The sequence below is a fragment of the Pandoraea morbifera genome, from assembly GCF_902459575.1.
Lineage (GTDB): Bacteria > Pseudomonadota > Gammaproteobacteria > Burkholderiales > Burkholderiaceae > Pandoraea > Pandoraea morbifera.
In genome coordinates this window covers 1-55,785 of sequence record NZ_CABPSD010000003.1, presented here as the reverse complement: position 1 = coordinate 55,785, position 55,785 = coordinate 1, and the positions used below count along the sequence as shown (strand labels likewise).

Genomic DNA, 55,785 nt, shown 5'->3' with positions numbered 1-55,785 from the left:
TTTCGGGATTTACGCTCCGATGCCGCTGGTTTTGCAATTCCGAGGCATCCCTCTAGTTATTGTGCGCGTGCACGCGCGGTCGCCTTCGACATTTGCCGATAGACGAATGGAACGGAGTCGCGCAGCGACGGATTGACGGTGGCGTCGTGGTCGAGCCCCTCGTAGATGCGCGTCACGACGTGCGTCCCCGCGTTGGCGACGTCGCGCGCGAAGGCTTGTTGCATGATGATCGGAACGTCAATGTCCTGCGTTCCCATGCCGATGAAAACCGGGTGTCCGATGCGCAGCGTCGGGTAACGCAGCGACGGTGTCTGTGCATGGAGGAGCTTCTGAATGTCCGGTTGCAGGCTGTTACCGGCGTTGAGGCCCGCAGCGGTGGAATGATCGGTCAGCTCGCCGATGCACAGCGTACGGGCTTCACTCAGTACGGGTAGCGCTTGCGGCGAAAAGAACTTCGACGCCTGCAGCGACGGGTCGCGATCGGCCGCCGAGAGGAACAGGTACATCGCGTAGGGAATCTTCGGATCGGGTGCCCCCGGATCGGGCTGGCTCGCGAACAACTGTGCGGCCGAGGTCTTCGCATTGAAGTACGGCGTACCCGTGAGCACGGTGGCGATGACTTTGACGTCCGGTGCATATTGCGGCTGATAGCCCGCGGCGGCGAACGCGGCGTGCGCGCCCTGCGACTGCCCCACCAGTACGACGCGGTTCTGCAGCGGGAAAGCGCTGCGCGCGGCGAGCAGGCTGTCGAGTACGCTATACGCCTGCGCCCGCGAATTCAGGTAGTGATGCAACCCCCGCGAGCCCAGGCCGGCGTAGTCCGGCGCCACGACGGCGAAACCCAGCGATAGCCAGGTTCCCAGATACTGGATGTCACGCTGCGAACGCACGTTGAGCGACGGCGCACAGGCGCTCGCAACGCCCACGGTGCCATGCGCCCAGACGACGACCGGCCAGCCGCCGGGCGGCGGGGTCCCCTTGGGCAGGAAGACCGCGCCGGTATCCTCTCGGGCTTCGATACCACCGACGCCGTCGATGGAGCTGTAACGAATGCGGAATTGCTCGCCGGCTTCGGGAAGTCCATGGTCGGCGTCGAGCGGTTGCTGGTCGACCATCGCCCCATGGGGAATGATGGCCGGGGCGTCCTCCGGTGAGATCGCGTGAGCGGCGCGTCCGATGACCAGACTGGCAAACAGGGCGGCACTGGCGAAGCGCCACAGGCGGTTGAACATGTTGAACTGTCCTCGTATCGGGTTGCGGGTGAAGCTCGCGACGGGCGGCGCTCCCACGCCGTCCGATTGCCTGCTGCCATTGCCCTGGCCGCTACCGACGACGTTACACCGTCTTCTTCCCGATGTCTTGCGCGTGCGCTGTCAGTGCATTGCGCGGCGCCGACGATCTTCCTCGCGCGGCGTTACCCATGCGAGGCCTGATTGCCTCGGGCCTGCGCGGCGGCGGCCTGTTCGGCAGCCTCGCGCCAGGCGCGGCGCGAGCGGCGCATGCGACGCAGTGCGAGCGAGGACATCGTGATCCAGCCGAAGGGGCGAGGGTCGACGAGCATGCTCACGGCACGGGCGTAGTCGAGTACCAGGCCAGGCGTCCATGCCATCGTCATGGCGCGCTTGCGCAACTGCGCGGCGACCCACAACTCGGGCGTGAGCCACAGTCGCACGAACGTCCACCAGCCGGCGTCCCGTCCGTCCCGCAACTGACCCACCCGGCCTTCGATCGCGGCTTCGAGGGCTGCGGCAACGCTGCTGGAACAATTGCGGTGCGTTAGGTTATACGTGGCGTTCTGCCGATATGTCTGCCAAAAAGTGCCCAGTTGCTCCGGACTGTAGTTGCGGATACGCACCTTGACGGTCGACGGACACCACGCCTTCGACTCCGTGGCGTAATCCGGCTGGAACGTGCCGGGCACGTCGTTCTCGCGCGTGGCGCGCAGAAGCTGTCCGAACTGATCGGGCGAGCGGTCGATTTCCTGTGCCGGATAGAGGCTCACGTACACGCCTTCGTGACTCTCGAGCGCGGCGTGTCCGGTCGAGATCACGCCGTTCTTGTCGACGGCCGCAATGTAACGATCGATCACCGGATGACGCCGCGCCGGCGCCTTGGCCGACCCGGAAGGCGTCCATACGTGTACCGTCAGCGCCGGCTCGGCGTCGCTCGGCGGGCCCTCCCAACGCGGTGCGCGCCCGGCGTCTTCCCACAACCCCCGCTTGTCCTCTGGCGCCGCCAGGATGTCCTCCACGCGGAAGTCGCGACGCATGCGCCGCGCGCGCATGGCGAGCACCATCACGTTCCAGCCGGTGAAGGCGAGCCCCAGGCCGATGGCATACGGCAGCGTCCCTTTGTAGTGGGTCGGGTAGGGTTGATAGAAGAAGATCGCCACGGCGATTTCGAGCAGCCCGCCGGCCATTGCCCACGCCCAGCGAGGGTAGCGCACCACGTAGGCGGCCACGCATTGCAGCAACCCGTCGGCGAGGAAGAGTGTGCCGAACAGCATCGACAGCCAGAAGTTGCCGTTGCGCTGGTCGAAGAAGAGCACCAGCAGGGCGGCCAGGGTGAACGCACCGCCCTTAAGCGCACGTACGATGCGTTGCCCCCCTACGCCGATGCCGACAATGGCAAGCGTGGCCAGCCCCTCGAGCAGCAGCAGCCAGGCAAAGACCTTCAGCGGGAAATGGACCACCCCGTCCAGCGCATCGAAGATCAGCGCGAGCCCGAAAGCAAAGAAAATCGCACCGATCCAGATCAGTGCACGGGCGCGGCGGCGCAAATAGTTCACGCCAAGCAGCAGCAGTATCAGACGTACCAACGCTAGGACTCCATCGCATGCGCCAATGTCGTGCGCACCCCGAGGGCGGGAGGATTTTGGGATATGGCCTATTTTTTTCGCTATCTTAGCGCGTGATTCGTGACGAGCCAAAAACAAAGGCGGCGCGCTCCTTTCGGGGCGCGCCGCCTGTTGTGGCAGGCGACACAGCCGCACCGCCCGTTGGGGCGACGCGTGCGCGTGCGACTTAGTCCTTCTTGCTGTCGAGTTGCGGCAGGGCGTCGTCGCTCGAGGCGGTCAGCAGGCCGGCCTTGGCGTACGTCATCAGCTTCTCGCGGGTGTCGACGATGTCGAGCGTGCGCATCGTGAGCTGACCGATACGATCGAGCGGCGTGAAGACCGAGTCGCCCTTTTCCATCGTCAGGCGTTCCGGCTTGTACGTGAGGTTAGGCGACTTGGTGTCGAGCAGCGAGTAGTCGTTGCCGCGGCGCAGTTCAATGGTCACTTCGCCGGTCACGGCGCGCGCCACCCAGCGCTGCGCCGTCTCGCGCAGCATGATCGCCTGCGGGTCGAACCAGCGGCCCTGGTACAGCAGGCGGCCCAGGCGGCGACCGTTCTCGCGATACTGCTCGATGGTGTCTTCGTTGTGGATGCCGGTGACCAGACGCTCATAAGCGATGAACAGCAGCGCGAGGCCCGGGGCTTCATAGATGCCGCGGCTCTTGGCTTCGATGATGCGGTTCTCGATCTGGTCACTCATGCCGAGGCCGTGACGACCGCCGATACGGTTGGCTTCCTCGAACAGTTCGACCGGATTGGCGAACGTCTTGCCGTTGAGCGCGACCGGCTGGCCTTCCTCGAAGCGCACGGTGACTTCTTCGGCCTTGATCGCGCAATCGTCGCGCCAGAACGGCACACCCATGATCGGCTGCACGATCTTGATGCCCGAATTCAGATGCTCGAGGTCCTTCGCCTCATGCGTGGCGCCCAGCATGTTCGAGTCGGTCGAATAGGCCTTCTCGACCGACATCTTGTAATCGAAGCCGTTGGCGATCAGGAATTCCGACATTTCCTTGCGGCCGCCGAGTTCGTCGATGAACGTCTGGTCCAGCCACGGCTTGTAGATCTGCAGGCCCGGATTGGTCAAGAGACCGTACCGGTAGAAGCGCTCGATATCATTGCCCTTGAACGTGCTTCCATCGCCCCAGATATTGACGCCATCTTCCTTCATTGCTGCCACGAGCATCGTGCCCGTGACGGCGCGGCCGATCGGCGTGGTGTTGAAGTACGTGACACCGGCCGTGGAGATGTGGAACGCGCCCGATTGCAGGGCGGCAATGCCTTCGGCCACGAGTTGCGCACGGCAGTCCACGAGGCGGGCGTTTTCGGCGCCGTAAGCCATGGCGCGGCGCGGGATATCGTCGTAGTCGGGTTCGTCCGGCTGACCCAGATTGGCCGTGTAAGCGTAGGGAATCGCGCCCTTCTTGCGCATCCAAAGCAGCGCAGCGCTGGTGTCGAGACCGCCCGAAAAGGCGATGCCGACCCGTTGTCCCGTGGGAATGTGTTGCAGAATCGTGGTCATCGGCGTGAAAAAGCTGGGTTTTTAACCTGTCAAGTATCCCCGTCCGGCCTATGGGTGGTCAAGTCTGACGGCCGATTCCCCCAACTCCGCCCATTCCCGCGCGAGGGAAACGCCGTATCACCACTGCATGCCGGCGGTATTGCACGCGGAAGACAAAAAGTCGGAAAACGCCCGAATCACCAGCGATGCCTGACGATGCTGCGGGTAGACGACGTGAATGGCCGACGCCGTGGGTGCGAAGTCGTCGAGCACCGTCACCAGCTGGCCGCTCAGCAACGCCGGCGCGACGATGAACACCGGCAGCCAGGTCAAGCCGAGCCCGGCGACCGCCGCGTCGCGCGCCAGTTCGCCGTTGTTGACCCGCAGCCGGCCGCTGACCGGGACGTCGATCGGATGCCCGTCGCGCAGGAAGTTCCAGCTCACACGCTGGCTGTGGCCATAGGGCAGCAGGGCGTGCTCACGCAGGTCCTCGGGCGTCTGCGGCGTGCCATGGGCTTCCAGGTAGCGCGGGCTCGCGCAAGTCACCATGCGCATGGGCGCGATGGTGCGCCCGATCAGCGACGAATCGGCCAACGCACCGATGCGCACGGCCACGTCATAGCCTTCAGCGATGATGTCCACCGTCCGGTCATTGAGTTCGAGCTCGATCGTGACGTCCGGATACGTCGTCAGAAACGACGGGATGACGGAATTCAGGAACATCGTGCCGAACGACATCGGCGCCGACACTCGCAGATTCCCGCGCGGGCGCTCGCCCTGGCTGCTCACGGCAAGGTTGGCGGCTTCCACGTCGTCGAGAATGCGACGCGCGCGCTCGTAATAGATGCGTCCGAGATCGGTCACGGCGAGCCGTCGGGTAGTGCGCAACAGCAGCCGCACGCCGAGCGCCTGTTCGAGCGACGAGATCCGACGGCTCACGAACTGCTTCGACAGCCCCAGACGCGTTGCCGCCCCGGTAAAACTCATGGCGTCCACGGCCGTCACGAAAATGCGCATGTCGTCGAGCAGATCCATCGGCAAGATTCCCGTCGTAAGAAAGATTCGGGTGACAACCACGAGTTTTGGCGGGCCATTGTCACCCAGGACCTGACAATCATAGCCGACGCGGCGGCACGACGCCGTGGAGCTGCCGCGTCTGGCGCATGGGGCTCAGCGCAGGGCCAAGCGGAGCCCCAGCAGGATCGCCGCGGTGCCCGCCACGGCAAGTGCCGTGGGGCGGTGACCGAAGATGGCCCAGTCGAGAAGCGCGGTCACCACGGGTACGAGATAGAACAGGCTGGTCACGGTGACGAGATTGCCCGACGCAATCATGCGATAGAGCAGCAGCGTGGCGCCCACCGAGATCACGAGTCCCATGTAGAGCAGTGGCAGCCAGAAGCCCCAGGTGCCGTCGACGTGCCACGGTTGCGTGGGGGCGACGAGCAGTGCCATTGCGAACCCGACCGCGTATTGCAGCGGCAGCACGTCGAGGGGTGTCTGGCGCGAGCCTTTTTGCGCGAGCGTGCCGAGCGTCATGCAGGCAAGCGCCGCGAGTGCCCACGCCGAGCCCACCACCGACAGCCGCGCCGACATGAGGCTTTGTGCGACGACCAGCGTCAGGCCGGCAAGGGCCACGGCGAGGCCGGTCAGCCGTCGCCAGCTGTGCGCACGCTCGAGCGCCACGAGCGTGAGAATCGGTTGTACCCCCAGCACCGTTGCCAGCGCGCCAGGGGTGACGCCGTGCGCCAGTGCCAGCAAATACGCGGCCTGATAACCGCCGATGAGCAGCACGGCCGTCCCGGCGACCTGCCAGCGGCTGCCGGCCGCCGGCCACCATTGGCGCCGCGCGAAGGCAACAAGCGTGAGTGCCGCGAGCGCGACGCCGAGCCGGATGACGAGGAACGCGAATGCCGACGCGTGCGTCAGCCCCCATTTGGCGGCGAGTGCGCCGCCACTCCATAGCAGCACGAACAAGAGCGTGGCGCCGTGACGGCGCCACGCGAGACCTGCGGATTGCATCGATCTTCCCCTGTCAGGATGTCCGGCGCGCTACGCACGACGCCTGACGCACGACGCCATCGTCGTCGGGCGACGACGACACGTCATCGCGAGACGAACCAAACGTTGGCGACACGCGGGGCAGCGGGCCGGAATCGAACTTCGAATGTGAAAAGGTGTTGTGTCGGGCGGCGAGCACCCGACGCGCCGGACGTGGCGTCAGGCCACGACGACGCTTGCGACCACTGCGGCGGGCGGTGCCACGCCGCACGGCGGGGGAGGTGCGATACCTGCCACCGCCACGCCCTGTCCGTGCAGACGAGCGCCTACCCCGCGCAGCGGCGGCGATACAGCGAGTCGGACGGGCGATCGAGCGGTCATGGATCGATGAAGAGAGTTGGCGCCTGTCACTCGACAGGCGTGCACACACTGTACACGCCGCCGACCGGAGCGGCAAGCCATGAATGGTCGGTGACGGCGAGGTCGTGGGAGCTGCCGGCGTTGGCCACGGAAGTCGAGTTGCCCGTCACGCAGATCGCGCCGCGACTCGCCTCGGGGCCATTGCCTGGGCGTCAGGCCCGATCAGGCGGTCGGCCAGGCGCCGGTGCGTTCGAGCGTGGGCGAGGTCTCTCCGTCGCGCCACGCCGCCGGCAGCGCGCGTTGCACCCGACGAACTTCACGCACGTGAAGACGCACAAGTCGCTGCGCCCCTTCGAAGCCGCTCTGCATTTCGTCTTGCCAAAGAATTTCCGCGTCGCCCGCCACGTGAAGGAAATCGCCCGAGGCGAAGTCGACGAACAGCAGTCCGGCGCGCGGGTTGGCATACAGGTTGCCGAGCGTGTTGTAGTAAGCGTTGCCGCGGAAATCCGGCCACGTGAGCGTGTTGGCGTCGTCAACGCGCACGAAGCCCGGCTTGCCGCCCCGATGCGAGACGTCGGTGCCGGCGCTGCGTTCGGTCGCGTCATCACCCGCGTAATGCGTGGCGATGAAGAAGGTGTCGGCGCACGCGATCTGCCACCGGGCGTCGTCGTCGAGCGACGGCTGCGGCAATTCCGCCAACGGCGGCGCCTCATGCCGTTGCGACGTGATCTCGCGCTTGCGAATGTACTGAGGACAGTTGCCGAAGCTCTGTGCAACGCGGATCGCAAAGCCGCGGTCATCCACGTCGAAGACGCGCCCGTTGACGCGATTGCGCCGTCGCGTCGACGGTTCGATCCCGAGCAGTCCGACCGACGCGGCCGGCGTCACCGCGCGGTGCAGCGGGTCGGTCGTGGGCGGGAGCGCGTTCACGCGCAGCACCGTGGGGTCCGGCGACATGGCGAAGCCGGGCGTGCCGCTCAGGAGCGTTGCCCACGGCTGTCCGTGAGCGTCGAGCGCGCCCATCGCCAGAAAGGGCAGTTGCGGGAAGAACTGACGATGTTGCTCCGGCATCGCTGCGCGAATCACGCGCGCACCGACCTCGGCCATGGCGTCGCGCGAGCCGGCCAGAGTCTGCACGGCCAGCTCGCCAGCGTGGAACGGTTGCACTGCCGACGCGGCCGGTGTCGCCGGCATCGGGGAAAGCTCGGGCGCGTTCATGTCTTCCTCCCGGGACTCAGGCGGCGTTCAGGCCGCATGCCGAGGCGGCCATCGGCACGAAGCGCGGAAGGGCGGCCACGCGGGCAAGCCAGGCGCGTACGGAAGGATAGGGGGCGAGGTTCACGTTGCCTTCCGGCGCATGCGCGATGTAGGCGTAACACGCAACGTCTGCGATCGTCGCGGTGTCGCCGGCGAGAAACGAGGTCCCGTGCGGGGCGGCGAGATGCGCTTCCATGCGCGAGAGCAGCAACGCAGCGCGTTCGATCATTGCGCGCGTATCGACATCGCGCTTGAAGACCTCTGCGACCCGGGCCGCGGCGGGGCCGAAGGCGATATCGCCTGCCGCGACCGACAGCCAGCGCTGCACGCGGGCAGCGGCCACGGGGTCACGCGGCAGCCAGACGCCCTCCGGATCATAGCGATTCGCAAGGTAGACGAGGATGGCGTTCGAGTCGGCGAGCAGCATCCCGTCGTCGTCGATCGCGGGCACCTGGCCGAACGGGCTGATGGCGAGAAACGCCGGCTGCTTGTGCTCGGCGGCAGCGAAATCGATCTCCACGGTCTCGAACGGCAGGTCGAGCAGACTCAACATCAACTCCACTCGATGACAGTGTCCGGAGAGTACGTGCCGATACAGGCGAATGGGCCGGGCGGGCCGCACGGTGGGGGGTATCGTCGCTTCAACGGAATGGGGCATGGGAGATCTCCGGTAGTGAGGGGCCGGCGTCGTGTCGCAACGCGAATCGACGACCGATGCCCCGATTCTCCATCCGACCGAATTCTGGATAAATACCGCGAAGTTGATTTGACTACTCCGATAATCGGAGTAATGATGCGCGGCATGGATAAACTTCGTGCCATGCAGACGTTCGTCGCTATCGTCGATCAGGGCAGCCTGAGCGCCGCTGCGCGCGCGCTCGACGCGTCGCTTCCTGCCGTGGTTCGCACATTGGCGGCGCTCGAGGCGTCGCTGGACGTTCGCCTGCTCAACCGCACCACACGGCGTCTGGCGCTTACCGAAGAAGGGCGCAGCTATCTGGAGACGTGCCGTCAGATCCTGAGCGAGTTGCACGAGGCCGAGGCACGCCTTGCGGCGCGGCACGAGGCCCCCAGCGGCACGCTCGTGGTGACCGCCCCCGTGCTTTTCGGGCAACTGCACGTGGCGCCCGCGCTGCAGCGCTTCCTGCGCGCGTACCCGGCCGTCAAATGCCGTCTGCTGCTCAACGATCGCGTGGTCAACCTGTGGGAAGCGGGTATCGACGTTGGCATTCGCATTTCTCCGCTGGACGACTCGACCCTCGTTGCCCAGGGGATCGGTGCGATTCGACGTGTCGTCGTGGCGAGTCCGGCGTGCATTGCGGAGCAGGGCGAGGTCACGCATCCGCGCGATCTTGCGAGCAAGAACTGTATCCGCTCTCACGGCGGCGGCTACGGACAGTGGCGATTCTGGGAGAACGGACGGGAATATGCCGTGGCCGTCGACGGCAATCTGGAAGTCAATCACGGCCTCACTGCGGTCGAGGCGTGCCTGAACGGCGTGGGCTATGGATGCTTCCTGTCGTATCAGGTTGCGGCGCCGCTGGCCGACGGGCGGCTGGTGCGGGTGCTCCAGGCATTCGAAGGTCCGGCGCGGCCGGTCAACATCGTGTATCCGCACGCGCGATTGTTGCCGTCGCGCACGCGGGCGTTCGTCGAATGGATGAAGCGGGAACTGCGAGACGTGCCGATGATGTGAGCGGCTCGCCGTTCGCCCGGCAGGCCGAGATGGGGGCGTCAGAGAAAAGAACGCGGAAAGCGACAGGGCCGCTTCCCGCTTAAAAAGCCCGCCGACGCCAACCGGCGGGCCGCTTCGTTCCTCGTCAAATCAGTCGCGGTCGTAGTCGCGGCGCCAGCCACGATGCCAGCCGCGATCGTGACGCTCTTCCCAGCGGCGCTCGCGCCAGTCGTCCCAACGATCGCGACCGTAGTACACCACCGGGCTGGGCGCTTCATACACGCGAGGCTGCACGTAGACCGGTTGCGGCGGTTCGACGTACACCGGCGCGGCAACGACCGGTGCCGGTACGCCGAGATAGAGACCGACATCCACGCGGGCCGAGGCGGCCGTCGAGGCGACGGCGGCCGCAGCGCCGAGGGCAGCGATGATGAGAATGCGTTTCATGGTGTCCTCCACCAAAGAGCGCGCTGTCGAGACAGCGTGCGTGGGCAATGAAGCCGGTAAGTCGGATGGGTTCGCGAAGGGGAGGCGTTGTCGTGGAAACCCTGCACACACATCGTCGAACCGTTGATGCCAGTGTATCGGCGCGATCGCATGGCAGGTGCTACGAGTTTGTCTGGGATGTGTCGTTTTGTAACGCGGCTGGACGCGTTGCACGGCGATACCGCCGGCGCAACGCGTCGTCGATCGGGACGGTTGGCACGGCGCGCAGGCAGGGCTTGGAAAAAACAAAAGGCGTCACGCGAAAACGCGGGACGCCTTGTGCTTTTGTTCGTTGGTAGGCTCGATTGGACTCGAACCAACGACCCCCACCATGTCAAGGTGGTGCTCTAACCAGCTGAGCTACGAGCCTAGAAAGACCGCGAGTATAGGGTGAATTTCCGAGGCTGGCAAGCGTTTCGCGCGATATTTTCGAAAATTCTTCCGGGCGCGCTCATTCGCCGCGCTTTGCCGCGCCACGCTTCGGCTTGATTCTCACCCAAAGGCCTTTGTTGCCGCCCGTGCCCGCCCGCTGCTCGACATCGAACAGGCCGATGGTCGCGACCAGATCGCTCAGCTTGCCGAAGCCGTAGTTGCGCGAGTCGAATTCCGGAGCCTGCTTGGCGATGTGACTGCCGATGGCGCCGAGGCTTGCCCACCCGTCCTCGTCGGAGACGGCGATCACGGCGTTGCGCAGCAGCCGCACCAGCCGGGTGTCGCGCTTGAGCTCCGACGCGCTGCGGCGCTTGCGAGGCGCGGGGGCTTCGTCGCCGTCCGGTTCGTCATCCTGACGCAGCAGCTCCGTGTAGATGAACTTGTCGCAGGCGGTGACGAACGGCTGAGGGGTCTTGCGCTCGCCGAAGCCGTAGACGATCAGTCCCTGTTCGCGAATGCGCGAGGCGAGCCGCGTGAAGTCGCTGTCGCTGGAGACGAGGCAGAAGCCGTCGAAGCGCCCCGTATAGAGCAGGTCCATCGCGTCGATGATCATGGCGCTGTCGGTGGCGTTCTTGCCGACGGTATAGCGGAACTGTTGAATCGGCTGGATCGAAAACTCGAGCAGACATTTCTTCCAGCCGTCGAGGTTCGGTTTGGTCCAGTCGCCATAGATGCGCTTCACGCTCGCCACGCCGTATTTGGCAACTTCGGTGAGCAGACCTTCGACGATGGCGGGGGCCGCGTTGTCGGCGTCGATGAGCACGACGAGCGTGGGGCCCTGGGCGGCCACGGGCGTTGTCACTGGCATGGCGGGGTTCCTTGAATGCGAAAACCTCTCGCGCGGTGTCGCGCGAGAGGTCTCATTATCACCCGGAACGATGGCCGTCATGTCACCGGCGCGGTGTCGGGCGCGGTCAGCGCCCGCGTGCATCTCCCAGCGGCGCGAACCACAGCACGGCAATGCCCACGAGCAGACTCGCCGCGGCGAACAGCAGGCCTGAGGTGAACGAGTGCGTCCAGTCCCTGAGCGCGCCCACGACAATCGGGCTGAGCCCCGAACCGAGATTACCGACGGCGTTGATGACGGCAAGGCCAAGCGCGCGCGTGTGCGGCGCGAGGTTGCGATCGGGCACGGTCCAGAAGATCGCCATGGCCGTGTAGGCGCCTGTCGAGGCCATCGCCACACCCGCGAGTCGTACCGACGGTTCCGGTGCAAAACACGTCACCACCCAGCCGGCGGCGGAGAACAACATCGGCAGCACGAGGTGCCAGCGCCGCTCCTGGAGCCGGTCCGAGCGGCGTCCCCACCAGATCATGCCGGCGATAGTGCACACGGAGGGAATCGCCGCGAGCAGGCCGATGGTCACGTTGCTGCTGGTCGTGCCGAAGCTCTTCACGATCTGCGGAATCCACAGCGAGGCGAGCGAGAGCGTGTTGACCAGACAGAAATACCCGAGCGCGAACTTCGCCACGCTCGGCGTGAGGATGGCGCGCCACATGCCGGTGTTCTGCTCCGATGCGGCGTGTCCCCGTGTGGCCACGACGGCGGCGCGATCGCGCGCCAGCATGGCGTCGAGCGCACGCTTCTCGGTGGGGCTTAGCCAGCGCGCGTCGGCAGGTTTGTCGTCGAGATACCACCAGGTCACCACGCCGAGCAACACGGTCGGCAGTCCTTCGAGCACGAACAGCCATTGCCAGCCGGCAAGGCCGCCCACGCCGTCGAGGCGCAACAGGTAGCCCGACGCCGCCGCGCCGAGCGCCGACGTCACCGGCATGGCGATCATGAACCACGCGTTCGCGCGCGCACGGGCGGCCGAAGGAAACCAGTCACCCATGTACAGCAGCATGCCCGGCAGAAAGCCCGCTTCGGTGATGCCGACGATGGCGCGAATGAGATAAAGACTCGTGGCGTCATGCGCGAACATGGTCGCGCTCGACGCCAGTCCCCACGCAATCAGGATCGCCCCGATCCAGCGGCGCGCGCCGAACTTCACGAGCATCAGATTGCTCGGCACGCCGCAGAGCACGTACGTCAGATAGAACACGGTCGAGGCCATGCCGAACATCGTGCTGGTGAGCCCGAGGTCCTGACTCATCGTGAGGGCGGCAAAGCCGACATTGATGCGGTCGAGAAACGAAAACAGGAAAAGGACGAAGAGAAATCCGAGCAGGCGACGCGAGATCTTGCGAACCACATGGCGTTCGAGATCCGTGTCATGCACGGCATGTGAGGCGGTTGCGGCGCCATCCTGGGCGCCAGGCAGCGATGCCGAAGGGGCGGATACGGCGATGCCGCCGCCGGAATGGGCGGCAGAGGGGGTACGACTCATGATGGGTGTCTTCTCCAACGCTCCCCGCCTTGGCTGTGAGATGGCGGTGTTATGAAAACGGGCCCGCCGTCGAGGGCGGGCGCCGAAGGGAACGATGCGGGTATGGGCGGGGGCGAGTCGCTCAGTGCTGTGTGCTGCGCGCGGCCTGCTCGATGAGATGCAGCACGCGAGGCGCGTCCTGGATCTCGTTGGCCAGCAGCAGCGCGACCTTGGCGAGCAAGCGCTCGCGCTCGTCGTCGGGCGCGTCGTCGATGGCCAGGGCAAGCGCATCGTAGATCGCTTCGAGGCCCGCGATGTCGGTGTGTGGGGTGGTCATGATGAAGCTTCCTTGAGTAGCGTGGCGGCTCACGAGCGGGCCGTCGCCTTGGCGAGGGCGCTGGCGAGGCGCGCGGCGTCCAGGCGTTGCCAGCGGGCGCAAATGTGGTGATCGGGTCGCACGAGGTACGCCGTGCCGTCGGCCGCGCCATATTTGGCGGCGGCGTGCCCGTTCGCATCGCGCAACGTGAGGTCGGCGCCGGCCACGGCGTGGAGCGAGCCGGAAAGTGCGACGACCGTGATCGGTACGCCGCGTTCGCGCCAGGTGGCGACTTCATGGCGCAGCACGTCGTCGAGCGGCGCGTCGCCGAACGTCAGCAGATGGAACGCGGCGCCAAGGTGGTCATACAGGTAGTCGTTTTCGCCGAGCCGCAGATTCGGCGCCGGGGCGCCCACGCATGGGCCGCCAGGCATCCTGGCGTTGTCGTCGTCGGGACTGTTGAGCGGCGAGTCGCGGTAGTCATGCGCGCGCGACGTACGCCAGTGAAACAGCGGGCGCACGAAATCGTGCGTCAGCGAGAGATCGAGCACGGCGTCGCGCAGCAGACGAAAGCCATGCGATGGCGGCGTCATGAAGCGCGTGCTCTTGCCCGCTTCCGAGATGATCTCGCGCGCGGCGCCCACGCGATCGTGCGTGTACGACGCCAGCAGTTCGGGCGGGGCGGCGCCTCGCGCCACGGCAGCGAGCTTCCACGACAGATCGATGGCGTCCTGAAACCCGGTGTTGGCGCCGCGTACGCCGAAGATCGGCAGCAGGTGCGCCGCATCGCCCGCAAACAGCACGCGGCCATGCACGTAGTCGGGCAGCGTGAGCGCGCGTGCCGAATAGACCGAGCACCAGTCGAGCTCCCATGGCGTGCCGCCCAGTCCCATCATGTCGAGTTGTGCGTTGATTCGCTCGCGGATGGTCTCGGGCTCGAGCGCGTGCTCCGACGATTCGGACGCCGGCAACTGGTAGTCCACGCGCCAGATGCCGTCGGGTTCGCGATGCATGAGCACCGTATTTCCCGGGTTCCAGTCCGGCGCGAAGTAGGCCAGGCGCTCGGTCGGCAGATCGAGGTCGATGCGAATGTCCGCAATGACGAAACGGCCTTCGTAGCTCGCCCCTTCGAAGCGCAGGCCCAGCGCCGTGCGCACGGTCGAGCGGGCGCCGTCGGCGGCCACCAGCCAGCCGGTGCGCTGCGTATATTCGCCCTCGGGCGTATCGATCCGCAGTGCGACGCCGTTCGCGTCCTGCGTGAGTCCGACGAGCTTGTTGCCCCAGCGCATCTCGACGAGCGGCTCGCGCTCGATGGCGTCGACCAGGTAGCTCTCGAGCACGTTCTGTTGGAGATTGATGAGCGGTGCGAAACGGTCGTCCTCGTCGACCGGCGATTCCATGCGGAACACGCGCTGGCCGCGATAGTACGAATTGCCGCTCGTCCAAGGCAGTCCCTTGGCCACGACGGCATCGGCCACGCCCACCGCTTGCAGAATCTCCTGCGAGCGGCGCGTGAAGACGATGGCGCGGCTGCCTTCCGAGACTTGCTGCTCGGCCTGCAACACCACGCAGCGCACGCCGTGACGTGCAAGCGCGAGTGCCGTGACCATGCCGATCGGGCCGCCGCCGACGATCGTGACGGGGACGGTGCCGTTCCCGCCGGCGTCGGCCGCTCTGGCGTTGCCCGTCGCGAGGGATGCCGGAGCATAGTGGGGATAGACGCGATACGTGTGATAAAGCGACGCGCGCGGGGTGGTCTCTGGTCGATGCATGGTGCGGCACCTGAAAAGCCGCTCGGCGCGCGGGGCGTGGCGTCTCGTGTCAGCGGGGAGACAGCAGCCGCACCTTGCGCAAATGACGTGAGGCGTCATCGAGCATTTAGTTGCTAACACAACCATTCTAGTGTGATAAGGTTGCGTTCGCAACCAAATATCGACCCCTTTCGACTAGGGGAAAACACTGAAATGCGGCTAGCCCATAAAACGCTCGATCAGTTCCTGACCTACAAGATGCACCGTCTGATGAAGCAGCACGACAAGCGCATCGCGCAGTCGTACGCCGAGACCGCGCAGCTCAGCCTGGCCGAGTCACGCGTGCTCGCGGCGGTGGGCACGGCGGGCGCGTTGTCGAACTCGGAGCTGGCGCGCCGCGCGAATCTGGACAAGAGCCAGGCGAGTCGCGGTGCGGACGGATTGGTTTCGCGCGGACTGGTGCGGCGCTCGCCTGACGAGCACGATGGTCGCGCGGTCAAGGTCACGCTCACGCCGGACGGCGAGCGCGTCTGGCGCGTGGTGATCGATGCGGCGCGCGCGCACTACGAGCGCTTGTTCGAGGCGCTTACGGACGAGGAGATGCGCGTCTACGAAACGCTGCTCGACAAATTGCTTGTGCGCTCCGACGAACTCGACGATCAGACTTGAGCCGCCAAAGTGAAGATGAAAAAAGGGCGCCCCGGCGCCCTTTTTCAATGCCGGCGACGTGCACCGGCCGCGCACGCCGCGCATACGATTCATCCGAAGATCAGGCAAACGACAACGTCTTCGTCAGGTCGCCCGGCGGCATGGCCCCGCGAGCGGCGAACGCCGCATTGCGATGCGCGATGCCTTCGAGCGTGGGCAGATCGTACAGGCGCGTGATGAAGCGCAGGATAGACGTGGTGTCGTAGAACGTGTGATCGACGTTGCCGCGCCGCGCGAACGGCGAGACCACGATGGCGGGGATGCGCGAGCCCGGGCCCCAGCGGTCGCCCTTCGGCGGCGCCACGTGATCCCACCAGCCGCCGTTCTCGTCATACGTAATCACGACCAGCATGTTCTGCCATTGCGGCGACTTCATCAGGTGCGCGAGCACGTTGCCCACGTGCTGATCGCCCGACGCGACATCTGAGTAGCCGGCATGCTGGTTCAGGTTGCCCTGCGGCTTGTAAAACGTCACGGCCGGGAGCTTGCCCGCGACCACATCGGCGAGGAATCTGTTCGAGATCGGGCTGTCGCCTTCGCCGCCGTCGCGCAGGTGTTCCGCTCGGGCGGCCGTGCCCGGCGCGAACTGCGCGAAGTAGTTGAACGGCTGGTGGTGATACTGAAAGTTTGGCTTGTCGGCGCCACCCTTGTGATCGAGCGCGGACTGCCATGCGCCGGCGTACCAGGCCCATGACACTCCCTTCGACGAAAGCAGGTCGCCGATGGTGGCGAAGTTCTGCGGCGGCAGCGTGGCAGGATTCGACGGATCGGCAAAGCGCTTGTCGCCCGAGGCGGCGGGCTTGACCGGGGACGGCTGATACGCGGGCATCATCGTGTTCACGGCAAACCCGTCGGGCGTGATCGCACCGTCGCGCACGAACTTCGGCTTGCCGTCGGCGGCCGAGGCGGGCGACTCCGCGGACACGGCCAGACGCACACCCTGGGGGCCGTCGGCGAGCACGGCAATCTTGTCCCTGGCCGGGCTGCTCTCGGCGTTCGGATAGACGGGCGGACGTGCCGAGACCAGGAACTGGTGGTTGAGGAACGACCCGCCGAAGGCTGCCATGAAGAAGTTGTCGCACATCGTGTACTGCTGCGCGATCTTGTACAGGTCGAGCGTCTTTGCCGTCTCGCCGTAGTAACCCATGACCAGGCCGCCCGAGTCGGCCCATGCGGCGAACTGATTGTTCGCGCCGCCGTTGATCTGCATCTGGTTCTGCCAGAACAGGTGCCACAGATCGCGCGTGATGACCGACTCCGGCAGCAGCTTGCCCTCGGCGTCCTTGAGCATGTAGGGTGCGTTCGGCTGGCGGGGAAGGTCCTTCTCCCCGATGTGATACTTCTTGCCGCCGAGCATTTGCGGGCGTGGCACCAGACCGTCGAAGACCGGCGGCAGCAACGCCATCGGCGTCTTCCCGTCGCGATCGAGCTGCGTGTACGCCGACGCGGGCACTTTCGACAGCGGCTTCTCCACGCCGGGGAAGTCGCCGAAAAGGTTGTTGAAGCTGCGATTCTCCAGGTAGATCACGACCACTGTCTTGATGTTCGCCTTGAGTTGCGCGTCGAACGTGCCGCCCGGCGCGACGGCGGTCGGGGCGCCGGCACCGGTGTCGGTGGCGCAGCCGGCCAGCGCGGTGGTGGCGCCGGCCGCACCGGCCGCGCCGATGGCGGCCAGACCCTGGAGCAGGCGGCGGCGCGACGGGTCCGACGGGTTGTCGTCGTGCGAATCGGCGGCGGGATCGTGGGGCGTGGTGTCGTGCGTCATGGTGTCCTTGGATGTCCTGGTTTGACGTGTCGGGCCGTGAGGCGCGTGCGCGCGAGCGCGACCGGTCGGCAAGGACGGACGTACGAGACCTTGTGCTGCCGGCCGGCCCGGGCGGGCGAGGCAGACGACGTTTTTACGCGGGGATTGTGACAAATGGGTGACATCGCCGGGCTGTCACCGCACGCGTCCCGGCCGTGACCGGGGCGCGACGCCCGGTGTCAGTCCGAAGACGCCCCGGGGGCGGGCGGTGCCGGCGGTTTTGAAGGCGAGGGACGGCGTCCGGGGTAACCGGTGTCCTCGAACAGACCGGTGCGGAACTGTTCGACCAGATCGTCGAGCAGGGCGCGCAGGGCGCTGGGCATTTGCTTGCGCGAGATGTACACGCCGTAGATCGTCATCTCGCGCGGAACGTAGTCGGGCAGCAGGGCGCGCAGGGTGCCGTCGCGCAGATGCGGCAGCGCCGAATAAACGGGCTGAAGGGAAATGCCCGCGCCGGCGAGCGTGGCGGCGAAGACCGCGATGACCTCGTTGGCCGAAAGATTGCCCCCCACGGGCACGCCGAGCGGCGCACCGTTGTGCGTGAACTGCCAGAGACTCTTGCCGAAATACGTGTAGGTCAGGCAGTTGTGAAGCGCGAGGTCCTCCGCCCGTTCGGGGGTGCCGTGACGCTGAAGGTATGAGGGGGCGGCGCAGACTACGGAATGGCAGGTCGCCAGGCGTCTTGCAATGAGACCTGGCGACGGTTCGCTCGTGACCCGAATGGCCAGGTCGATGCGTTCGTCCACCAGGTCGATGGTGCGATCGGCCACGACGAGATCGATCGCCACACCGGGGTGGCGAACGATGAACCGAGTGACGGCCGCCGCCAGGAACGCCTGCGCGAGCGATGTACTGCAGGCCACGCGAAGCAGGCCGCGCGGCGTGCTGTCGGCCTGCGATGCGCAAGCGAGATCGTCCGCGATCCCGAGCATCTCCCGGCAGCGCGGCAGCGCGTCGTTGCCGGCGTCGGTCAGGCTCACCGCGCGGGTCGTTCGGTGCAGCAGCCGGGTACCCAGCCATGCCTCCAACTCCGCCAGATAGCGCGAGACCATCGCTCTCGACATGTCCAGCCGCTGTGCCGCCGCGGTGAGAGAGCCCCGTTCGGCCACCTCCGTGAAGACGCGCATCGCCGTAAGACGGTCCATGATTTGCTCGATCGATGCAACAAAGAGATCGTCATTATGGGCTTTTTTTGCGCGACTGGCGCGACTACGATGGCATTCATCACCGGCGCCGGAAGACGGCGCGACACGACACAGGACAACCGAGATGACCCATGCAACCTTGCATTACATCGCCGATCCGCTTTGCGGCTGGTGCTACGCTTCGGCGCCCCTCGTGCGCGCGGCGCGCGACGTGGCCGGCCTTGATGTGGCGCTTCACGGCGGCGGCATGATGGCCGGCCCGAATGCGCAGCCGGTCACGCCGCAACTGCGCAGCTACGTCATGCCGCACGACCTACGTATCGCGGAGATGACCGGTCAGCCGTTCGGCGACGCCTACTTCGACGGATTGCTGCGCGACGGCGCCGCCGTCTTCGACTCCGCGCCGCCGACGGCCGCCGCTTTGGCCGCCGAGGTGCTGGCCGGGCGCGGTCTGGACATGTTCGCCGCGATTCAGCGTGCGCACTACGTCGACGGCAAGCGCATTGCCGAGCGCGACGTGCTCGTCGACATTGCCGCCGATCTCGGCCTGGACCGGGAAGCGTTCGCGAAGGCGCTGGACGCCGTCGATGCAAACGCGCTCATGGCGCACTTTCGCGAAAGCCGTGCGTGGCTCGCGCGCGTGGGCGGCAGCGGTTTTCCGACCTTTGCGCTGGAAATCGATGGCCGCCTGGAGCGTCTCGAACCGGGGCGCTATCTCGGCCAGCCCGACGCATGGCGCGACGCGTTGCGCGAGCGCCTGATGGCCGCACGGGCCGCGACCGCCGCAGCGGGCGACGCTGCCGCGTTGCCGCAGTGCGGCCCCGATGGCTGCGCGATCTGAACGCGCGTCGCCTCTCTCCGAATTCCCCCTCAACTGCAGGAGTCGTCTGATGAAAGTCGCATTGATTGGTATTACCGGTCGCGTGGGCACGCGCGTTGCCGAAGAACTGCGCCAACGTGGCCACACGGTCACCGGCATCGCCCGGAATCCCGAGCGCGTCGAAGCGCAGTCGGGTCTGAGCGTGGTCAAGGGCGATGCGTCCGATCCGGCGTCGCTCGCGCCGTTGCTTGCCGGTCACGATGCCGTGATCAGCGCAGGCCGCTTCGTCTCGATGGACGCCGCGAAACTCGTCGACGCCGTCAAGCGCGCGGGTGTGCCGCGTCTGCTGGTGGTGGGCGGCGCCGGAAGCCTCGAAATCGCCCCGGGCAAGGCACTCATCGATACGCCGGACTTCCCCGAGGCCTACAAGCCGGAAGCGGCCGCTGGACGGGCGTTCCTTCAGGTGCTGCGCGCCGAGCCGAAGGATTCGCCGCTGAACTGGACGTTCCTGTCGCCGTCGGCTTTGTTCGAGCCGGGCGAGCGCAGCGGCAAGTTCCGTCTTGGCGATGACGCCCTGCTCGTCGACGGCAACGGCAAGAGCTGGATCTCGATGGAAGACTTCGCCATCGCGCTGGTCGACGAACTCGAGAAGAACGCTCATCCGCGCGCGCGTTTCACGGTCGGTTACTGAGCGACCGAGCCCTTGCACGACGGCGGCGCGCGCTTCGCCAGACGATCAGCGCGCCCGCCGGAAGGTGAGGTTGTAGCGTACGGCCTGTGCGTCGAAGCTCCCTTCGACGCTTGCAATGCCGTGATAGACGAGCCGGGACGGACCGCCCCACACCACGACGTCGCCCGGCTCCAGGCGCACGCGCCGCGTTCTGTCGCCGCGGTGCAGGCCGCCCCACAGGAAGGTCGCCGGCAAGCCGAGCGAGACGGACACGATGGGCGCGTCCAGATCGCGCTCGTCGCGATCCTGGTGCAGTGTGAGCCGGGCGTCGGGCGAATAGCGATTGATGAGGCAGGCGTCCGGCGCGAAGCCGCGATAGCCGGCCGCTTCGGCGGCCTCTCGCGCGAGTGCGGTGAACGACGCCGGCATCGACGGCCACCGTTGCTTGGAGAGCGGATCGTGGGTGCCGTACCGATAGCCGGCGCGATCGCTGATCCAGCCGACGTCGCCGCAATTGGTCATCGCGACCGACATGCGTTTGCCGCCGGGCGTGAGCCAATGCCTCAGCGGCGCCAGTGCGACGACCGCGTCGATATCCCCCTGCAACACCGACAGGCGCGAGCGCGCGAAGCCGCGCAGCAGGAAGGCGCCGGGGCCGAGCACGTCCGCCGGTACCTGCCCGGTGTCGGTGTCGTCGTGGGCTGTGCCGAAGAGGTCGAGTGTCATGTGGCGTCGTGCAGGATCACGCCCAGCGTGTGCCGATGGCCGCTGCGCACCCGGCTCACGCCGTGCCGCATGTTCACCCGATACACGCCGCGCGTGCCGTTCACCGGACGATGATGTACCGGGAAGACGACCGCGTCGCCACGCATGAGCGGCACGACTTCGGCACGCGATTGCATGCGCGGGCGCTGTTCCGTGAGCACGAACTCGCCGCCGGTGAAATCCTCGCCCGGTTGCGAGAGCAGGATGGCCACCTGCAACGGGAAGACATGGTCTCCATATAGGTCCTGATGCAGGCAATTGTAGTCGCCGGCTTCGTATTGCAGCAGCAGTGGCGTGGGGCGGCACTGACCGGCCGCATGACATTGCGCCAGGTAGGCGCGATGCGTCGGCGCAAAGCGTATGTCGATGCCCATCGCGGCATGCCAGCGATGCGCGATGTCGCGCAAGGGCGCGTAAAACGCCTCGCGCAATTCGGCAACGAGCGGCGGCAACGGATAGGCGAAGTACTGATACTCCCCCTGGCCGAAGCCGTGACGCGCCATCACGACGCGGCTGCGAAAGCGTGGCGAAGTGGGCGTCACGCTCATGCGCCCGTGCGTCGGGCCGTACATGTCGCGCAGCGTGGCACACGCCTGCGCATCGAGCAATTGCGCGATGCGCGCGGCGCCGTGGGCGTTGAGTTCGTCTTCCAGCGCGGCCCAGTCGAGTGAATCGACGCGATCGTTCACCGCTTTTCCCCGTCGATGCCCGGCACACGCGAAGCATGCGCGTCGAGCGCGCTTTGCCCGTCGCCCGTCTCTTCGTCGCCGCGCTCGTTGGCGAGCAAAGCGCGCTTGCGCTCGACACCCCAGCGATAGCCCGAGAGCGCGCCGTCGTTGCGTACGATGCGATGGCAGGGGATCGCCACGGCGAGCCGGTTGGACGCGCATGCCTGCGCCACGGCGCGCACGGCACGCGGGGCGCCGATGCGCTCGGCGATTTGTGCGTAGCTGGCGGTCTTGCCCGCCGGAACTTCGCGCAACGCCTGCCACACGCGCTGCTGGAACGCCGTGCCGCGCACGTCGAGCGGGAGCGACAGGCCGAGGCGCGGCGACTCCACGAATCCCACGACCTGCGCGACCCAGCGTTCGAACTCGGCGTCCGCGCCGACCAGTTCCGCCTTGGGGAAGCGATCCTGGAGATCGCGCAAGAGCGCGTCGGGATCGTCGCCGAGCGAAATGGCGCACAGGCCGCGCGAGGTGGCGGCAACGAGCAATGCCCCGAGTGAGCATTGCGCCACCGCGAAGCGGATCGACTCGGCCAGCCCGCCCGCACGGAACGTGGCGGGCTTCATGCCGAGCAGGGCGTCGGCACTTGCATAGAAGCGGCCGTTGGAGTTGAACCCCGCGTCATAGAACGCGGACGTGACGCTGCCCGAAGCGGGCAATGCCTCGCGTACGCGTTCGGCGCGCCGGCCGTTCGCGTACGCGCGCGGCGTAACACCGGTCACGGCCCGAAACAGCCGGTGGAAATAATGCGGGCTGAGCCCGGCCTCGGCCGCGAGCGCATCCAGCCGCGGCGGTACTTCGGCCGTCTCGATGCGTCGACACGCTGCAGTCACCAGGGCCGCGTGGCGTGCATCGAGGCCGCCCTGGTCGGGTTTGCATCGCTTGCACGGCCGGAAGCCGGCGCGCTCGGCAGCGGCAATGTTCGCGTGGAAGGCAACGTTCTCGCGCCGCGCCAGGCGGGCGCCGCACGACGGGCGGCAAAACACGCCGGTCGTGCGCACGGAGTAGAAGAATTCGCCGTCCGCCTGCTTGTCGCGCGCGACAACGGCTGCCCATTTGGCGTCGTCGGTCGCGTAGCGCGCGCCGGCTGCACGATTTGCGCGCACGGTGGCGGTGTCGCTTGAACGCGGCGTGCGTTGAGTGGTCATGGGCTGGGTACGCATCACGATGGTCTCCCGTGGACTGAGGATGTCACTTCAGTGTAGGGAGCGGGTCTCGCGGCGGCGCTCCGTTTCTTGCTATCGAATTCTCCGTTCTCGGCGCGTCGCGTCACACGCCGGGCGGCATGGTCGTGCCGAGCTTGGCGGCCAGGCTCATCACCATCACCAGCACGAGCGCCTCGATGCCAACCACGCGTGCGAATGCCGTGGTGTCGAGCGGCGTCTCGCCGGTGTCGAGCGCGAGGCGCGGCAGGAAGTGCCAGCGGTTCCAAGCACCCAGCAAGGCGGCGCAGCCCACGAGCACCAGCTTCGTCACCAGCCAAGCGAGATACGGCGCGTTCTGACCGGCGAACCACAGCGACGGCGTCTCGCCGAGCGTGCGCCATGCATTGAAGGCCCCTGTGACGAGCGCGACGAACATTGCCAATGTCGCGACCGACGACAGCCGTTCGCCATACGCCGCGCGTGCACCGACAGGCCAGTGGCGCCAGCCGGGGATGGCGCATCCCGCCACGAGCAGCACGCCGGTCCATGCCGCGGCTGCGGCGACGTGCAACGTGTGAATGCCGACGGCGAGCGACGGTATCGATGCGTCCGCCGCATGCCCGGTGCCCGCGCGCGCGAGCGCCAGCACCACGGCGCCCACGGCGTAGATCGCACGTGCATGGCGTTCCTGGCGATGCTCGCGCCGATGGTGCCGGTCGCGCGGATCATCGGCGATGGGCAACACCTGCCGCAATCGGTGTCGCGCGTCGTACCAGGCCCAGGCGCCTCCGCATAGCAAGGCGGCGCCCAGACCGGCCACCCATTGCATTCGGCCGTAATGCGTTTGCGTCAGCACCAGCCACACGTCGCCGAGCATGGCCGACGCGCTTCCCCATTCGCCACCGGTCATGGCCTCGGTACTGGCGACGAGATACGCGACCCACGCCAGCGCCGCGAGCCCGGCCGCGAAGGCGGGCAGCACGCGCAATGTGAGACCGCGCTTCACGGCGTGGGGGCTGCGCAACAACAGCACGCCGGCCGCCAGCGCGAGGGCCAGATCGAGCAAGCCGGCGGTGGCGGGCTGCCAGGTGCCGGCGGCCAGTTCCGCCGTCATCACTTCACGGTGAACCGGAAATTGCCTTGCGTGCGATGGCCGTCGCTCGCCACGGCGACCCAGTTCGCCTGGTAGTCGCCGGCGGCAAGCGCGGGCAGTACCAGGGTAAGCGTCTTGCGCGCGGCGTCGAGTGTCGGCTTCGCGGTTGTGACCGGCTGGCCCTTCGCGTCGACGACGCTGAGTTTCGACAGGGCGCCCTCGAGTGCTGAATCGAACGTCACGCGCACCGACGTCGGGGCCTCGACGCTCGCCCGTGCGGCCGGGGCGCTGGAGACCAAGTGCGCATGGGCCCACGCGCCTTGCGATAGGCCGGCGAACGCAATGGCGCTCGCCAGGGCGACACCTCGCGCGGCGAGACGCAGTCCATGAGCGTGGCAGAAGGCGTTGGCGTGGAACTTTGAATTACGCATAGGGGGCAATCAGAACGAAAAAGGAGGCTGCGAAAGCTTGAACCAAGGCCGCATCGACGAAGACCGGCACGGAAGAAGGCCGAGGTCGGCAGACGGCCCTCGCCAGCGAGTGAATGGCCGGGACGCGACGCGTCGTACGGGACCTCGCGATGCCTGTGCAGACACGCGCGGATCCATGACGAATAACGCAGTCTGCGCTGCTCGCGCAGTATCGCAGACCTTGAAGACTGACGCAGCCGGCGAGGCAAGGTAGTCCCATATTTGCAACTGAGTTGCAAATATGGCGCAGTCCCCGTATCATCGCGCATTATTGCAACCAAGTTGCATTAACGGGGCTGCAGACGATTGGTCGCACCGCATGCTGCCCGCCGATCACAGGACATCATAGCCATGACCCCCCCTCTCGCGAAATCCGGCGACGCCGATCGTCGTCTGCCCGTGACCGTGCTTTCCGGCTTTCTGGGCGCGGGCAAGACCACGCTGCTCAACCATGTGCTGCGCAACCGCGATGGCTTGCGTGTGGCCGTACTCGTCAATGACATGAGCGAGGTGAACATCGATGCGTCGTTCGTGACGCGCGACGCCGCCAATGCGGGGGCGGCGCTGTCGCGCACACAGGAGCGTCTGGTGGAGATGAGCAACGGCTGCATTTGCTGCACGTTGCGCGAAGACCTGCTGATCGCCGTGCGCGAACTCGCGCAGGACGGACGCTTCGACTATCTGCTGATCGAGTCGACCGGTATCGCCGAGCCGATGCCGGTGGCGGCAACTTTCGAGTTTCGCGATGACGCTGGACAGTCGCTCGCCGACGTGGCGCGTCTGGACACCATGGTGACGGTCGTCGACGCGTTGCACGTGCTGGAGGATTTTCAAGGCGTCGATACGCTTGCGCAACGTGGCGAAGTCGCCAGTGAGGAAGACGAGCGCCGTCTCGCGGAGTTGCTCACCGAGCAGATCGAATTTGCCGACGTGGTGGTCGTGAGCAAGGTCGATTGTGTCGACGCGGCACGGCTTGATGCCGTGAAGGCGCTGATCACGGGACTCAACCCCTCTGCGTGCATCGTGCTCGGCGAGCGCGGTCGGGTGCCGCTGACCGACGTACTCGGCACCGAACGCTTCGACCCCGCGCGCGCCGGCCAGATGGCTGGCTGGGCGCAGGCACTGGCGGGCGGGCACGCGTCGGAGGGCGACACTTACGGTGTCACGAGTTTCGTCGTGCGCCGGCGCGAGCCGCTGCATCCGGGGCGCTTTGCGGCGTTCATGTCGATGCCTTTCGATGGCCTGATGCGTGCAAAGGGCTATGTCTGGTCCGCCAGTCGGCCCGCCTGGGCGCTGGCCTATTCGCGGGCGGGCAACACGGCCACGCTGGAGCCGGTGGGGCAGTGGTGGGCGGCGGTCGATCCGGACCAGTGGCCGCCGAGGGACGATCCGCAGCGCGCGGCGATCGAAGCGGGCTGGGAAGCGCCGTGGGGCGATCGTATCAATGAAGTCGTGTTCATCGGTCGCGGCCTGGACCGTGGCGCCATCGAGGCTGCGTTCGATACCTGCTGTCTGAGCGCGGTCGAGCTTGCGCAGGGCGAGCGCGCCTGGCGCGATCACGCTCACGCGTTGCCGCTGGCGATGGAAAGCGACGACGCATGAGTGCGGCGCGCCTGAACGTCCGGGCGCGATTCAAGCGGCCACGCAATTGGCAACGTGCCTGAGCGGGCACCGTCACCTGCGTTGTCGGCGGTATTGGCGGTATTGGCGGTGTCGGCGTTGTCGCACGGAGGCGTTGGAGAAAGCGCGGCCGGCACCTTGAGGTACCGGCCGCGCGGGCGCCGAGGGAAGGCGGCGCCCATGACTGGCATACGCAGGGAGGCGAGCGTCTGCCGGGTCAACCTGCCTGACGTCAGAAGTCGGGCGTTTCCACCGGGCGCAGATCGAACACGAGGACCTCGGCGTCGCTGCCCTTCGAAAGCGTGAGCGCCGTTTCGTCGCGCACCCGCACCCCGTCGCCTTCCCCCAGCGCCACACCGTTGAGCGTCACGCTGCCGCGTGCCACGTGTACGTAGGCGTAACGGTTCGGCGCCAGCGTGAGCGTGGCCGACTCGTCGCCGTCGAACAAACCGGCGTACACACGGGCGTCCTGGTGGATGCGCAGCGAGGCGTCCTGGCCGTCCGGCGAGATGATCAGGCGCAGACGACCGCGCTTTTCTTCCGGCGTGAACCGTTGTTGCTGATATTCCGGAGCGATGCCTGCCTGGTTAGGCACGATCCAGATTTGCAGGAAGTGCACCGGCGACGTGGTCGAATGGTTGAATTCGCTGTGCGCCACGCCGCGCCCTGCGCTCATCAGCTGCACGTCCCCAGGCTCGATCACCGACCCCGTGCCCATGGTGTCCTTGTGCTCGAGCGCGCCTTCGAGCACGTACGAGAAGATCTCCATGTCGCGGTGCGGATGCTTGCCGAAGCCCTGCGCCGGTGCCACGCGGTCGTCATTGATCACCAGCAGATCGGAAAAGCCGACTTGCTTCGGATCGTAATAGTTAGCGAACGAGAACGTATGGCGCGAGTTGAGCCAGCCGTGATTTGCAACGCCCCGGTCCGCAGCCTTTCTGATGTCCAGCATGATGTGCTCCTGTCGTTTCTGTTTCGTTGGGAGGCCGTGTGTGCCTCGATGAATGTCATTTTAGAGTCCTGAGAGAGAACCACAATCCATCTGAATTGTGAATAATTGTCATCTGAGAAGAGACAATGAGAGATTTCGATTCCGCTCTCGCCGACGACGGGATCGGACGATTCCGGTGGCTTGCGAACAATCGTCCGAAAGCGAGAGCCGTCGTGCGCGTGCCGTGGCGCGATGTGCGAGACTACGAGCCTTCCTTCGCAACGCACGCGGGTCGGTCGGCAGTTCCGATCGGGTTCGAGAGCCGCGTCGCCAAACGACTTACCCCCACCGGAAATTCGTCATGAGCCGCACCCATGCATTTCGCATCGTCAATGTGTTTGCCGAAACCACGTTTGGCGGCAACCCGCTATGCGTGTTCGAAGACGGGCGCGGTCTGAGCGATGACGAAATGCGCGCGCTGGCGCGTCAGTTCAATCTGTCCGAGACAACGTTCATCCTGCCCTCCGAGACGGCCGACGCTCATGTGCGGATCTTCACGCCAGGCTACGAAATGCGGTTTGCCGGACATCCCACGCTGGGCACGGCGCATGTGCTGCGTGCCATGCGCGGCCTGGGCGATCACGTCACGCTGCAATTCGCCGCGGGCCGGGTTCCGGTCGAGGCGACGGGCGATCACTGGACGTTGACGGCGCCGTCGTCTGGCGAACCGAAGATCTCCAAGGCAAGCGAGGCGGATGCCGACATCGCCGCGCTCGTGAGGCTTGGCCGCGACGATCTCGCGCAATCGCCGCAGTGGGTCGATACCGGCGCCGATCAGTTGCTCATCCCGCTGCGCAATGCCGAGGTCGTCGCGCGTGCGCAACCGGACAGCGCACGCCTCGAGCGCTGGCCGCTCTCCAGCCTCGGACGCAAGACCGGCTACGTGTTTTCCATCGATGGCGAGAAGGGCGGCGAACTGGACGTGACGGCGCGCTACTTCTTCACCACCCAGGGCGGCGGCGTGAGCGAAGACCCGGGAACGGGTTCGGCCTGCGCCAATCTCGGCGGCTGGCTGATCGGGCAGGGATACCCGCTGCCGGTGCGCGCCCGCGTGTCGCAGGGCGACGCCGTGGACCGCCCGTGTCGTCTGACGCTCGAGGTCACGGCGGACCGGCAGATCCGGGTCGGTGGCAACGTCATCGAACTCGCGCGCGGCGAGGTGCGCCTGTAAAGCGCCGGGAGACGACAGCCTTATGTATGCATTGGCAGCGCCGGTCGAGACCGAGCTGGAAATCAGGAAGAGCCGGTTCATCGGCATTGTCATGCCGGTGGCGTCGCGCGAGGCGGCCATGCGCGAACTCGACGCTCTGCGCGTGCGCTACCCGAACGCCACGCATTACTGCTGGGTGTTGCTGTGCGACGGAGCGTCGGGGTTCGACGACGACGGCGAACCGGGGGGGACCGCCGCCAAGCCCATGTACAACGTGCTCATGCACAAAGGCCTGACGAACGTCTTTGCGGTGGTGGTGCGTTATTACGGGGGCATCAAGCTTGGCGCGGGCGGACTGACCCGCGCGTACGGTCAGGCGGTGAGCGAAGCCCTCAAGTTGGCCACGCTCACCGCGGTCGAGCCGATGGCGAAGATGCGCTACCGCTGTGCGTTCGCCCACGAAGCGATGCTGCGCCGGCTGGCGGAGCGTCATGCGGCGCAAGTGCTCGATGTTGCCTACGACGACGCGGTGACGTTGCAACTGTGCCTGCGAGCGCGCGACGTCGCCGCGTTCGAGGCCGACGCGACAGAGGCATTGAGCGGCGGCCTCGAACGTTGCGGCGCGGCCTGAGGCGACCGGCCGGGCGAGCCCGGTCGGTCTGGCCAGTCCGGCCTACCGCACATTGACCACGCCGCGCATGCCGGCCTCGAAATGTCCCGGTTCGAGACACGCGAAGTCCACGGTGCCGGGCTGCGTGAAGTGCCACACGAGGGTCTTGCGCTGACCGGGATCGACCGTCACCGCGTTGGCCTCGGCGTGCTTCATGTCCGGCATCTGCTGCATCATCTTCGCGTGCTCGGCCAGCGCCGATGCGGTGCCCAGCGTCATCTCGTGACGCACCTTGCCGTTGTTCGTCACGACAAAACGCACCGTGTCGCCACGGCGCACGGTGATCGTGGCGGGCGAGAAGCGCATGGTGTCGCGCATGTCGACGTCCACGGTGCGGGTGGCCTGCGCGTCGTCGCCGGCCTCGCCGATGGCCGTCGCCGCCGCGTTGCTTTGGCCGTGCTGCATGTGCATGGCATGCATGTCGTCGGCGAGGGCCGGCACGGCGAGTGCCAGGACGAGTGTGCCGAGCGCGAGTTGCGCGGGCGCGGTGCGATGAAGAAACGAACGCATCATGATTTGACTCCTGTTTTGCCTGCCTTGGCCGGTGCAACGGTGTGACCGGAGTGGGCGGGTTGGCGATGTGAAGAGGGTAACGCGGAACTGCTGCCTTGCCACGGGCTCGCCACCGAGCCGCGCGGTGCGCGATACCAGCCGGGATCGCGATAACTGTCGCGCGGCAGGTCGTGCCGGACTTTCAACGTGGTGAACATGCCGCCCATCTCGATGGGGCCGAAGGGGCCTGTGCCGGTCATCATCGGAAGCGTATTTTCCGGCAATGGCATTTCCATGCCGTTCATGGAACCGCCGGTCTCGCCCATTGCCATGTAGTCGGGAATGATGCGCGAAATTTTTTCGGCGATCCCGCGCTGGTTCACGCCGAGCATGGTCGGCACCTCGTGGCCCATCGGGTTCATCGTGTGATGAGACTTGTGACAGTGAAACGCCCAGTCGCCGGGTTCCGTCGCGTCGAACTCGATGGCGCGCATCTGCCCGACCGCGACGTCGGTGGTGACTTCGGGCCATTGTGCGCCCGGAGGAATCCAGCCGCCATCAGTGCCTGTCACGTTGAATTCGTGGCCGTGAAGGTGGATCGGGTGGTTGGTCATCGTGAGATTGCCGATGCGGATGCGCACCCGATCGCCCTGACGTGCGACCAGTGGGTCGATGCCCGGGAACGCGCGGCTGTTCCACGTCCACAGATTGAAGTCCGTCATCTCGTTGACACGCGGCGTGCGCGTGCCGGGGTCGATGGCATAGGCATTGATGAGGAACACGTAATCGCGATCGACCGGCATGAACGATGGATCTTTCGGATGCGTGACCCAGAAGCCCATCAGGCCCATGGCCATCTGCATCATCTCGTCGGCGTGCGGGTGATACATGAAGGTGCCGGGGCGCTTCGCCTCGAATTCATACACGTAGGTCTGCCCCGGCGCGATGGCGCGCTGGTTCAGGCCCGCCACGCCGTCCATGCCATTGGGCAGTCGCTGCCCGTGCCAGTGCACGCTGGTCGCCTCGGGCAGACGATTCGTGACGTAAAGGCGAACGCGGTCGCCTTCGACGACCTCGATGGTCGGGCCGGGACTCTGGCCGTTGTAGCCCCACAGATTCGCCTGCATGCCGGGAGCGATCTCCCGAACCACGGGCTCGGCGATCAGATGAAATTCCTTGACGCCATTGCGCATGCGCCACGGCAAGGTCCAGCCGTTGAGCGTCACGACGGGCCGGTACGGCCGCCCGGTCGGCGGGGCAAGGGGTTTGGCGGTACTGGCATCGCTGCGGGTTGCCGCGTCGGGCAGCGCCGCGAGGCTGGCCCGCTCGACGGCGGCAGCGCCCATGACGGCGAGGCCGGCGTCACGCAGGAATCGTCGGCGCGAAGTCATGCGCCACCTCCGTGGGTGTGAGATGAGGATGGTTGCGAGGTCGGTGGGCGTGGCAACGGCGCGCTCGCCGGTGGCGGTCCGCCCGGTGACGCGGGCGAAGCGAGCGACGTAGGCGACGTAGGCGACGTGGGCGCGGCCGGGGATGAGGCGTCTGGCGAGGGCGTCGGCGCCGGCGATTTGTCGGGCGCGGCCGACGATGCAGCGGGGGCACCGTCGGCCGCCGGTTCGGCACCGCCCACGCTCTCGCGCAGCGCGGCGTCCGCCAGCCAGAAGTCGGCCGTGGCGTCGATGTAGGCGAGCACCGTGTCGCGCTGCTCGCGTGCATCGGACAGCAGGTCGAAGACGCTGGCGAGCATGCCGTTGTAACGCAGCAGCCATTCGTCGGAGACACGCTGGCGCATCGGCAGGATCGTGGTGCGGTAGTGCTCCGCGATGTCCCAGGCGGCGATCGTCTGCGCGCGGCGTGTGCGCACTTCCGCGCGCGCGGCCACTGCCGTGTCGGCCAACCGGTCGAGGCTCTGGCGGTAGCGCGCCTCGGCGCCGGCCACTCGCGCGCTACCCCAGTCGAACAGTGGGACCTCCAGCGAAATTTCATAGCCGCGCTCGTTGGGCGAGCCCGTGGCGCTGTTGTCGCGATAGGCCGTGTCGAGGACGTTGACGAACCGTGTCACGCGTGTGAGCCCCAGATCGCTCGACGTGCTCTCGAGGCCCGCGCGGGCGGCACGAATGTCGGCACGCTCGCGCATGGCTTGCGCCTCTGCGTCGGGCCACGATGGGCGCTTGCGCGGAAGCGCCGGCAGACGCTCGGGGAGCTGGAAAGTCAATTGCTGCCCCCACAGCCCCATCTGCCGCGCCAACTGCTCGCGCGCGGTCTGGGACTGTTCGCGCGCTCGCGCCAGACGGGCCGCCGTGTCGGCATGCACGAGGTTCTCCTGCGTGCGACGCATCGCACTGAAGTTGCCGGCACGCGCCATGCCATCGGCCAGCTCGCTGGCAGCCTCTGTGGCGACACTGGTCTGCTCGAGAATCCGCACGCGCTCCTGGGCGGCGACGGCTTCGATCCACGCTCGCCGAGTGGCGGTCGCCTGCTCGACGACGGCCTGCGTGACCTGCGCCTGTACTTGCGCGAAGCGTCGGGCTTCGACACGCGAGGCGAGCGGCATCGTCAGCACGCGAACAAAGTCGAGGCCCCACGTGCGTTCGATGCTGACGTCGCCGCCGCCCTGCACACGCTGAAAGGAAAAGCGAGGATTCGGCAGGCGCCCGGCCTGCACGAGCGACGCTTCGGCGATCCCGAGCTCCGCATACGTTGCCTGCAAGCCGCGATGGTTGATCAGCGTAAGTCGCACCGCCGAGTCGATGTCGAGCGGGCGCGAGAGCAAGTCGTCGCGTTCCTTGGCGAGCGCCTGCGTCGTGGCGTCGTCGCGAGCCCAGACCGCGCGCGTGCCCAGGCGCTGTTGCGTCGCGTCGGCGACCGGGCCGAAGCCACCGTCCTCGCTGAACGTCGCACACCCGGACAGGATGAGCACGGCAATGGCGGCGGCGATCGCGGTTCTGCGTTGCGCCCCGGATGCCGGCGCTCGCCGACGTGCCGGTGCTTCGGCGACGGCGTGCAAGACGAACGTTGGCGAGGCCGTCATTTCGGCGCTCCCGGCATGCGATGCGCTGCGTGAGGATCGGGAGCGCTGCCCGGCGCGGGCGCGGCCGGCATGATGTGTCCCATCGCCGCGTGGTCTGGCGTGGCGGCGGCCGATGGCGGCGCCGACATTGTCATGCCATGCATCTCATGCTCGCCGCCAGCGGCGGGCATGGCCGACGTGGAAGCGTCGCCCGTTCGCATCGGCATGGTGTGAGCGGCGTGTCCTGCGGGGGGCGCGGACGGCATGTCGCCCATGTCGTGGCCGCCACCGCCCATCCCGCCCATCCCGCTCATGCCATTCATGCCGGCAACACCGGCATTGATCCGGCGCCAGTCGCCGGTTGCCACCGACAGCGCGGGGCGCGAGTAGTCTTGCAGAACCCCTTGAGGTGGCGGGCCGGCGGGCGCGTCCGGGGCCGACGGATCGGCAAGGCCGGCGCTTGCCGGCGCCGGTTCGGCGCTCGCGGCGTGTGACGACCACAGCCCGGAGAGCGAAAGCATCAGCGGCACGACCCATGCGTGCCGTCGCAAAGAAGAAGATGTCATGAAAAGACTCGTCAGTCGGGCGACGCCGGACGTGCCGGCGGCGCGCGTCATTCGGGCGGACGGACCGGCGGCGCGGGCGATGGGCGAGTGAGGGCCGGTCGCGCGATGCGGCGTCAGGTCAGTCCGACGAGAAACGGAGACGGCACGCCGCCAGTCGGGGAACACGCGACAGCGATTCCCGCGAACGATGGACGACCGTCAGGCGACGAGCGATTTGGGGGGACGTTCAGGCACACCGACAACGGCGCTGCTCGCCGAGGTGCGCAGGAAGGGGATGGGGGTGGACGGCTGGGCATCGGGCGTGCGCAGAACCATGCTCGGCGGCAACGCCGTACAGACGACGCAGGCCGCGCAAGCCGAGCAACTCGCGTGCAACGTATGGCCGGCCGACGAAGCCTTGTGGTCGGACGGCCCCGATGCGGCCGCATCGTGATGCGCCATGTCGTGCATGCCTTGCGCCATGCCATGCGCCATCCCACGTGACGCGTGCATCGCGTGGCGCCCTGTGTCCTCGGCCGCGGCAGCCATCATGCCGGGATGCATGGCTGTCGCGCCGGCATCTCCCGGCAAGGCGGACGACGCCATCGTCGAGCCGCCGAGCGCGCTCGTGCCCGGCGCTCCCGGCGCGCAATGCGTGCGCAGAGCGGCCATGGCCTGAAAAGGCATGGTGACGCACAACAGCCACAGCACGAGGAGTCTTCGCCAGCGATTCATGCCGCGCAGTCTAGCATCGCGGAGGTGACGCTCGCAAATGAACGTCGGCGCAGCATCGGTAAGCCGCGCGGTGTCGGCATCGTCGCAATCGGTTCAATGCTCGAAAAGATGAAACGCCTCGAAGTGCGTTCGACGTCGGGAGAGGACAACGAGATTGACGATGCACACGATCGCGACCAGCGCGAATAGCGATGCCGAGACTTCGACGGTATGGTCGCCGAGCAGTGAAACCGCGATCGCCGCGACCATCAGCGCGAGCAACACCCGGTGAAGCCAGGACGCGAGCCGAAGGTGTCGCTCGGATTGCGTGACGAGCACGACCAGCGACACGTAGAACGGCGCCGCGAGCATGGCCAGCGCGCATAACGCGAGCAACACACCGAGTACGCTGGTGAGCAGCGCGTGGCCGTCGGCGGCACTCGATTGCACACCAACGACAGTGGCGGCGGCAAGGTAAAGCAGCATCAAGCCGTCCAGAACGATCGCGAGTCGGTTCATGACATCTCTCCGGCAAGGAAGGGCGGAGGTGACATTGCCCCGCAGAGGCGGGGTCCGGTGAAGCGGGAACCATCCGAGGAGGGGGCGCGGGCTGTTCTCGAGGCCGGCGCCATGATGCGGCGGCGTCAGCGTGGCGGCTTCGGGGTGGTCGGTGCACCGACCACCCCGCCATGCCCGTGTGTGGGCGACCGGTTCGCCGAACCCGCGAGTCCAAGCCAGGCGGCGGCGACGTCGATACTCACGGCGTCCGGCACGGCCTGCACGCGATAGATCGACACGTTGCCGCTGTCGTCCGCGCAGAACAGGTCGCGCTCGAGGTCGGTCAGAACGTCGAGATGCTGCTGCAAACGGTAGAAGCCCAACGGGGTCAGGTCCTGCACGAGCGCGGCAAGTGTCTCGGGATAGAGGTAGAGGCGGCCGGGCCAGTGGCCGTGCCGCAATCGGAAGGTGCCGAGCGCGCCAAGCACGTGGGCGAGCGTGCCGCCGTGACCGCGAACCGATTCGATCAGCTGCGACGGCGTCGCCAGTGATCCCTGGTCGGGATCGGCGGGGCGCAGACCGCGAGGTGGTGTCGGGTGTCCCATGGATCACCTCGAGCGACGCGCGAACACGCACGCGCGCAACATGTGGCGCGCCAAGGGAGACTGAAAAGTGTCCACAAACCCTCCGCCGACTTCCGAAGGTGAGTGCCCGGGCGATATTGGTCTTGTGGTTCGATGGTTGCAGAGCGACGACTCGGGCGAAATCCGCACTTTCGCCTAATCCATTGGCATGAGGGCGCCGCGAGGCGCGTTACCGGCAGCGAGATGGCAGCGAGATGGCAGCGAGGCGGGAGAGGTGCGCGAGGGGTGCGGGAGAGACGCTTTGCGTCGCCGAATGAAAACCGGCGGCCTAGCCGCCGGTTGAGGCCCCATCAGGGCATCGCCAGCCGCGTGTACCGGCGCGGCATGGTAAGGGCCAAGAAGACTTGGCACCGAGGGGCATTGCCGTGCTGCGTCGAACCACCATCGGTTCCCGGCCGCGCCCATGCAGTCTGACTGCGCTTTGAGTATAGGTCGCCCGCGTTCGATCGGGATCGGCTTTTCGGATGAGGGGGCGCCGCGCGCGAACTATCGCGAAGCCGTTGACTCGAAATGGCGCACGATTCCCCCTGTGTCGATGGTTTCGTCCGCGCCCGGTTTGCGTTCTAATGTCAGCATTCATGGCGATGGATGGCGATCCCGGAAACCACTGCGCTCCGGTCCGGGCATCACGCTGCCGTATACCTGTCAAACATTCCAACGATGGCAAAACATTCTCTACAACGATGGGCCTTGCTTGCCTGCCTGTGCGCCGCGCAGTCGGCCTTCGCCGCAGACCAGTGCGAGGGCATCCTGCTGCTGGCCAAGAGTGCTCAGGGCGGTTTCGACGATATCACCGGCCCGCTTGCGGCCAAGAACGAGCGCGGCGAGAGCTATCAGGCCACCTACTCCGTGCCGGGTGGCGACTGCAAGGTGTTCCGGGCCACGGGCCTCGCCCCGACCTACGAATGCGTGTGGGACTACCAGAAGATTTCCGCGATGGATCTGCGTCGTCAGGCGCAAACCTTTGCAACGCAGGTCTCGCGCTGCACGCGTGGCGTGACCACGTTGCGGACAACGACCACGAATGCGGCGGGTCTGCCCGCCGAATGGCAGAGCGCGAGCCGGAAGTACGCGCGTCCGGTGAATTTCACCGTCACGGCGCAGGACCTGGTCACCCAGCGCGGAGAGCGTCTGCGCGAGATCTCGCTGTCCGTCGAGAAGCAAGTCGAGAAGTAAGCGGCCCCGCCGGACGGGGCGTTGCGGGGTCTGCGGCGCCCGCGTGGCGTGGCGGTTACAAACGGTTGCAGACCGCGCCACGCATTAACATTTTTTCAGTCGACGCTCGTTCGACCGACCCGGTACAGTCATTCTTGAGGTATACGGCGCATCTGCCACCCGCAGATGACGACAGCGCCTCGTGCGAACCGGCCCCACCTTCGGGCCGGGGCTGTGGCTGAACCGAAATGAGTGCCCGACTTCGTTATTGCTTCCTGTTGATACTCGTATGCGCCTACCCCGCCTGGGCGGGAGGCGGGCGCGGACGCGACATGCTCGACGTGAACAAGGCGTCGCTGCGTGAGGACATCAGCCGGTTCAGTGCCGACCGCGGCCGAGGCCAGGCGGCCTATCCGAACTGGGCCGCTCCGGCCGAGCCGCGCGAGCGCCAGTACACCCCGCAGGGTGAGCCACGCGGACCCCGCGGTGGTGGCGGCGGTCGCCGCGGTCGCTGATTTCCTCTCGCCTTTCCCCGCTCACCGTCCGCGATTCGCCCTTCCCGACGCGCGATCGCGAGGTGCGCGGCGGTGCCCCCTCCCCAGCCTCCCCGATGTATCAGATGTTGCACATGTGCAACATTGGATACGTCGCGCCTTCGCCCTCCGCATCTTCGATTCGGCCATATTCATGGCCCGCCATTTCCGCTAATTACCACGAATGTGAGCGTTTGCTAACCTGCTGACGCAAGCAACATATCGATCTCGTTATACCGGGATTAATTGTGGCGCGGGTGTTCGGCGGATTTTTGTCTCCCCACCATTTCCCAGCCATCGCATACGCAGATTTTTCGGTGCGGTTCCGGCCTTTCTGCGCATGGTGGGGCTGTGCGAGAATCACGGCCGTTTATCAGGGAGGCGCTTCTTGACGGGCGCCAGCAGGTCCCGCGTCGGGCGGGCAAACCGGCACACAAAATACATAAACCAAGGAGAAGTCAATGAAGCGGAGCATGGCCAAGGGCATCGGTGGGGCACTCGTATTGGGCGCGTGCGTGAGCGCACCGGCATTCGCACAGTCGAACGTCACGCTGTACGGTCAGGTCGACGCCTGGATGGGAGCGGTCAAGAATCCGGGCGGCGATCGTGCCTGGACGCAGGGCGGGGGCGGCATGTCGACCTCGTACTGGGGCATGAAGGGCAGTGAGGACCTGGGCGGCGGCCTCAAGGCGGTATTCGTGCTGGAAGACTTCTTCCGTCCGCAGAACGGTCAGTACGGCCGCTTCCAGGGCGATACGATGTTCTCGCGCAACGCCTACGTTGGCCTGTCGTCGGACACCGCCGGTACGGTCACGATGGGGCGCCTGACCACTTCCTATTTCGTGTCGACGATTCTGTTCAACCCGTTCGTCGATTCGTACACCTTCAGCCCGATGGTGTTCCACACGTTCATCGGCCAGGCCGGTCAGGGTATCGTGGGCGATTCCGGCTGGAGCAACGCCGTGATGTACACCACGCCGAATTTCAAGGGCCTGTCGGGCAGCGTGTCCTACGCGTTCGGCAACAAGGCTGGCGAAACCGGACAGAACAAGTGGAGCGCCTCGGCGCTGTACTTCAACGGCCCGTTCGCGGCGACGGTGGCCTACCAGCAGGTGAAGTTCGATTCGCAGCCGGACGACATGGCCGGCATGGCGGGCTTCCGCAGCCAGCAGGCCGTGCAGCTCGGCGCGACCTATGACCTGCAGGTGGTGAAGTTCTTTGGCCAGTACCAGTACATCCGAAACAACATCACCGGCGGCGGCGTGTCGGAAAACGGTGGTCAGCTCGGCGTGTCGGTGCCGCTGGGCAACGGCAAGGTGCTCGCCTCGTATGCGTACACGAAGAGCTCGGGCGCGAGCAACGTGAACCGCAAGACGTGGGCGCTCGGCTACGACTACAACCTGTCCAAGCGTACCGACATCTACGCCGCGTACATGAACGACAAGGTGAGCTCGCTCTCGGGCGGCGACACCTTCGGTGGCGGCGTGCGCATGAAGTTCTGAGGCCACGCGGCGCGCCTGTCCGACAGACGCGCTGTCGAGCCGATCCGGAGGGGGCAAACGCCGCGCGCGTCTGCCCCCTTTGTTTCGGGGCGTCGAATGCCGCGCGTCGCATCGTGGAAGATCCATGCCCGTCGTTTCGCACAGCGGTTCCATGTGTCACCGATCCGACGTCTGCGCGCTATGATTTGTGCACCGCGCAAAGACGGTATTTTCGCCACCTACCCGCACAACCGGAGCAGAGACGACATGACGATTCAACACGTAGGCATCATCGGCGCAGGCACCATGGGCAACGGCATCGCACAGGCCTGTGCGGTGGCCGGGCTGCCGGTGACGATGGTCGACATCAGCGACGCCGCGGTCCAGAAAGGCATGACGACGATCGCCGGCAGCCTCGAGCGCCTGATCAAGAAGGACAAGATCACCGCCGCCGACAAGGACGCCGCGCTCGCCCGCATTACCCCGTCGACCGACTACGCGTCGCTGGCCGATGCCGACATCCTGATCGAGGCCGCCACCGAAAATTTCGACCTGAAGGTCAAGATTCTCAAGCAGCTCGACGGCATCGCGAAGGAAGGCGCGATCCTCGCCTCGAACACGTCGTCGATCTCGATCACCAAGCTTGCCGCCGTGCTCGCGCGTCCCGAGTCGTTCATCGGAATGCACTTCTTCAACCCGGTGCCGCTCATGGCGCTCGTGGAAATCATTCGCGGCCTGCAGACGAGCGACGACACGCACGCCCGCGTCGATGCGCTCGCGCGTGCTCTCGGCAAGTCGCCGATCACGGTGAAGAACGCGCCGGGCTTCGTGGTGAACCGGATTCTCGTGCCGATGATCAACGAGGCCTTCTTCGTGCTGGCCGAGAATCTGGCCTCGCCCGAGGAAATCGACGAAGGCATGAAGCTCGGCTGCAACCACCCGATCGGCCCGCTGGCACTGGCCGACATGATCGGGCTCGACGTCTGTCTGTCGGTAATGAACGTCTACTACGAAGAGTTCGCCGATTCGAAGTATCGTCCGTGCCCGCTGCTCAAGGAGATGGTGGCGGCCGGCTATCTGGGCCGCAAGACCGGGCGTGGTGTCTACACGTACTGACTGTCCTCGCGGTTCGGATTGAAACGTACCGCCGACGCGCGGGTCCGGCGCGCATATTGCCGCGCCGGACCCGCGTGTTCGCGATCTCCGCGCGCAGCGTCAGCCTGCGGATGAAGCTTCGGCGACAGGCGATAGCGACCGCGCGGCGTCGGGCGATCGTCGCGCATGAGAAGCATGCGGCGTGTGGCGTGCGCTCGACGGTGCAAACGCATTGAATGCATCGGACGCACCCGACGCACCCAACGCACCGGATCCGCCGGTGCTGCCGGATGCGCCTGACCAGCGTCTTTCACCTTTCTCCGGTTTCACGCTGTTCGAACTGCGCGCGCTTGCCGCACTGCCGAGGCTGGTGCTGCTGCTCGTCTGCCCGATCACCGCGTGACGCCGCGCCGCGAGCGGCCGGGTGACCGACACGGTGTACGGGTATCCGGTGCGGTGTCCGATCTCGGCGAATGCGCTGTCGAGAATATCGACTGCGTCCTGCGGCGTGTCGGCACGCGCAAACGAAATCGCCTTGTACCGGCTCCAGGGGTCGAGCAGTACGGTGGTGTCGCGCGCAAGATAGGCGCCCCAGGCGAACTGCGACGACGTGACGCCATCTTCGCGCAGCGGCGCTTTGGGCTGCGGCGTCGACCGGTCGAGGATGTCGATGAACTCCCGTGATTCCGAGTACAGCACCATGACGTGCGGCGCCCGGCCTTTCGGCTGAACGGTGATCATGCGCAGGTTGTCCTGATCGACGCCGTCCTGAAGCAGGAAATAGAACAGGACTTCTGCGTTCTCCTGGCAAAACGCCTCCGCGAACGGCCGTGAGTAGTAATACATCGCGGTGGCTTCCGCGGCCTGGCGCTGTTGCTTTCTCAACGGGGCGCCACGGTTGATGTCCTTCATCGCAACGCTCAGCGCGGCCCGGTGGTCGACGATCGAGTTGTCGCGCAAGTCGCGAAGATCTTCGCGATTCGAGCGCAACAGGTGCAACCGACCGACGTCGGCGAACGCATTCTGGATCGCCTCCTGCGCGGACTCGTCCGGCAGGTGCCGCGTGGCGGCGAAGATGTCTTCGTAGCTGCTTGTGATGCTGTCGGGCGTCATCGGACGGCTCGGGCCGCATCCGCCGCCACATAGCCGCAGGGGGGCGTGTGCCTGCCACCGCCCGGTGGCAGGGTCGAACGTCACCGGCACCTGCGCCTGGTTCCGGCGAGGCGCGTCGACGAGCCAGTGATCGTCGCTGAATCCGCGTGTGATGCGGTAATCCCCGGCCTCGCCCCGAAGGTAGTGGTGGCCACCGGCAAGGAAGCGTCGGGTCGTTTCGTCTTTGGGCCGAAAGTGCTCGGGCAAGTGCTGTGCATAGCCTGACAGGTGTCGCCGCTCATCCTGAATGAAGCGGGTGCTCGCGGGCGCATCGTTCAATGCAAGGTCGGGGTCGGCGACGTTCGGACGTCGGTACGGCGCGATGTCGTAGCCGGGACGATCGCGCTCTGGCGCGGCGCGCGATTCGGTGAGGCGGCCTCGTGCGACATCGATTGCGATGGCCGGGTCGAACGCTGGAGGTTCGGGGGCGTCGCGCTCCGGCAATACAGGCGCATCGTGCCACTCCGGCACGCCATGCATGGCCTGCCCACGTGGCGAGGCGAATTGCAGCACGCCGCTCAGACGGCTCGTGTCGAGCGCCCGGCCCTCGATTCGGTCGGCGGCGATGTCGGCGATCTCGGCGGGCATTCGCAACGCCTGAACGTCGGGAACGATGCCCGTGGCGGTATCGAGCGTGCCCGTCAGCGTGCGCAGCATGCGGCGAAAGTCCGGGGCGACCGGCTGGCCGCTGGCGATCTCGTACGCGTCGGCGAGCGATTCACCGGTGTTCAGGAACGGCGAGCGCGCCGCGGCGACTGCCTTGAGTACGTCGAGCATCGCGTAGTCGGATTTGATGGCAGTGCGCGTCACCGGCCGCACGACGACCTGATCGGACGATGGCATCGCCGTGAGGTTCGACGTCGGCGCCGATGTGTCAAGCCGCGCCGTTGCGTTGCCGTGCCGGACACGACGATCGCGTGGCGGCAATGCGGACGTCGCCGGTGTCGCGAGGTTGGCAGCCAGCAGCAGGGAGAACGCGACGGGCCAGAACGCATCGCGCACGGCGGGCCGGCTTCGGTGCGTGTCGCTGATTTCCCGTGCGGCGTGCGCTGCACGCGCGTGCCGGAAGGTACCGCGAAATTTGGAGGGGGTGGGTGTCCGATGGTGGGCGAGCCGTGCGCCGTAGCGGGGCGCTGGGGCGATGGAACGAGAGTGTGTGGTCGAATGCATTTGGCGATCCGTCTCCGATGAAATCGATGTGGGAGTCAGGGAGTCATGGCATGACGGGAGCGTCAGGGGAGAATGTCGCTCTCGCTGCCGCTGTCTCGCGCCGCCGGGGCTGACGAACCTCCGGAGAGGCTGGGCCCGCTTCCCGAGCTACCTGAGCCGTCCGGGTGGCCGGATCGCTTGTCGCTATCGAGACTGTCCCAACTGCCCTGCGTCTCCCGGTTGTCCCCACCCGACAAGCTGACGACGCTTGCCCGTGGTGTCCCTAACGGACGTGTGACCGAAACGGTGTAATCGCTGCCCGGGCGATGACCGATGTCGACGAATGCCGCATCGAGCGTCTCGACGAGGCTGATCGCGTGATTGGCGTGAAAGAACGAGGTCGCGCGAGCGTGACTCCAGGGATCCAGCAACACGGTGGTGTCGCGCGATTCGTAGATTTCCCGTGCAAAGACGCCGTCCCGAATGCCGTCAGGACGAGCGCCAACGGGAGGCTGAGGCGTCGCCGCATCGAGCATGGGAATCAACGTTTCGGATTCCGTATAAAGTACGAGAACATGCGGCGGGCGGTTCTTGGGCTGAATCGTGATCATGCGAATTCGATCGATGGGGATGTCGTTGACGAGCAGGTAGTGAAAGAGGATTTCGGCGTTCTCCTGGCAGAAGGCTTCCGCGTCGGGATGCCAGTAGTAATGCATCGCGGTAATGAGAGAGGCCGCCTGCTGCTGCCTGACCAGCGACGCACCGGGCTTGATGTGTTTCATTGCCGCCCGCAAGGCCGCACGGTGGTCAACAATCGAGTTGTCTCGCATCATGTGCAGATCGGGCCGGTTGCTGCGGGTGAGATGCAGCAGGCTCAGGTCGGCAAACGCGCGCTGAATGCCCTCGCGCATGTTGTCGTCGGTGAGATGGGCGAGGGCGGATGCGACGCGATCATGATCGAGGGCAATGCTGTCGGGAGTGGCTTCGCGGCTCGGCGCGCAGCCGCCGCCGCACAGCCGCAGCGGCGGTTCCGCACGCCACTGTCCGGTGTCGGCGTCGTAGTGCACGGGGACGGGCGCGCGGCGGTCCGCACTTCGGGGGGCTTCGACAAGCCAATGATCGGCACTGCGTCCTCGCCCAGCGTGGTAATAGCCTGCTTCGCCTGCGAGGTAGTAGCGCCCGGCCGCGAGTATCAGACGCTGGCGCGGGGTGCCCGGTACAACGCCGGGGGGAAGCGCCTGCGCGTAGCCGCTCAGATGCTCGTGTTCGCCCGCGATGCGAAGGGGCGTGTCCGTATCGACACCGGATGCGCTTCCGGAGTGTCGCGACGCGCCTCGTGCCGCGCCCACGGCGTCATGCCGCGCGGTCGGCGCGGCCGGCACCGCATCCGAATGCGAAGCCGGGGGCGCGTCTGGCCGTGCGGCGACGCGGCGGGGGGCGGACAGGGCGCGGCGTCCCGTCTGTCGGGGCGAGCCCGCGCCCATCGCACGGGGATCGGCAAACTGGACGATCCCCGTAATGTCATCGGTGCTGACGTGGTGGTGTTCGACGGCATCGGCACTCACGTCCGCGACCTGTGCGCCGATGCGGATGCGTTGTACCGCCGGAACGAGCCCGGTGGCCAGATCCACGAATGCGCCCACCTGCATGACCGCCTGCCGCGTACTTGGCGCCACGTCGTTGCCGCTTAGCACGACATAGGCGTCGCCGAGTGCTTTCCCGAGTTTTCGAAACGGCGCGTCTGCGGAAGCCAGGGCGCGCAGCAGATCGGTTACGGGATAGTCGGTCTTGATGACCGGGGCGTGGATCGGCGCGACATCGATGTCGATGTATGTGGAGGCATTGGCGCTTGCCGCAGGGGCGTGGTCGACGGCGCGGTCACCGAGGGCCGAACGATCGACGCCGGCGGGCACCGCGGGGTTGGCGCGGGCGGAAGCCGCAGCGAGGTTGGCGACGAGCGCTACGGCGAACATCGTGGATACGGCGCAAAACACGGTTGGCCTGTGCGCACGATCCAGGGGGGGCGTGGCCGTGGCGGCACCACGTGACGGTGCGTCGAATGTCAGGTTGCGTCGTCCAACGCGTGCGGCGCGAAGTCGGCGGGGAAATTCGTGGGTGAGGTGAGGATTGCGAATGCCGCGAGCATCGTGCCGCGGCAATGCGTAGCTCGGGGCGCAACGGATCGCGCGTCGATGCGGGGAAAGCGCCATGGGAGTGCCTCCAGAGAACGGGGCGGGACACCGGCAGGCGTGGCTGGCACGCATGCGTCCCGTAGCCCGGGAGGAGGGAGATTGCCATTGACGCCCATGGCGGCGCTTGCGTTTCGGCGGAGGACGTTGTCGCTTTTGCCGGAGCCGACTGCACGGGCCCGGGGTGGGCCTTGCGACGGCTCGCCCCGGATCCTCGCCAATCGTCAGAGGGACAGGCGCTTGCGCGTGTCGTCGTACTCCTGCTTCAGTCGCGCGATGATCTCAGCCGCCGGCCGCACGTCGTCCATCAGTCCGACGCCCTGTCCGGCACCCCAGATGTCCTTCCACGCCTTCGCCTTCGAGAAGTTCATCGCGCTCTTGTCGGCCGTGGGCAGGTTCTCCGGATCGAGGCCGGCGTTCACAATGCTCTGGCGGATGTAGTTGCCCGAGACACCCGTGAAAAGGTTGGAGTAGATGATGTCGTTCGCGTTGGCGTCGACGATGGCTTGTTTGTAGGCCTCGCTCGCATTGGCTTCGGACGAGGCGATGAAGCGCGTGCCAATGTAGGCGAGATCGGCGCCCATGGCCTGGGCGGCGAGGATCGAACCGCCGTTGGCGATCGAGCCCGACAGCACGATCGGCCCGTCGAAGATCTTGCGCACTTCTCCGACGAGCGCGAACGGCGAGAGCGTGCCCGCATGCCCGCCCGCGCCGGCGGCGACGAGGATCAGCCCGTCCACGCCAGCCTCGAGCGCCTTGTTCGCATGACGCAGATTGATCACGTCGTGCAGCACGATGCCGCCGTAGCTGTGGACCGCATCGAGCACTTCCTTGGGCGGTGCGCGCAGACTGGTGATGAAGATCGGCACACGATGCTCCACGCATACGCGTACGTCATGTTCGAGTCGCTGGTTCGATTGATGCACGATCTGGTTGACGGCCAGCGGGCCGACCACGGCATCCGGGTTCGCGGCCTTGAACGACGCCAGCTCCTCGCCAATGCGCGCGAGCCAGTCTTCGAGAATCTGCGGCTCGCGCGCATTGAGCGCGGGGAACGAGCCGACGATGCCGGCCTTGCACTGCGCCAGCACGAGTTCAGGGTAGCTCACGATGAACATCGGCGACGCCACGACAGGCAACGCCAGGTTTTGCAGAATCTTGGGAAGGGCCATGAAGTCTCCTTGAGCAGAACGCCCGCACCGGCGGCCGTGGCGTTGTCGCACCAGACGCGAACGCCGGTCACGTGTCGAATTCGCGAGTTCGCAATTTCACGAACGATCGTTCGATTATAGGGGGAATCACCGGCCGCCCGGTGAGCGCGCAATTGAGGAAAGCTTCGGTTCCGCGGCGGGTTCGCGAGGTGCCGCAGGCCGCATCAGGGAAAGTCCCCTTGAGGCTGAACCGGCGGGCCGAGTAGGATGAAATCGCGTGCCGGGCGTCCTTGGCAGCAGGAGGTCGCAAGGCGAACGCAGCGTTAGCGACCGCAGCGTTCGTCCGGCACGCCACGTCCTCAAACGCCGCTTGTCGACTCAGGCAAGCGGCGTTGTTTTTTGCGCGGCGCGCCAGTTCCTGTCAGACGGCGAACAGTGTGTCGGTCTCGGCGTCGAAGCGCACGGCCCCGGCCTTCGCAAGGTCGGCCACGAGCGTATCGAGCAGCGCCGGCCAGCCCGATGGCGGCGCGAGCATTGCTGCCGCGTTGCGCCAGGCGCGTGCCGTATCCATCGTCGCCTTGAGTGCGGCGCCCGTCATGCTGCCGTCGGCCATGAGCCGGAACACGATCAGCACCTTGAGCGCGTTGCGCGCGTTGCGCGCCGGGTCGGCCTGAAGATATGCGAGGCGTGCGCGCGACGCGGCCAGTGCGCCGTCGATATCGGCAAACGGCTTGCCGTGTCCGGGAATCACGATGGCAACGTCGAGTTGCTCGATGAGATCGAGTACCGCCGCCTGTTCGGCGAAGCCCGACTCTCCGTCGAGTTCCGGAAAGATCACTCCGAAGCCGCGCTCCCAGAGGGCATCGCCCGAAATCAGAACGCCGTGTGCGGCGTTATAGAGCATCAGCGCGTGGGGATCGTGCCCTGGTGCGCCGAGTACCAGCCATTCGTGGTCGCCGAGCGTGATGGCGTCACCTGGCGATAGCGTCTCGTCGAAGGTGAAGCGCGTGCATTGCTGGCCGGTGGCTTCGAACGACAGTCGGCGCGCGTCCCAATGCCGGACCGGATCGGCTTCGGCGGCAGGCACCCACGTGCGGCACCCGTAGTGCGCCTGGAGCGCGGCATTCCCGCCGCAATGGTCGGAATGCAGATGCGTGTTGACGAGCCGCGCGAGCGGCTGTGCCTCGGGTAGCGCGTGGGCCACGAGCGCCACCGTTTGCGCCGCGTGCGATACGTAGCCGCTGTCGACGAGCGTCGGCTCGTCGCCAAGGAACAGGACATTGTTCGATGAGAGCCAGCCGCGCTCGAACACGCGCATCCCGGCGGGCAGGGCAAGCGAGGTCATGGGCGTATCTCGTGAGTTGACAAGGCGGTGTGACCGGGGAGCGTGCGTGCGTCGCGCCGACGATTCACGTCGGCCTGGCGGACACGAGGATCTTGGCCGTGGCCGCGATCACGGTCTCGCCGCGCTGATTGACGGCCTCGCCCTCGAGCGACACGATGTCGCCCGCCAGTTTCTCTTTCCACAGGCTGTCGGTGACGGTCCAGCGCACCGTGACGTCGTCGCCCGCATGCACCGCACGGCGCAGCTTCATGTCGAATTCCAGGCCGAGCGGCTGGGCTGTCCTGGAGTAGTGCGTGGCGAGCAACGCGGCGAGGTACGACATCTGCTGCGTGCCCGACGAGATCAACCCGCCGAAACGCGGATCGGCCGCGGCGTAATCGGCATCGTGGTGCAGCGGATTGAGGTCGCATGCCAGCGTGGAAAACTCGCGGATCGAATCGGGCGAGAAATGATGGGTGGCGGAGAAGGTCTCGCCAACGGCAACGATTTTTCCCATATGCGGTAGTGAAAAAGTAGTGCGCCGGAGCGCGTCAGGTGCTGCCCGCGCCGGGGTCGTCCGCGATCACGCGACGATGTTGCACCGGCGGATCCTCGTGCTCGGCGCGTCGCGAGGGCAGCAGCGACCAGACGTGGCGTTTGTCATCGTCGGCCATGGTGGACCACGCGGCGATTTCCGTGAGCGTGCGCCAGCAACCCGAGCACCAGCCCGTCGCGGGGTTCATCCGGCAGATGTTGGTGCAAGGCGATGGAACGGGCGAGGCGAGTGGGAGCATGACGTGACAGGCAGAGGGTGACTACACGGAAAGGCCGAGCCGCGCGGCTTTCTCGCGCAGCTTGCCCTGGAAGCGTGCCTCGTCGACGATCACCCGCTCGTGGGTGCCGGCGCTGACCTTGTCGAGACCGTCCCAGGCTTCGACTTCGAAGCGCAGCGTGCGCCCGGCGACATCGACGAGCGTGCCCCGAATGCGCAACGTATCGCCCGCGGGCGTGGCCGCCAGGTGCGTGAACGAGACCAGCGTGCCGAGCGACTGTTCGCGCGGCCAGTCGAGGTACGGCCGAATCGCCTGCAGGCAGGCGCATTCGAGAATGCCCGCGAGATACCCCGTGGCGAGTACTGCGGGCATGTCGCGGCAGAGTTCGACGTCGTCGTAAAGTTCGGGCACCACGGCCTTGCGCGGCACGCGATACGTCCATTCGAACGTCAGGCCCGGAACCAGTTCGGGACTCGGCATGGCGTGTCTCCTCGTTAAGGTTTGGGGTACCGGCGCTTGCGTGACCGAAAGCAACGACACGCAAGCGCACGACCCGGCGCCGTGTTCACTTTCGCCGGCGCGAACGGTTCAACTGCGCAGCGCCACGTCCACGACCGGCGCGCCCGTCATCGCCACGAGCTGCTGCGGCGTGAGGTTGAACACGGCGTGCGGGTGGCCGGCGGCGGCCCAGAGACTGGCGAGCTTGAGCAGGTCTTCGTCGATCAGCGTGACCGGTGCGACGACGTGCCCGATCGGGCTCACCCCGCCGATCGAATAGCCGGTTTTCTCCTTGACGAAGCGCGCGTCGGCGCGGGCGAGCTCGCCCACTTGTGCCGCGACTTTCTTCTCGTCCACGCGATTGATGCCGCTGGCGATGACCAGCACCGGCGTGTCGTCGGCGGCACGGCGAAAGATGATCGACTTGGCGATCTGCGCCACTTCGCAGCCCAGGCCGGCGGCGGCTTCCGCCGACGTCTTGCCGGTCTCGGGCAGCAGCACGATGGGTTGATCGTGCCCCATGCCGGCGAGCAGTCGCGCCACGTGACGCGCGCCTTCGGGCAGGGTCTGTTCCTGGGCGGGTTCGGGAATGCGGGGGGTGTCGCTCATGGTCGTGTTCATGTCGTTACGCCACTCTCGCGGCGATGGGCGCCTGGTGCGATGCGTCAGGCGGCGGTGGTGTCCTGCATTTTCGCCAGGAGTGCGCGGCCCACACGCGAAGCGTTCGGCCGTCCGATCGCCTGCGAGATGAAGTCGCCGGTGCGCACTACGGCGTCGAGGTCGATCCCCGTGGCGATGCCCAGGCCATGCAGCAGGTAAAGCACGTCCTCGGTCGCCACGTTGCCCGTCGCTCCCTTGGCGTACGGGCAGCCGCCCAGTCCGGCCACGGACGAGTGGAAGATCGAGATGCCGGAGAGCAGTGCGGCGTAAATGTTGGCCGTCGCCTGACCGTAGGTGTCGTGGAAGTGCCCGGACAGCCGTTCGATCGGGAAGACGCGGGCGCAGGCCTCCATGACTTCACGAGTGCGCGACGGCGTGCCCACGCCGATGGTGTCGGCAATGTCGATCTCGTCGCAGCCGAGCGCGGCGAGGCGTTTGACCACGTCGACCACGCTCGCGACCGGGACCTCGCCCTGATAGGGGCAGCCAAGCGCGCACGAGATGCTGCCGCGCAGCCGCAGCCCGGCGTCTTTCGCCGCGCGTGCAACCGGCTCGAAGCGCGCGATGCTCTCCTCGATGGAGCAGTTGATGTTGCGTTGCGAAAACGCTTCGCTCGCCGCCGCAAAGATCACCACTTCATCGGCCTTTGCCGCCACGGCGCCTTCGAAGCCCCGCATGTTCGGCGTGAGCACGGAATAGATCGTGCCCGGACGACGCGTGATGCCCGCCATGACCTCGGCGCCGTCGGCCATCTGCGGTACCCACTTCGGCGAGACGAACGAGGTGGCCTCGATATTGGCGAAGCCGGCGGCCGAGAGTCGATCGATGAGGGCGATCTTGACGTCGGTCGGCACGGGCTGCTTTTCGTTCTGCAGACCGTCGCGAGGGCCGACTTCGACCACTTTCACACGCTGCGGCAAAGGGGATGCGGACATGAGTTGTCTCCTCGGAGGATGTCGGGCGACGATGCTGGCGGGCGGCGGCTCAGTAGCCACGCGTCAGATCGACGATGCCGGTGATGGCCTCGCCGCGCTCGAGCGCGGCGATCTTGCCAGCAATTTGTGCGACGGTTTCGTCGCGCAACGTCATCGCTGAAATATGCGGTGTGATCGTCACGCGCGGCGTGCGCCAGAACGGATGGTCGGCGGGCAACGGTTCGGTGCGGAACACATCGAGCGTGGCTGCGGCAATCTGTCCGCTCGCCAGCGCGCCCAGCAGGTCGGCTTCGACCAGATGCGCGCCGCGCGCCACGTTGATCAGGAAGGCGCCTGGCGCGAGTTTCGCGAACAGGGCGGCGTTGAGTACGTCGACCGTCTGCGGCGTCAGCGGCAGCAGGTTGACGAGAATGCGCGCACCGCTCACGCAGGCGTCGAAGCCCGCGTCGCCATGGTGCAGCACGACGCCGCTGTCATCGCTGCGCGGACTGCGGCTCCACGCGCGCACCGGGAAGCCGAACTGCTTGAGCGTGCGCGCGACATGCGCGCCGAGCGTGCCGTAGCCGAGTACCGCAACCGGAAAATCGGCGAGGCGGTTGGGCTTCTGAAACTTCCATTGCCCCTGCGCCTGCTGGGCATCGAATTCATCGAGACGGCGGAAGTAGCGCAGCGCGGCAGCGCCGACGTATTGCGCCATCTGATCGGCCATGCCGGCGTCCTCCAGGCGCACGAGCGGCACACCCGGCGGCAGACGGTGCGCGCCTTCGCCGCGCGTGCCGAGCACGCCATCCACGCCCGCGCCCATGTTGAAGATCGCCTTCAGGCGCTCGCGGGGTTGCAGTACCTCGGCATTCGGCTTCCAGAGCACTACGTAATCGGCCGGCGCCGTGTCGCCGGGCTGCCAGGCGCGAATCGTCGCCCGGGGAAGGTGCTCGGCGAGGCCGGTCTCGTAGGCGGCGGTCTTGCCGTCCGGGGAGAAAACAAGAATATCCATGGGTTGCGGGCAGACGCTGATAGGGACGAGGCGTCGCGAAGCCGGAAGACACACAACGCAAAACACGCCGCGTACGAACGGATACTGTCGTAGGCGGACGGGGGCGGCGGGCGGACCGGCGAAGTCGCGTTCACTCGATTTACGTTAACGTCAAGTGTAACGCAGCTTGTGGGCCGGCGGGCATTGGCGCAGGGCGGCCCGCCACGGTTGGGGGCGACGGATCCGGCGCACACCGAAGGGCATGGGCCGGGTACCGGAACGATTGGACGCAGCGCCTTGTACGACTTCACCACCCGCATTGGGGAAGCGGGATCGCGGCAAGCGCCGCGTGGGCATTCGCCGCTGGGCCGCAGTCGGGCTCAGTCGTTCGCCGCCGAACGCAAGGTGGTGAGATTGACCGCGAAGTTGTGGTTGTCGTCCGCGATCCAGACTTCGCCGTCCTGGATGGTGCATTGAAGACGCATCGTGCGCGAGGCGAGCGCCGTGAGCGCTTGTGCCGAGGCGTCGTCGAGCATTCGCACCGTGAGATTCGACAGGCGATTGATTTCCTTTTCGGTGGCCTGCCACCAGATCGCGGCGGGTTTGCCGCCATAGGTGATCACGTCGACGCGTTCGGCGCGGCCGGCGGCCTTGACGAGGCGGCGTGCGTCAGGCTGGCCGACGTCGATCCAGCGCACGATATCGTTGCCGAAATCGTGCTCCCACAGGTCGGGTTCGTCGGCCGTGGAGATTCCCTTGCCGAAGGAGAGGCGCTCGCCGGCGTACAGCATGAAGGCGAGCACGCGTACCATCATGCGTTCATCGGTCTCGGACGGATGACGGGCGATCGTCAGGCTGTGCGAAGCGTAGTAGTGTCGGTCGAGGTCGGTGATTTGCACCTCGGCCTTGTAGATGGTGGCTTTGAGTGCCATACCGGGAAAACCGCAGGAATGAAAAGAGTCGCAAGCATACACCAGGCGGGTGCGGCGCTCCGGCGGGCGCGCCCGCCCCGAGAAGGGGGATGGGGACGCGTCGACGGCTCCGGCGCGCCGCAGCAAGGCGCAGGCAAGCTCGGTATACTGGCGACCCGTCTCACCTGATGTGTCCCCCATGCCGGTTCCCGCACCGCAAACGATCGACGTCAACGGTTATCCGATGGCGTACGTTGAATCGCCCGCTCCTGCCGACGCCGTCGGCGCACCCCTCGTGCTGGTGCACGGGTCGCTGTGCGATTGTCGCTACTTCAAACCGAACATGGCGCCGCTCGGACAGCGACGGCGCGTCATCTCGGTGAGCCTGCGCCATTACTGGCCCGAGGCCTGGGACGGTCATGAGGGCATCTTTTCCGGCGAACAACACGCGGAGGATCTCGCGGCGTTCATCACGGCGCTGGGGGTTGGCCCGGTCCATGTGCTCGGCCATTCGCGCGGCGGCTACGTCGCGCTGCGAACGGCGCTTCTTGCGCCGGACACCGTGCGCTCGCTGATTCTGGCCGACCCTGGCGTGGAAATCAGCGGCGGCCCGGTGCAAATTTCTCTCGATGGTGAGCGTGGCAACTTTCGCGAGCGGGCGTTGGCGGCGATCGAGGATGGCGATGTCGACGGCGGGCTGGCGATCTTCATCGACGCCGTAAGCGGCCCCGACACCTGGCGCCGCATGGTGCCCTGGTTCAAGCAGATGGTGCGCGACAACGCGCGCACGCTGATCGGTCAGGTCGCCGAGCCTCGCACGCCGCTGCCCATCGACGCGCTAGGCGCGCTGCATGTGCCGGTATTGCTCATGGCCGGCGCGCACAGCCCCGCGCCGTATCCCGAGGTGCTCAATGCGCTCGCGGCCGCCATGCCGGAGGCACGCCGCATGGTGATTCAGGACGCCTCTCATGGGATGAACCTCGCGAATCCCATTTCCTTTCACCGCGCCGTCGACGCCTTCCTCGGTAACGACTGACGCCCGCCGCGCGACGACCACTCCCCCGTCATTCATCACGCAACATGCCGTGGCCCAGCCGCAGGCTCAGCGTTCGAACCAGGTCGGCCATCCAGGCCTGGTCGCGATCCGACAACTTCTGCATGGCCCGATTCAGCGACGGATACGGATCGCATGGCGCGGACAGGCCGTTGGCGCCCGCGTCGGCCGCCACGCCGTTCGACGTGTCGAAGGCCAGCAACTCATGCGGAGGCAGTCCCAGCGTGTCGGCCAGAATGCAGATGTTGCGCAGCGAAATATTCCGCTTGCCACGCTCGACGCCGCTCAGATAGGAACGGGCCAGACCGCTCTCGAGCGCGAGCTTGTCCTGCGCCCAGTTGTATTTCTTGCGCAGGCCGGCGAGGTGCCTGCCGAATCGGAATAAGTTGGTGTCCATAAGAAAGTTTTCCTTGTTAGGGACGAGAAGATTGAAACAAAAATCCGGCATTGGGGGTGGTGCCTCGGGTATCCCCCGTTTGCGAGGCACGAACTACCGGGGCGGTCACATGGAGATTTCGAGGACTTTCGGAGAAGACTCAACGAAAGGGGGCTCGCCAACGGTGTTTGTGGCGCCAGCTCGCGTATCTACATCCAGTGGTTGAAGAGACGACGTCGAGCCGGACGTTGCCGCATGCCGGTCAACCGGAGCCGCGCAGTGTGACACCGGATGTGCCGGATGGCGTAGAGCCGGGATTCTGAAAGGTTGCGCGCTGGGATGTCACTTGATGTCGACGGTACGAGCCGAAAGTGATGTCGGAGCGCGAAAATTTGCGGTAGATGGCAATGTGCCGGGTGTCCTGCGCTGTCTGGGGTATCCGTGGCCGGGGCAATGCGCGGCGGTATCGCGGCGCGCCGCCCCGGCGTTGGCTACAGCGGTCAGATTTGATAGGTCTGTTGGTTACTTTTACTAGACGGACGATGGCGCAAACCCCGGCGAGAAATGACGCTGACTTTGCGCGATGTCCTAAGAATCAATTTCATGACGTTCGCTCACTCGTCGTTGCCGATGGGAAAATGCCGCGAGTCGTCACGGGCGCCCGAGGCGTTCGGCGCGCTGCCGGATGCGGCAAACTGCGGGGTGACGGGCGACCGTGCGTCGAATCCCGGATCGATGGCCGTGCAGCGCCCGTCCTGGCCAGGTATCTGGCGGCGTTGCTCGCGCGATGGATCTTCCGGCGGCTCGGGGGTGGCCATCGCCTCAACGGTCTCAGCCGCTCCAGCCGCTCCAGTCACCTCAGTCACTTCGGCCACCCGGATGCCATGGGCGTCGTCGGCACTCGTGCGAACGCCGGCTTGAAGGTCGCGTTGGGGTCTCTCGCTGGCGGGCCCATCTGTGGGCTGTGCGATGACGGAATGCGCCCCGATGTCGGGGGGTGGGCTTGCGTGGCTGAGCCGGGAGCTCAGGCTTCGAATGATCTCGGCGAGCCAGATCTGGTCGCGGTTCTCGAGTTTGCAAAGCGAACGGCTGATTTGCGGCAGCGGTGTGCGTTCGGATGTCGCGGCGGCGTCTTGCGTCGTGGTGCTGGCCTGCGCGAAACGCAGCATCTCCGAGGTGGGTACGCCGAGCGTGTCTGCCAGCACGCATATGTTGACGAGCGCGACGTTGCGTCGGCCTCGCTCGATACCGCTGACATACGAGCGTGCCAGACCGCTCTCGAGTGCCAGTTTCTCCTGCGACCAACCGCGCGCCTTGCGCAAGCGGGCCAAATGGTCTCCGAACAGCGCGAGAGGATTCGTTTGCATGGCGGGACTCCGTTGACGAGTCACACAGCGTAATCAATCCCCCCGTGCGTTGCGACGTTATATCGCTCTCCTTCCCATGCGTTACAGGCGGGCCTCTATAAAGAGTGGGCGACGCCAAATGCGCAGAAGTTATCGGACACTTCCCAATTCATCCTGCACCGCGGGCGACGGTTGACGGGCCTTTCGAATGGGTAGATGCCAGTTCTCGCCTATCGCGACGCCCGCCAGGATAAGTGCGCCCCCGATGAGGTGGTAGGCCGCCAGATGCTCGCCGAGGCCGAATGCCGCGATGAGCGCGGTGAAAATCGGGACCAGGTTGATGACGACGGTGGCGCGCCGCGGACCGATACGGGCCACGCCGATCATCCAGATGAAGGGTGCGGCAATCGAGACGGGAATCGTGGCAAAAGCCAGTTGAGGGAGGTTGTCCATCGACACGCCGGCTTTCTCCGAAACGAGGTAGAAGGGCAGAAGCGCCACGATGGCGAAGAGAATCTGCGCGTACAGCGAGGGCAACGGAGCCAGCGGGAGCTGCCACTTGCGCAGGAGCACGCAGTAGATCGCATAGGCGAACATGGCCCCGAACATCATGGCGTCGCCGATGCCGATACCTTGATCAGCGAGATGCATGAGAGAGCCGTGCCCCACGACCAGCAGTACCCCAACGATCGAGAGCAGGCCGCCCGCGAGCGCGCCGGCGGTGAGGGCGTCGCCAAGCACGATCACGGCGAGTGCCAGCGTGGTGAGCGGCAGCAGCGCGAGAATGATCCCCATATTGGTGGCACTGGTGTAGTGCGCTGCCGAATAGGCGAGCCCCTGGTAGATGGCCATGCCGAGCACGCCGAGCGTGGCGTACTGGGCCAGATGCTGTGCAAACGGTCCACGCGCGCGCCAGAGTGCAGGCAGGGCTGGCGGAGTGAGGAGGAGTCCGGCTGCGAACCAGCGCAGAAAGGCGATTTCGGCGGGGAAGATGTGGCCGACGGACAGCTTGTTGACGATGACGTTGGCCGACCAAATCAGCACGGCGGTCAACGGCAGGATGAAATTGGACATGGATCGGTTGGGTGTGCCGGTCGATCGGGCGGCCGGCGATTTATGGGGGGGGGACGTGTTCGAGGCGTTCGACACGACGGCGAGCCACGGACAAGATCTGGAGCCGCCTTCACGTTGTCGTTTCGGCCGAGAGTGCGAATCCGCAGCCGATTCGAAGGGCGTGGGGTAGGCACTCGGCGGACCGGGCCGTGACGCGAGCCCTGGCGTCGTCATGCCGTCGTCAGGGCTTTTCCATGGCCTTCTCGAGGGGCGTGCGTCTGCGGGCCTGAAAGGTATTGGGCGCGCGAGTCGGCGCGTTCAGTCCTTCTTGTCTTGCATCGAATTGTCCGTCCGATCGGGAGATGTCGCATAGCGAATTTCGGACAATCAATAGGGAATTTCGGTCTCGACGTCGACGCATGCGACCCCGGCCGGTAGCGCATGCCCTGGCGCCGATGTGTGCTGCCGTCGAGTTAGCGACCAGCGACCAAGGGCTCGCGACCAGGGGCCAACGATCAGCCAACACCGGGCACCGGGCATCGGGCATCGAGCGATCGAACGCCGAGCGTTGGAGCGCAAGGCGCGGAGCGAGCCGGGTGTGGCCTGTGAGGTGAGCGTTCACCTGCAGCGGTGCGCTGGCGGGTTCGCCGCGCGCGATAGGCGGCCTCAGTGAGCCGGCCGCACCTTATACGGTGCCTGGCGCGCTGGCAGCGACGGCTGCTACCGGATGGCCGTGCTTGACGGCGCGGCGGCGCTCAGCGAGCGCAGAGACGATTGAAAGCGCAGCGCAAAGCGGCGGGGAGTGCGGCAGCGAAGCCGAACGGACGAGCCAGGGCGGCCAGGCCCTCACCATTGAGCACACGAGCGCCTTCCAGGTGCGTGGCCAGCACACAGAAATCTTCCCGATTCATACCCACACGCCGGCAGGCGTTGTCGAGTTGTTTCAGGTCGTTCGGGTGCAAGGTGAGAGTGACGGTGATGCGCTCTGGGTCGGTATTCATGTCTGCAAGTGTTCTCTTTGTTCAAGGCATCGGGCATGTCGCGTGGGTGACGCGCACGCCGAGCGCCCACGCGATAACGCGGGCGAGCGTGATCCGACTGCGCGATACGTGAGCGGCATCGGAGATTGGGGTTACGCGTGGGCAATACGAGGCTGTGGGCGCGCGATCCGCCGCCTGAAACGCGGGCGGCGGTACGGCTCTGACGCGTGAGAGCGACGCCTCGTAACAGCAGGGAGGGATGACTCTCCATCCGGCCATCTGACCAGCGCCGGAATACAGCATGAGTACTGCGAGCTGCAACTACGAACAGCAACTACGAACAGCAACTACGAACAGCAACTACGAACAGCAACTACGAACAGCAACTACGAAC

The 55,785-nt window shown here is 66.3% G+C and carries 53 protein-coding genes, 1 tRNA gene and 1 pseudogene; 12 read left to right on the top strand and 43 right to left on the bottom strand.

The genetic code is table 11. From position 1 onward, the window contains the following. Positions 1-56 precede the first annotated feature (56 nt). The 7 genes from PMO31116_RS06360 to PMO31116_RS06330 all read right to left on the bottom strand — a co-directional run bounded on the left by PMO31116_RS06360 (position 57) and on the right by PMO31116_RS06330 (position 8,586). Entirely contained in the window at positions 57-1,232 is a 1,176-nt protein-coding gene (locus tag PMO31116_RS06360; protein ID WP_150565996.1) for an alpha/beta fold hydrolase, read from the bottom strand. A 182-nt stretch (positions 1,233-1,414) separates the two neighbouring features. Further along, positions 1,415-2,818, bottom strand: coding sequence for an HdeD family acid-resistance protein (locus PMO31116_RS06355; RefSeq protein WP_150565995.1), 1,404 nt, complete (start codon positions 2,816-2,818; stop codon positions 1,415-1,417). Between the two features lie 205 nt (positions 2,819-3,023). Further along, positions 3,024-4,358 (bottom strand): argininosuccinate synthase, encoded by a 1,335-nt coding sequence (gene argG, locus PMO31116_RS06350; RefSeq protein WP_150565994.1) that lies wholly within the window; start codon positions 4,356-4,358, stop codon positions 3,024-3,026. A 117-nt stretch (positions 4,359-4,475) separates the two neighbouring features. Next, entirely contained in the window at positions 4,476-5,372 is an 897-nt protein-coding gene (locus tag PMO31116_RS06345; protein ID WP_150565993.1) for a LysR family transcriptional regulator, read from the bottom strand. A gap of 135 nt (positions 5,373-5,507) precedes the next feature. Next, on the bottom strand, positions 5,508-6,356 hold the full coding sequence (locus PMO31116_RS06340) for a DMT family transporter (protein WP_150565992.1): 849 nt from the start codon (positions 6,354-6,356) through the stop codon (positions 5,508-5,510). Between the two features lie 561 nt (positions 6,357-6,917). Next, entirely contained in the window at positions 6,918-7,913 is a 996-nt protein-coding gene (locus tag PMO31116_RS06335) for a pyridoxamine 5'-phosphate oxidase family protein (RefSeq protein ID WP_246185170.1), read from the bottom strand. 16 nt (positions 7,914-7,929) lie between these two features. Next, complete coding sequence (locus PMO31116_RS06330; RefSeq protein ID WP_425494772.1) at positions 7,930-8,586, bottom strand: glutathione S-transferase family protein; 657 nt, start codon at positions 8,584-8,586, stop codon at positions 7,930-7,932. A gap of 168 nt (positions 8,587-8,754) precedes the next feature. Between PMO31116_RS06330 and PMO31116_RS06325 the strand changes: the two genes are divergently transcribed. Beyond that, positions 8,755-9,648: a LysR family transcriptional regulator gene (locus PMO31116_RS06325; protein ID WP_150565990.1), complete on the top strand. Its 894-nt coding sequence runs from the start codon at positions 8,755-8,757 to the stop codon at positions 9,646-9,648. Positions 9,649-9,777: 129 nt separating this feature from the next. On the opposite strand, the gene PMO31116_RS06320 is transcribed toward PMO31116_RS06325, so the two are convergent. The 6 genes and pseudogenes from PMO31116_RS06320 to PMO31116_RS06295 all read right to left on the bottom strand — a co-directional run bounded on the left by PMO31116_RS06320 (position 9,778) and on the right by PMO31116_RS06295 (position 14,942). Beyond that, positions 9,778-10,074, bottom strand: a complete 297-nt coding sequence (locus tag PMO31116_RS06320) for a hypothetical protein (protein WP_150565989.1) — start codon at positions 10,072-10,074, stop codon at positions 9,778-9,780. Between the two features lie 332 nt (positions 10,075-10,406). Next, a tRNA-Val gene (locus PMO31116_RS06315) sits at positions 10,407-10,483 on the bottom strand. 84 nt (positions 10,484-10,567) lie between these two features. Beyond that, a pseudogene (locus PMO31116_RS06310) lies at positions 10,568-11,353 on the bottom strand (NYN domain-containing protein); the annotation flags it as partial. 106 nt (positions 11,354-11,459) lie between these two features. Beyond that, positions 11,460-12,875, bottom strand: a complete 1,416-nt coding sequence (locus PMO31116_RS06305; RefSeq protein WP_150565987.1) for an MFS transporter — start codon at positions 12,873-12,875, stop codon at positions 11,460-11,462. Between the two features lie 121 nt (positions 12,876-12,996). Then, a complete protein-coding gene (locus PMO31116_RS06300) occupies positions 12,997-13,191 on the bottom strand; it encodes a DUF2783 domain-containing protein (protein WP_150565986.1) in 195 nt (64 codons plus the stop codon). A 29-nt stretch (positions 13,192-13,220) separates the two neighbouring features. After that, positions 13,221-14,942 carry an FAD-dependent monooxygenase gene (locus PMO31116_RS06295; protein WP_150565985.1) on the bottom strand — a complete coding sequence of 574 codons (1,722 nt, stop codon included), beginning with the start codon at positions 14,940-14,942 and terminating at the stop codon, positions 13,221-13,223. A gap of 192 nt (positions 14,943-15,134) precedes the next feature. Between PMO31116_RS06295 and PMO31116_RS06290 the strand changes: the two genes are divergently transcribed. Beyond that, positions 15,135-15,590 carry a MarR family winged helix-turn-helix transcriptional regulator gene (locus PMO31116_RS06290; protein ID WP_150565984.1) on the top strand — a complete coding sequence of 152 codons (456 nt, stop codon included), beginning with the start codon at positions 15,135-15,137 and terminating at the stop codon, positions 15,588-15,590. Positions 15,591-15,690: 100 nt separating this feature from the next. Here PMO31116_RS06290 and PMO31116_RS06285 read toward each other — a convergent pair whose 3' ends face one another. After that, the gene (locus tag PMO31116_RS06285; RefSeq protein WP_150565983.1) at positions 15,691-17,394 is read right to left on the bottom strand and encodes an acid phosphatase; all 1,704 of its coding nucleotides are present in this window, start codon (positions 17,392-17,394) and stop codon (positions 15,691-15,693) included. A gap of 218 nt (positions 17,395-17,612) precedes the next feature. After that, positions 17,613-18,578 carry a LysR family transcriptional regulator gene (locus PMO31116_RS06280; protein ID WP_246185169.1) on the bottom strand — a complete coding sequence of 322 codons (966 nt, stop codon included), beginning with the start codon at positions 18,576-18,578 and terminating at the stop codon, positions 17,613-17,615. A 124-nt stretch (positions 18,579-18,702) separates the two neighbouring features. Between PMO31116_RS06280 and PMO31116_RS06275 the strand changes: the two genes are divergently transcribed. Together PMO31116_RS06275 and PMO31116_RS06270 are read left to right on the top strand one after the other, a co-directional pair. Further along, on the top strand, positions 18,703-19,419 hold the full coding sequence (locus PMO31116_RS06275) for a DsbA family protein (protein WP_150565982.1): 717 nt from the start codon (positions 18,703-18,705) through the stop codon (positions 19,417-19,419). Positions 19,420-19,468: 49 nt separating this feature from the next. Beyond that, entirely contained in the window at positions 19,469-20,089 is a 621-nt protein-coding gene (locus tag PMO31116_RS06270) for an NAD(P)-dependent oxidoreductase (protein WP_150565981.1), read from the top strand. Positions 20,090-20,134: 45 nt separating this feature from the next. On the opposite strand, the gene alkB is transcribed toward PMO31116_RS06270, so the two are convergent. The 5 genes from alkB to PMO31116_RS06245 all read right to left on the bottom strand — a co-directional run bounded on the left by alkB (position 20,135) and on the right by PMO31116_RS06245 (position 24,230). Beyond that, complete coding sequence (gene alkB / locus PMO31116_RS06265; RefSeq protein ID WP_150565980.1) at positions 20,135-20,794, bottom strand: DNA oxidative demethylase AlkB; 660 nt, start codon at positions 20,792-20,794, stop codon at positions 20,135-20,137. Next, positions 20,791-21,522: a 2OG-Fe(II) oxygenase gene (locus tag PMO31116_RS06260; RefSeq protein ID WP_150565979.1), complete on the bottom strand. Its 732-nt coding sequence runs from the start codon at positions 21,520-21,522 to the stop codon at positions 20,791-20,793. The genes alkB and PMO31116_RS06260 overlap by 4 nt, the downstream gene beginning before the upstream one ends. Continuing rightward, on the bottom strand, positions 21,519-22,724 hold the full coding sequence (gene ada, locus PMO31116_RS06255; RefSeq protein WP_246185168.1) for a bifunctional DNA-binding transcriptional regulator/O6-methylguanine-DNA methyltransferase Ada: 1,206 nt from the start codon (positions 22,722-22,724) through the stop codon (positions 21,519-21,521). The genes PMO31116_RS06260 and ada overlap by 4 nt, the downstream gene beginning before the upstream one ends. Before the next feature lie 106 nt (positions 22,725-22,830). Next, the gene (locus PMO31116_RS06250; RefSeq protein ID WP_150565978.1) at positions 22,831-23,820 is read right to left on the bottom strand and encodes a copper resistance D family protein; all 990 of its coding nucleotides are present in this window, start codon (positions 23,818-23,820) and stop codon (positions 22,831-22,833) included. Further along, positions 23,820-24,230 carry a copper resistance protein CopC gene (locus PMO31116_RS06245; RefSeq protein WP_150565977.1) on the bottom strand — a complete coding sequence of 137 codons (411 nt, stop codon included), beginning with the start codon at positions 24,228-24,230 and terminating at the stop codon, positions 23,820-23,822. The genes PMO31116_RS06250 and PMO31116_RS06245 overlap by 1 nt, the downstream gene beginning before the upstream one ends. Positions 24,231-24,620: 390 nt before the next feature. Here PMO31116_RS06245 and PMO31116_RS06240 point away from each other — a divergent pair, with 390 nt between their 5' ends. After that, positions 24,621-25,871 (top strand): GTP-binding protein, encoded by a 1,251-nt coding sequence (locus tag PMO31116_RS06240; RefSeq protein WP_150565976.1) that lies wholly within the window; start codon positions 24,621-24,623, stop codon positions 25,869-25,871. A 250-nt stretch (positions 25,872-26,121) separates the two neighbouring features. On the opposite strand, the gene PMO31116_RS06235 is transcribed toward PMO31116_RS06240, so the two are convergent. Continuing rightward, entirely contained in the window at positions 26,122-26,841 is a 720-nt protein-coding gene (locus PMO31116_RS06235) for a pirin family protein (protein WP_150565975.1), read from the bottom strand. 340 nt (positions 26,842-27,181) lie between these two features. Between PMO31116_RS06235 and PMO31116_RS06230 the strand changes: the two genes are divergently transcribed. Both PMO31116_RS06230 and PMO31116_RS06225 read left to right on the top strand, forming a co-directional pair. Continuing rightward, positions 27,182-28,051 carry a PhzF family phenazine biosynthesis protein gene (locus tag PMO31116_RS06230; protein WP_150565974.1) on the top strand — a complete coding sequence of 290 codons (870 nt, stop codon included), beginning with the start codon at positions 27,182-27,184 and terminating at the stop codon, positions 28,049-28,051. Positions 28,052-28,073: 22 nt separating this feature from the next. Further along, positions 28,074-28,661 (top strand): IMPACT family protein, encoded by a 588-nt coding sequence (locus PMO31116_RS06225; RefSeq protein WP_150565973.1) that lies wholly within the window; start codon positions 28,074-28,076, stop codon positions 28,659-28,661. A 42-nt stretch (positions 28,662-28,703) separates the two neighbouring features. On the opposite strand, the gene PMO31116_RS06220 is transcribed toward PMO31116_RS06225, so the two are convergent. From PMO31116_RS06220 to PMO31116_RS06190, 7 genes are all read right to left on the bottom strand, one after another. Continuing rightward, positions 28,704-29,213: a cupredoxin domain-containing protein gene (locus tag PMO31116_RS06220; protein ID WP_343038595.1), complete on the bottom strand. Its 510-nt coding sequence runs from the start codon at positions 29,211-29,213 to the stop codon at positions 28,704-28,706. Beyond that, complete coding sequence (locus tag PMO31116_RS06215) at positions 29,210-30,583, bottom strand: multicopper oxidase family protein (protein WP_150565972.1); 1,374 nt, start codon at positions 30,581-30,583, stop codon at positions 29,210-29,212. The genes PMO31116_RS06220 and PMO31116_RS06215 overlap by 4 nt, the downstream gene beginning before the upstream one ends. Then, positions 30,580-32,223, bottom strand: coding sequence for a TolC family protein (locus tag PMO31116_RS06210; RefSeq protein WP_150565971.1), 1,644 nt, complete (start codon positions 32,221-32,223; stop codon positions 30,580-30,582). Before PMO31116_RS06210 ends, PMO31116_RS06215 begins: the two co-directional genes overlap by 4 nt. Beyond that, entirely contained in the window at positions 32,220-32,768 is a 549-nt protein-coding gene (locus tag PMO31116_RS06205) for a hypothetical protein (protein ID WP_150565970.1), read from the bottom strand. Before PMO31116_RS06205 ends, PMO31116_RS06210 begins: the two co-directional genes overlap by 4 nt. A 198-nt stretch (positions 32,769-32,966) precedes the next feature. Continuing rightward, positions 32,967-33,482: a hypothetical protein gene (locus PMO31116_RS06200; protein WP_150565969.1), complete on the bottom strand. Its 516-nt coding sequence runs from the start codon at positions 33,480-33,482 to the stop codon at positions 32,967-32,969. 93 nt (positions 33,483-33,575) lie between these two features. Next, entirely contained in the window at positions 33,576-33,980 is a 405-nt protein-coding gene (locus PMO31116_RS06195; RefSeq protein WP_150565968.1) for a hypothetical protein, read from the bottom strand. Between the two features lie 125 nt (positions 33,981-34,105). Next, complete coding sequence (locus tag PMO31116_RS06190) at positions 34,106-34,564, bottom strand: hypothetical protein (protein WP_150565967.1); 459 nt, start codon at positions 34,562-34,564, stop codon at positions 34,106-34,108. A gap of 699 nt (positions 34,565-35,263) precedes the next feature. Here PMO31116_RS06190 and PMO31116_RS06185 point away from each other — a divergent pair. From PMO31116_RS06185 to PMO31116_RS06170, 4 genes are all read left to right on the top strand, one after another. Then, positions 35,264-35,779, top strand: a complete 516-nt coding sequence (locus PMO31116_RS06185; RefSeq protein WP_150565966.1) for a hypothetical protein — start codon at positions 35,264-35,266, stop codon at positions 35,777-35,779. Positions 35,780-36,006: 227 nt separating this feature from the next. After that, positions 36,007-36,273 carry a hypothetical protein gene (locus PMO31116_RS06180; protein WP_150565965.1) on the top strand — a complete coding sequence of 89 codons (267 nt, stop codon included), beginning with the start codon at positions 36,007-36,009 and terminating at the stop codon, positions 36,271-36,273. A gap of 479 nt (positions 36,274-36,752) precedes the next feature. Further along, complete coding sequence (locus PMO31116_RS06175; protein ID WP_023597929.1) at positions 36,753-37,793, top strand: porin; 1,041 nt, start codon at positions 36,753-36,755, stop codon at positions 37,791-37,793. A gap of 246 nt (positions 37,794-38,039) precedes the next feature. Beyond that, entirely contained in the window at positions 38,040-38,888 is an 849-nt protein-coding gene (locus PMO31116_RS06170) for a 3-hydroxybutyryl-CoA dehydrogenase (RefSeq protein WP_150565964.1), read from the top strand. A gap of 99 nt (positions 38,889-38,987) precedes the next feature. On the opposite strand, the gene PMO31116_RS06165 is transcribed toward PMO31116_RS06170, so the two are convergent. The 11 genes from PMO31116_RS06165 to PMO31116_RS06115 all read right to left on the bottom strand — a co-directional run bounded on the left by PMO31116_RS06165 (position 38,988) and on the right by PMO31116_RS06115 (position 50,603). Beyond that, positions 38,988-41,021 (bottom strand): hypothetical protein, encoded by a 2,034-nt coding sequence (locus PMO31116_RS06165; RefSeq protein ID WP_150565963.1) that lies wholly within the window; start codon positions 41,019-41,021, stop codon positions 38,988-38,990. 230 nt (positions 41,022-41,251) lie between these two features. After that, complete coding sequence (locus tag PMO31116_RS06160) at positions 41,252-43,141, bottom strand: hypothetical protein (protein WP_150565962.1); 1,890 nt, start codon at positions 43,139-43,141, stop codon at positions 41,252-41,254. 440 nt (positions 43,142-43,581) lie between these two features. Beyond that, entirely contained in the window at positions 43,582-44,529 is a 948-nt protein-coding gene (locus PMO31116_RS06155; protein ID WP_150565961.1) for an NAD(P)H-dependent flavin oxidoreductase, read from the bottom strand. Between the two features lie 400 nt (positions 44,530-44,929). Beyond that, positions 44,930-45,853, bottom strand: a complete 924-nt coding sequence (locus PMO31116_RS06150) for an MBL fold metallo-hydrolase (RefSeq protein ID WP_150565960.1) — start codon at positions 45,851-45,853, stop codon at positions 44,930-44,932. Between the two features lie 64 nt (positions 45,854-45,917). Further along, the gene (locus PMO31116_RS06145; protein ID WP_024788575.1) at positions 45,918-46,349 is read right to left on the bottom strand and encodes a MaoC family dehydratase; all 432 of its coding nucleotides are present in this window, start codon (positions 46,347-46,349) and stop codon (positions 45,918-45,920) included. A 34-nt stretch (positions 46,350-46,383) separates the two neighbouring features. Next, complete coding sequence (locus PMO31116_RS06140; RefSeq protein ID WP_150565959.1) at positions 46,384-46,626, bottom strand: DUF1289 domain-containing protein; 243 nt, start codon at positions 46,624-46,626, stop codon at positions 46,384-46,386. A gap of 21 nt (positions 46,627-46,647) precedes the next feature. Beyond that, on the bottom strand, positions 46,648-47,085 hold the full coding sequence (locus PMO31116_RS06135; protein ID WP_023597923.1) for a thioesterase family protein: 438 nt from the start codon (positions 47,083-47,085) through the stop codon (positions 46,648-46,650). Between the two features lie 108 nt (positions 47,086-47,193). Further along, positions 47,194-47,712, bottom strand: coding sequence for a YbaK/EbsC family protein (locus PMO31116_RS06130; protein WP_023872888.1), 519 nt, complete (start codon positions 47,710-47,712; stop codon positions 47,194-47,196). A 56-nt stretch (positions 47,713-47,768) separates the two neighbouring features. Next, positions 47,769-48,698, bottom strand: coding sequence for a hydroxymethylglutaryl-CoA lyase (locus tag PMO31116_RS06125; RefSeq protein ID WP_150565958.1), 930 nt, complete (start codon positions 48,696-48,698; stop codon positions 47,769-47,771). 49 nt (positions 48,699-48,747) lie between these two features. Further along, positions 48,748-49,692: a 2-hydroxyacid dehydrogenase gene (locus PMO31116_RS06120; protein WP_150565957.1), complete on the bottom strand. Its 945-nt coding sequence runs from the start codon at positions 49,690-49,692 to the stop codon at positions 48,748-48,750. A 359-nt stretch (positions 49,693-50,051) separates the two neighbouring features. Next, on the bottom strand, positions 50,052-50,603 hold the full coding sequence (locus tag PMO31116_RS06115) for a YaeQ family protein (protein WP_150565956.1): 552 nt from the start codon (positions 50,601-50,603) through the stop codon (positions 50,052-50,054). A 178-nt stretch (positions 50,604-50,781) separates the two neighbouring features. On the opposite strand from PMO31116_RS06115, the gene PMO31116_RS06110 reads away from it, so the two are divergent. Beyond that, positions 50,782-51,618 carry an alpha/beta fold hydrolase gene (locus tag PMO31116_RS06110; RefSeq protein ID WP_150565955.1) on the top strand — a complete coding sequence of 279 codons (837 nt, stop codon included), beginning with the start codon at positions 50,782-50,784 and terminating at the stop codon, positions 51,616-51,618. Positions 51,619-51,646: 28 nt separating this feature from the next. Here the strand turns inward: PMO31116_RS06110 and PMO31116_RS06105 are convergent, their stop codons facing one another. From PMO31116_RS06105 to PMO31116_RS06090, 4 genes are all read right to left on the bottom strand, one after another. Beyond that, positions 51,647-52,033, bottom strand: coding sequence for a helix-turn-helix domain-containing protein (locus tag PMO31116_RS06105; protein ID WP_150565954.1), 387 nt, complete (start codon positions 52,031-52,033; stop codon positions 51,647-51,649). 593 nt (positions 52,034-52,626) lie between these two features. Beyond that, entirely contained in the window at positions 52,627-53,379 is a 753-nt protein-coding gene (locus PMO31116_RS24325; protein WP_343038594.1) for a helix-turn-helix domain-containing protein, read from the bottom strand. 129 nt (positions 53,380-53,508) lie between these two features. Next, a complete protein-coding gene (locus PMO31116_RS06095) occupies positions 53,509-54,432 on the bottom strand; it encodes a DMT family transporter (RefSeq protein ID WP_150565953.1) in 924 nt (307 codons plus the stop codon). A 734-nt stretch (positions 54,433-55,166) separates the two neighbouring features. Continuing rightward, the gene (locus tag PMO31116_RS06090) at positions 55,167-55,412 is read right to left on the bottom strand and encodes a hypothetical protein (RefSeq protein WP_150565952.1); all 246 of its coding nucleotides are present in this window, start codon (positions 55,410-55,412) and stop codon (positions 55,167-55,169) included. Positions 55,413-55,785: the final 373 nt, after the last annotated feature.

Coding starts and splice junctions, on each gene's coding strand:
- PMO31116_RS06290 (WP_150565984.1), top strand. CDS start 15,135: ATGCGGCTAGCCCATAAAACGCTCGATCAGTTCCTGACCTACAAGATG.
- PMO31116_RS06240 (WP_150565976.1), top strand. CDS start 24,621: ATGACCCCCCCTCTCGCGAAATCCGGCGACGCCGATCGTCGTCTGCCC.
- PMO31116_RS06235 (WP_150565975.1), bottom strand. CDS start 26,841: ATGCTGGACATCAGAAAGGCTGCGGACCGGGGCGTTGCAAATCACGGC.
- PMO31116_RS06120 (WP_150565957.1), bottom strand. CDS start 49,692: ATGGATATTCTTGTTTTCTCCCCGGACGGCAAGACCGCCGCCTACGAG.
- PMO31116_RS06245 (WP_150565977.1), bottom strand. CDS start 24,230: ATGCGTAATTCAAAGTTCCACGCCAACGCCTTCTGCCACGCTCATGGA.
- PMO31116_RS06345 (WP_150565993.1), bottom strand. CDS start 5,372: ATGGATCTGCTCGACGACATGCGCATTTTCGTGACGGCCGTGGACGCC.
- PMO31116_RS06185 (WP_150565966.1), top strand. CDS start 35,264: ATGGCAAAACATTCTCTACAACGATGGGCCTTGCTTGCCTGCCTGTGC.
- PMO31116_RS06320 (WP_150565989.1), bottom strand. CDS start 10,074: ATGAAACGCATTCTCATCATCGCTGCCCTCGGCGCTGCGGCCGCCGTC.
- PMO31116_RS06135 (WP_023597923.1), bottom strand. CDS start 47,085: ATGCCGAGTCCCGAACTGGTTCCGGGCCTGACGTTCGAATGGACGTAT.
- PMO31116_RS06105 (WP_150565954.1), bottom strand. CDS start 52,033: ATGGACACCAACTTATTCCGATTCGGCAGGCACCTCGCCGGCCTGCGC.
- PMO31116_RS06285 (WP_150565983.1), bottom strand. CDS start 17,394: ATGACGCACGACACCACGCCCCACGATCCCGCCGCCGATTCGCACGAC.
- PMO31116_RS24325 (WP_343038594.1), bottom strand. CDS start 53,379: ATGCAAACGAATCCTCTCGCGCTGTTCGGAGACCATTTGGCCCGCTTG.
- PMO31116_RS06300 (WP_150565986.1), bottom strand. CDS start 13,191: ATGACCACCCCACACACCGACATCGCGGGCCTCGAAGCGATCTACGAT.
- PMO31116_RS06325 (WP_150565990.1), top strand. CDS start 8,755: ATGGATAAACTTCGTGCCATGCAGACGTTCGTCGCTATCGTCGATCAG.
- PMO31116_RS06225 (WP_150565973.1), top strand. CDS start 28,074: ATGTATGCATTGGCAGCGCCGGTCGAGACCGAGCTGGAAATCAGGAAG.
- PMO31116_RS06115 (WP_150565956.1), bottom strand. CDS start 50,603: ATGGCACTCAAAGCCACCATCTACAAGGCCGAGGTGCAAATCACCGAC.
- PMO31116_RS06295 (WP_150565985.1), bottom strand. CDS start 14,942: ATGCATCGACCAGAGACCACCCCGCGCGCGTCGCTTTATCACACGTAT.
- argG (WP_150565994.1), bottom strand. CDS start 4,358: ATGACCACGATTCTGCAACACATTCCCACGGGACAACGGGTCGGCATC.
- PMO31116_RS06125 (WP_150565958.1), bottom strand. CDS start 48,698: ATGTCCGCATCCCCTTTGCCGCAGCGTGTGAAAGTGGTCGAAGTCGGC.
- PMO31116_RS06095 (WP_150565953.1), bottom strand. CDS start 54,432: ATGTCCAATTTCATCCTGCCGTTGACCGCCGTGCTGATTTGGTCGGCC.
- PMO31116_RS06210 (WP_150565971.1), bottom strand. CDS start 32,223: ATGACGGCCTCGCCAACGTTCGTCTTGCACGCCGTCGCCGAAGCACCG.
- PMO31116_RS06140 (WP_150565959.1), bottom strand. CDS start 46,626: ATGCTCCCACTCGCCTCGCCCGTTCCATCGCCTTGCACCAACATCTGC.
- PMO31116_RS06215 (WP_150565972.1), bottom strand. CDS start 30,583: ATGACTTCGCGCCGACGATTCCTGCGTGACGCCGGCCTCGCCGTCATG.
- PMO31116_RS06200 (WP_150565969.1), bottom strand. CDS start 33,482: ATGAATCGCTGGCGAAGACTCCTCGTGCTGTGGCTGTTGTGCGTCACC.
- ada (WP_246185168.1), bottom strand. CDS start 22,724: ATGCGTACCCAGCCCATGACCACTCAACGCACGCCGCGTTCAAGCGAC.
- PMO31116_RS06170 (WP_150565964.1), top strand. CDS start 38,040: ATGACGATTCAACACGTAGGCATCATCGGCGCAGGCACCATGGGCAAC.
- PMO31116_RS06335 (WP_246185170.1), bottom strand. CDS start 7,913: ATGAACGCGCCCGAGCTTTCCCCGATGCCGGCGACACCGGCCGCGTCG.
- PMO31116_RS06175 (WP_023597929.1), top strand. CDS start 36,753: ATGAAGCGGAGCATGGCCAAGGGCATCGGTGGGGCACTCGTATTGGGC.
- PMO31116_RS06305 (WP_150565987.1), bottom strand. CDS start 12,875: ATGAGTCGTACCCCCTCTGCCGCCCATTCCGGCGGCGGCATCGCCGTA.
- PMO31116_RS06090 (WP_150565952.1), bottom strand. CDS start 55,412: ATGAATACCGACCCAGAGCGCATCACCGTCACTCTCACCTTGCACCCG.
- PMO31116_RS06230 (WP_150565974.1), top strand. CDS start 27,182: ATGAGCCGCACCCATGCATTTCGCATCGTCAATGTGTTTGCCGAAACC.
- PMO31116_RS06250 (WP_150565978.1), bottom strand. CDS start 23,820: ATGACGGCGGAACTGGCCGCCGGCACCTGGCAGCCCGCCACCGCCGGC.
- PMO31116_RS06340 (WP_150565992.1), bottom strand. CDS start 6,356: ATGCAATCCGCAGGTCTCGCGTGGCGCCGTCACGGCGCCACGCTCTTG.
- PMO31116_RS06280 (WP_246185169.1), bottom strand. CDS start 18,578: ATGGACCGTCTTACGGCGATGCGCGTCTTCACGGAGGTGGCCGAACGG.
- PMO31116_RS06270 (WP_150565981.1), top strand. CDS start 19,469: ATGAAAGTCGCATTGATTGGTATTACCGGTCGCGTGGGCACGCGCGTT.
- PMO31116_RS06205 (WP_150565970.1), bottom strand. CDS start 32,768: ATGACATCTTCTTCTTTGCGACGGCACGCATGGGTCGTGCCGCTGATG.
- PMO31116_RS06360 (WP_150565996.1), bottom strand. CDS start 1,232: ATGTTCAACCGCCTGTGGCGCTTCGCCAGTGCCGCCCTGTTTGCCAGT.
- PMO31116_RS06160 (WP_150565962.1), bottom strand. CDS start 43,141: ATGTTCGCCGTAGCGCTCGTCGCCAACCTCGCTGCGGCTTCCGCCCGC.
- PMO31116_RS06220 (WP_343038595.1), bottom strand. CDS start 29,213: ATGATGCGTTCGTTTCTTCATCGCACCGCGCCCGCGCAACTCGCGCTC.
- PMO31116_RS06190 (WP_150565967.1), bottom strand. CDS start 34,564: ATGGGACACCCGACACCACCTCGCGGTCTGCGCCCCGCCGATCCCGAC.
- PMO31116_RS06110 (WP_150565955.1), top strand. CDS start 50,782: ATGCCGGTTCCCGCACCGCAAACGATCGACGTCAACGGTTATCCGATG.
- alkB (WP_150565980.1), bottom strand. CDS start 20,794: ATGACACTCGACCTCTTCGGCACAGCCCACGACGACACCGACACCGGG.
- PMO31116_RS06275 (WP_150565982.1), top strand. CDS start 18,703: ATGACCCATGCAACCTTGCATTACATCGCCGATCCGCTTTGCGGCTGG.
- PMO31116_RS06130 (WP_023872888.1), bottom strand. CDS start 47,712: ATGAGCGACACCCCCCGCATTCCCGAACCCGCCCAGGAACAGACCCTG.
- PMO31116_RS06155 (WP_150565961.1), bottom strand. CDS start 44,529: ATGGCCCTTCCCAAGATTCTGCAAAACCTGGCGTTGCCTGTCGTGGCG.
- PMO31116_RS06180 (WP_150565965.1), top strand. CDS start 36,007: ATGAGTGCCCGACTTCGTTATTGCTTCCTGTTGATACTCGTATGCGCC.
- PMO31116_RS06145 (WP_024788575.1), bottom strand. CDS start 46,349: ATGGGAAAAATCGTTGCCGTTGGCGAGACCTTCTCCGCCACCCATCAT.
- PMO31116_RS06150 (WP_150565960.1), bottom strand. CDS start 45,853: ATGACCTCGCTTGCCCTGCCCGCCGGGATGCGCGTGTTCGAGCGCGGC.
- PMO31116_RS06195 (WP_150565968.1), bottom strand. CDS start 33,980: ATGAACCGACTCGCGATCGTTCTGGACGGCTTGATGCTGCTTTACCTT.